Source organism: Parafrankia sp. EUN1f (genome assembly GCF_000177675.1).
In the GTDB taxonomy this organism is placed as follows: domain Bacteria; phylum Actinomycetota; class Actinomycetes; order Frankiales; family Frankiaceae; genus Parafrankia.
Genome location: NZ_ADGX01000007.1, coordinates 55,952 through 102,235, shown reverse-complemented (window position 1 = coordinate 102,235; position 46,284 = coordinate 55,952). Strand labels below are relative to the sequence as shown.

The window sequence follows — 46,284 nt, the reverse complement described above, 5'->3', positions numbered from 1 at the left end:
CCCGCGCCCCGCGCCCCGCGCCCCGCGCCCCGCGCCCCGCGCCCCGCGCCCCGCGCGGGGTCTCGCCTCCCGCTGGACGCGCGATGCCGATTCTGCATCGGACCTGAATCGTCCCGAGTTCTATCACGCCTTGTTGACGTAAAACAGATCTATCCTTGCAAGGATTGCGTCTTGTATCCTGACGTGCGTCGCTCAGAGCGCCGCCATCCGCGGGATGGAACCGCCCGCCCACCAGCCTGATGGCCGGTGGTGGCGGCACGCCGGACATCCGCGCACGCCGAGAACCCCTTGGCGGCAATCTCGGGCGCGCCGCGGCGCGGCGCGGACAACCGGGGCATGAAAATCCAGACTGGAGTACTCATGGGCTCCCTTGCGGGAAAGGTCGCCGTCGTCACCGGCGCCAGCAGAGGAATCGGGAAGGGAATAGCGCTCGCGCTCGGCGACGAAGGCGCCACGGTCTACGTCACGGGACGGTCGGTGCAGCCGGGATCGCATCCATTGCCGGGAACGGTAGGTGAAACCGCGGCCGAGGTGGACCGCCGCGGTGGCCGGGGAATAGCCGTGCAGGTCGACCACGCCGACGACGAACAGGTCGCCGCGCTGTTCGAACAGGTCGAACGTGAACAGGGCCGCCTGGACCTGCTGGTGAACAACGCGTTCTCGCTGCCCGAGGACCTGACGGAGCCGCGCCCGTTCTGGGAGAAGCCGCTTTCGAACTGGGAGATGGTGGATGTCGGGGTCAGGTCGAACTTCGTCGCGGCGTGGCACGCGGCCCGGCTGATGACCCCTCGACGGCAGGGGCTCATCGTCGCGATTTCAGGATTTGTCGGCGTGACCTACACCTACGGCGTCGTCTTCGGAACCTGCAAGTCCGCGGTCGACCGGATGGCACGGGACATGGCGATCGAACTGCGGCCGCATGGTGTGACCTCGCTGTCGCTGTGGCAGGGGCTCACCTTCACCGAGCGGGCCCGGCGGAACCTGGCCCGGGACCCGTCGATGACGTCCCAGCAGGTCACGGACCCTGCGATCGGCTGCTCACCGGAGTTCCCCGGCCGGGTCATCGCCGCCCTGTCGGCGGACCCGGACCTGTTGGAACGGTCGGGTGGCACCTTCATCACGGCCGAGCTCGCGGCTGACTACGCAATCACGGACATCGACGGCCGAGTGATCCCCTCGGTGCGTGCGCAGCGTGGCTCCCCGATCTGGTCGCCGGTGCGGTGAAAACTATCCCAAGGAGGAAAGATGACGACGGAGATAGGCCCGGAGAAGCTCGCGAGGCTTCTTGAGGTGCTTGACCGGCAGGACATCCTCGACTGCCTCACTCGGTTCAGCCGAGGTATGGACCGCTTCGATCGGGAGCTTTTCGTGTCCGCTTTCCACGACGACGCCGTCATCGCGGCGGGACCGTTTGTCGGTGGGCCCGGGGAACTGTACGACTGGGCTTCGGTGCTGCACGACCAGGGGCAGGTGGCGACCCATCACAACCTGTTGAACGTCACCTATGACATCGACGGGGATACGGCGCACACCGAGACCTACTATCTGTTCGTCGGCCGTAACCGCGACGAGACCAACTGGATCGCCGGCGGTCGCTATCTGGACCGGCTGGACAAGCGTGCCGGAGAGTGGCGCATCTCGCTGCGGACGAACGCGGTGGAGTGGTCGGGGCTGGTTCCCACGCTCGACATCCCGTTCACCGACATCCCGGATATCCACCTCAACGGAACGCCTGGCCGCGGAAAGGGCGACCCCTCCTACCGGCGGCCGCTCACGAACCTGCGCGCCCCGCAGATCCCCTGAGCCGAGGAAGAACGAGGACTTTCAGGACATGAGCATCAATGCTGACACCGACAGCGCGATCGACACCGACGACCTGAGGTACGTCGTCGACCGTGCGCGGATCCGGGACTGCGTGGTCCGTCTCGCCCGCGGCGAGGACCGGCGCGACGCCGATCTGATCAGCAGTGCCTACTGGCCGGAGGCGACCGACGACCACGGTGTCTTCGTCGGGGCGCTGAACGAGTACCTGGACTGGGTGGTGCCGGGTGCCGAGGCGATCTCGGTGACCTTACACACGCTCGGTCAGAGCCTGATCGACATCCAGGGCGCGCAGGCATCCGTGGAAACGCATGTGACCGCCTACCACCGCATCGACCTGGGCGAGCAGGAACATGACATCGTGATCGGCGGGCGGTATCTGGACAGGTTCTCCCGACGTGGGCGGGAGTGGCGCATCGAGCATCGCACGATGCTCTACGACTGGCTCCGGGACTTCGGGGAGTCGGTCGACTGGTCGCAGGGGGTACTGGGCATGCCGTTCCTCGGGAACCACTACGTCGGCCGGTCCACCGGTGACCACAGCGGGACCTTCTTCGCCGGCTGATCGCCCGGGAGCGGGTGGCCCGCACCAGCTGAACCGGTGCGGGCCACCCGCGCGGCGCGGCGCGCGCGGTGCCTGCGGTGCGGCGCGTGCCGCGCGAGCGGTGAGCTGCTACCTGCTCGCGGGGAGGTTCATGAGCCGGGCGAGGTTCTCGCCCATCATCTTGCGGACCAGTGGTTCCGGCAGGTGCGCGAGCTCGTCCACATAGCTGAGCGGACTGGCCAGGCCCTCCGGGTGCGGATAGTCCGAGCCGAACAGCACGTGGTCCTCGCCGAGGAGCTCGGCCAGGGTGCCGAGGTCCTCCTCCCAGAACGGGCTGATGTAGATGTTGCGCCGCACGACGTCGACCGGGTTCTCCAGGAAGTCCTGCGGCATCTTCTTGTACAGGTTCTTCATGGCCGTGAGCAGCGGCGCGACCCAGCTCATGCCGTTCTCGACGATGGCGACCTTCAGCCGCGGGAACCGGGAGAGCGCGCCGTGGCAGACGAGCGCCGAGACGGCGTCCTCCACCGGCCGCCAGGCCTGCAGCATCTGGAAGGTGTTGGGCTGGAACGGCAGCATCTCGCGGTTGCGGCCCATCCAGTCGCTGCTGTAGCGGGCGTAGCCGCTGTCGGAGGAGTGCAGGGCGACGAGGATGTCGGCCTCCTGCACCCGTGCCCAGAACGGGTCGAACTCGGGCAGCCCGAACGACCGTGGCCCGCGCAGCCCGGGAACGGGCGCAGGCCGGATGAGAACGACCTTGGCGCCGCGTTCGAGGACCCACTCGAGTTCCTCGATGGCCCTGTCCACGATCGGCAGCGTGATGACCGGCGTCGTGAAGATCCGGTCGGCGTAGTTGAACTGCCAGGTCTCGTACAGCCATTCGTTGAGAGAGTGCACGACGGCATGGACAAGGTCCACGTCATCGCGCATCCGCTCCTCGAGCAGGCTCGCCAGCGTCGGGAACATGAGCGTGCGCGCCAGCCCCTGCTCGTCCATCAGCTTGAGGCGGGCGGCGGGTTCCCGCCAGGCGTCGATGGACCGCACCGGCTTGCCGAAGATCTCCCGCGCGGACTTCCCCTCGGGGTTCCCGTGACGGTAGTAGTCCTCCTGCGCGCCGGGCCGGGCGACGACGTCGAAGGTCGGGTTCGGAATGTAGTCGCTGATCTGGCCACGCACGACGATCTTCGTCCGGCCGTGCACGTCGACGTAGTCGATGGCGCCCTTGTAACGTTCGGGCAGGAATTTCGTGAACGCGTCCCGAGTCTCGTATAAATGGTTGTCGGCGTCGAAGACCGAGATGTCGTGGATGGGCATCGCACCTCCTGGGCGAATCCGTGAAGGGAGCTGTTGGGGGACTAACGGCCTGATCCGCCGCGCGGGACGTCGCGGAAGGCCCGGTCACGGTCCATCGCCACCTCCCGCGGCATTCCAAGCACCCGCTCGCTGATGACGTTGCGGGCGATCTCGGTGGTTCCGCCGCCGATGCAGGTCGTCTGGCGCAGCAGGAAGTCGTTGCCGCACTCGGCGACGGAGCCGTCGTCCGACGCCCATGCGGCACCGGCCGATCCGGCGATCTCGAACGCCATCGAGGTCACCCGGGTCGAGGAGAGCCCGGCGAACAGCCGCCCGATCGCCGCGGACTGGTCGGGCATCCGCCGACTGGCGATACCGCGGCCGATCCGGCCCTGCAACGCCTCGCGGACGAGGTCGATCACCCGGCCCTCGCCGATCAGCTCACGGGTGCGCGGGTCGTCGAGGCGCCCGGCATCGCGGGCCACATCCACCAGGAAGGTCGCGTCGACGCCGCCGTAGGACCAGCCGGCGGGCACGGTGACGAACGGCGAGTTGTGCAGCATCCGCTCGTGGAACATCCAACGGGTGCCGACCGTCCAGCCGTCGTCGACCTCGCCGACCCGGTCGCTGTCGGGGACGCGCACGTCGGTGAGGAACTCCTGGCAGAACTCCTTGTTGCCGTTGAGCATCTCGATGCGCTGCACGTCCACGCCATCCTGACGGATCGGCAGGATGAAGACGGTCAGGCCACGGTGTTTCGGGGCGTCCCAGTTGGTCCGGGCCAGACACAGCGCCCAGTCCGACCACCAGGCCCCGGTCGTCCAGATCTTGGAGCCGTTCAGGATCCAGTCATCGCCGTCCCTCACCGCGCTGGTCAGGACCCCGGCGACATCCGAGCCACTACTCGGCTCGGACAGGAACTGCATCCAGATCTCGTCCCCCCGCAGAATCGCGGGAAGATGGCGCAGCTTCTGTTCGTCGGTGCCGAACTCCAGCAGCACCGCGGCGCACGGCGAGAACGTCGGGGCCTGAATGCGGGCCGGGTACTCGTAGCCCGTGATCTCCTCGTTGAACGCACGCTGATGGGCCGGGGTGAGGCCCTGCCCGCCGTACACACGGGGAAAACAGATCCCGGCGAGCCCGGCGTCGAACAGCATCCGCTGGATCTCCCGCTCGCGGGCCACCTCGGCGAGCTCCTCGGCGTCGGTCAGTCGTGCCCGCATCACCCCGGTCTTCTCGTTCGTGACGAGCGGCGCCAGGTTCGCGCGAATCCAGGCCCGCGCCCGCGCCCGGAAGTCCTCGACGCTTTCCTGATCGGGGGAGGGGGTCATTGAGCCTTTTCCATCTCACGTTTGTCGAGCGCTGTAGGCGTAGGTCGGATCCGACGATGGAAAAGTCTCATTCCTGCTCCTTGCGATGCTCGATGAGGCCGGCGACTCGCTGGCGGTGTTCGGCCGGAGTTCCGTACATGGCCCGGTTGACCGTGCCACGGCGCAGGAAGAGATGCAGGTCGTGCTCGTACGTGACGCCGATCCCGCCATGGAGCTGGACGCATTCCTGCAGCAGCTCGGTGCCGTTGTCGCCGATGTACGACTTCGCCGCGCTGACCAGCTCGGCGGCCTCGGGCGAGCGGGCGTCCACCGCGGCGGCGGCCGCGTCGCTGATGGCGTGGGCGGCTTCCAGCCAGGTCTTCAGATCGGCGAAACGGTGCTTCAGTGCCTGGTAGGAGGCGAGCGGGCGCCCGTAGGAGTAGCGCTCGAAGGCCCACCGGACCGTCAGCTCGAAGGCGGCCTGCATGGCGCCGACAGCCTCGGCGCCGCTGATGACGATGGCGCGCTGGAGCTGGCGTTCGACCTGGTCGGCGGCCTCACCCACCGCGCCGACCACCTGGTCGAGGCCGACGTGCACGTCGTCGAAACGCACGGTGGCGAAGCGCCGGTTCAGCTCGACCGTGCGTAGCGGCTCGATGGCGAGCCCGGCGAGCCCCGCGTGGCCCGGGTCGCCGGTGCCACCTGTGGCTCCTGTGCCACCCGTGGCGCCGGGGGAGACCAGCACCTGGGTCAGGCCCAGCTCCCCGTGGGCGGTCACCAGCAGGTGGTCGGCCTGGCCGGCGGCCTCGACCGGGCGGGCGACACCGCGCAGGACGAGGCCGTCGCCCTCCACCCGGTAGCTGACCCCGGTGCTGCCGAGCCGGTCCAGCGGCGGCGGGCCGCCCAGACACCAGGAGGCCACGGCGGTTCCGGCCAGCAGCTCGCCCAGCGCCGAGGCCTGCGCCGGATGGGCCCCTCCGGCCTCCGCCAGCGTCGCGGCCACGACGTTGGTCGAGGTCAGCGGCCCGGGTGCGGAGCGCAGCCCGAACTCGTGCGCGACCAGGGTCAGGTCGACGAGCCCGGTGCCGCTGACGGAGCCGCCGCCGTGCTCCTCGCCGACGAGCAGGGACGTCCACCCCAGCTCGGCACCGTCACGCCAGTAGCCGGGTTCGAACCCCGCCGCGTTGGTGCGCAGGCCGCGCACGACGTCGGCCGGGACCCGATCGGCAAGGAAGCGCGCTGTCGCCTCCCTGAGCACCTCCTGGTCAGGACTCAACTCCAGCAGCATGACTCGTCACTCCGCGTCACAGCACTCCCTGGCTCTGCCTCTGGCGCTGGCTCTGCGCCTGCGCCTGTGCCTGCGCCTGCCGGTCGTCAGGTCAGCCCGTCACGATACGGACCGGCGGTCCACATCGGCAAGGGAAGGCGGTGGAACGCAGGGGAAGGCAAGCCGGTGCAGCCCGGCGCGGACCTGGTCGAGGGCCATGCCGCGCACGGACACCAGGTAGTCCACGACGTCGGCCCGCAACGCCGTGGACAGGATGTGGGTCAGGTACTCGGTGTCGTCGTGTGGGTGCGTGACGGTGAGCCGCCGCGCGAGCTCGTCGAGCCAGTACCGGCTCGACGAATGCGCGTAGTACGAATGCGGCACCCGGTGCTCGAGGGCGCGGATCAGGGTGCGGTTGGCCCACACGAAGTCGAACAGCGTGTCGAGCAGGGCGTGCAGCGCCTCCAGTGGCTCACCGCCGGGCCCCACGGGCGGCGGGCCGTGGTGGACGAGCCGGCGCATCGCTGCGGCGCGGGGCAGCAGCACCGCCTCGATCAGGGCCGTGCGGTCGCCGAACCGCCGGAAGATCGTTCCCTTTCCGACCCCGGCGTGGCGGGCGATGTCGTTCATCGACACCTCCTCGACGCCGTCGCGGTCGAACAGCTCCGCGGCCGCCGCCAGGATCGCGGCCCGGTTACGGGCAGCATCGGCTCGCTCCGGTCCGGTCACACTGCACCCCCTTCTCCATGGTTGACGAGGACGATCTTCTCGTCGACCTCTTGCCGATGTGGACCGCCGGTCCGTATCGTGACGGCCTAGTTCGTACGGCTGGCCGATCACGATGCGACATCCCCTACGCCCCAGGGCGGACCGTGGTGAGGCGTGGTGGTCGCCGGGCGATGATCCGGGGTGTCGGGCACCTGTCACCGGGCGCCCGCCCCGAGTCTGACCAGCACACCGGCATCGGCGCGCAGACAACAGCAGACCAGAAAACGACCGTCGGGGTCGCCCACTTCTCCGACCAGCAGGACCCACCTTCACGACCAGCAGGACACGACCAGCAGGACACGACCAGCAGGACACACCGCCAGGCGGTGTCGAAGGGATGCGGTGCAGACGGTGAAAGACATCGAAGCCATCGACTTCTTCCGGGGCGACGAGCTCGTCGAGGACCCGTACCCGTACTTTCACGCGCTGCGTGCCGAGTGCCCGGTCCGCAAGGAGCCACATCACGGCGTAGTCATGGTCACCGGCTACGAGGAGGCGGTCTCGGTCTTCCACGACTCCGAGAACTTCTCGTCCTGCGTCTCGGTGACCGGCCCCTTCCCGGGCTTCCCCGTCCCGCTGGTGGGCGACGACGTGTCCGAGCTGATCGAGCGGCACCGCGCCGAGCTCCCGATGAGCGACCAGCTGCCGACGTTCGACCCGCCGGTGCACACCGACCACCGCGCGCTCCTCATGCGGCTGATCACGCCGAAGCGGCTGAAGGAGAACGAGGAGTTCATCTGGCGGCTCGCGGACCGCCTGCTCGACACCTACCTCCCGCCCGGTGAGGGCGAGTTCATCAGCGGGTTCGCCGGCCCGTTCGCGCTGCTGGTCATCGCGGACCTGCTCGGCGTGCCCGAGGAGGACCAGGAGGAGTTCATGGACCGGCTGCAGCGCCGGCCGCAGACCGGAGGCGTCGGCACCACCGGCGACGACCACCTGACGCACTCGCCGCTGCAGTTCCTCTACGACCGTTTCAGCACCTACATCGAGGACCGCCGCCGCGACCCGCGCGACGACGTCCTGACGGGGCTGGCGACCGCGACGTTCCCGGACGGCACGGTCCCCGAGGTGATCGACGTCGTGCGGGTCGCCGCCAACCTGTTCTCCGCCGGGCAGGAGACAACCGTCCGGCTGGTCAGCACCGCGCTCAAGGTGATGGCCGAGCGGCCTGAACTGCAGGCGCTGCTGCGCCGCGAGCGTGACCGCATCCCGAACTTCATCGAGGAGACGCTGCGGCTGGAGAGCCCGGTCAAGGGCGACTTCCGGCTGTCCCGCGTCCCGGTCACCGTCGGCGGCGTCGACCTCCCGGCGGGCACCACCGTCATGGTGGTCAACGGCGCCGCGAACCGCGACCCGAAGCGGTTCGCCGACCCGGACACCTTCGACGTCTCCCGGTCGAACGCGCGTCAGCACATCGCCTTCGGGCGTGGCATCCACTCCTGCCCCGGCGCGCCGCTGGCCCGGGCCGAGGCACGGGCCGGCATCGAGCGGCTGCTCGACCGCACCAGCGACATCAGGATCTCCGAGCGGGTGCACGGCCCGGCCGACGCGCGCAACTACCGCTACCTGCCGACGTTCATCCTGCGCGGCCTGACCCATCTGCAGCTGGAGTTCACCCCGGCCTGACCCGCCGGCGACGCGAAGAGATCAGCAACTGAAGCAAGTGCTCACCCAGACAACGAGGTTTCCGGGAGTACGTCACCAATGTCGTTATCAGGCGCGCGCTACACCAGTGCCACATCCATCAGCCTCGCCGACGGGTGGAGCTTCGAACGGCTCACTCCGCCGAGCCGTCTGTTCGGCGCCAACGGACTGCGCACCGGCCCCGACGGCCGGGTCTACGTGGCGCAGGTGACCGGTAGCCAGATCAGCGCCCTCGACGTCGAGACCGGCGCGCTGGAGACCATCAGCGCCAAGGGCGGCGACATCATCAGCCCCGACGACCTCGCCTTCGACCCGGCCGGCAACCTCTACGCCACCGAGGTCATGGAGGGGCGGGTCAGCGCGCGCGGTGTCGACGGGAAGACCCGGGTGCTGCGCGACGACCTGCCCAGCGCGAACGGCATCACGGTCCACCAGGGCCGGCTGTTCATCAACGAGTGCCGCATCGGCGGACGTCTCATGGAGCTCGACCTGGCCGGCGGCGCGCCCCGGATCCTGGCCGAGGACCTGGCGATGCCCAACGCGATGGAGGTCGGCCCGGACGGCCTCCTGTACTACCCGGTGATGGGCACCAACGACATCTGGCGGATCCACCCCGACGGCGGCGAGCCGGAGCGGGTCGCCGGTGACCTCGGCGTCCCCGACTCGGTCAAGTTCGACCCCGAGGGCTTCATCGTCTCCACCCAGGTCCACAGCGGCCAGGTGCTGCGGATCAACCCGCGCAACGGCGACCGCACCGTGCTGGCTCAGCTGGAGCCGGGCCTGGACAACTGCACCTTCGTCGGGGACCGGCTGTTCGTCTCGAGATTCACCGGTGAGATCACGGAGATCCTCGGCGGTGGCGAGACCCGCACGACGCTGCCCGGCGGGCTGACCTGGCCGCTGGACCTGACCGTCGACGCCGAGGGCAACCTCTTCGTCGCCGACGGCACCTTTTTCTACCTGCTGCCCCGCGGCGGCGGGCTGCAGACGCTCGGCATGTTGTTCACCCCCAACTACCCGGGCTTCGCGCGCAGCGTCCAGGCGGTCGGCGGGGGCGAGTTCATCGTCGGCACCGCCAGCGGCACGGTGGTGCGCTGGCGCCCCGCCAGCCAGGAGTCCGAGATCCTCGCCGAGGGCCTCGACCAGGTCTACGGTGTCGCGGTCGCCGCGACCGGGGTCATCGCCACCGCCGACTTCGGCACCGGCGAGGTGCTGCTCGTCCGCTCCGGCGGCCAGAAGGAGGTCGCCGCCTCCGGCCTGTCCAAGCCGCTCGGCGTCGCCTTCGCCCCCGACGGCACGCTGCTCGTCTCGGAGTCGGGCGCCGGCCGGGTCGTCGCGATCAGCGGTTCCAAGGTCGAACCGGTGGTCGACAACCTGTCCGACCCGCAGGGCATCCTGGTGCGCGGCGGCCGGCTCTACATCGTCGACTCGGGTTCCAAGGAGCTCATCAGCACCGACCTGAGCGGCAACGACCGACAGACCATCGCCGGTAACCTGCCGCTGGGCGCCCCGGCCGGCGTGATCCCCAAGCCGCTGCGCGGCATGGCGCCGTTCTCCGGCCCGCAGGGCCCGTTCGCGGGCATCGACGCCGGGCCCGACGGCACCCTGTACGTCTCCGCCGACGCCGAGGGCAGCGTGCTGGCCCTCACCCACGCGGGCTGACCGGCGCCATGACGGACAAGGACTTCTTCGGCCTGGACGGCCGCGTCGTCATCGTCTCCGGCGCGGGCGGCGGCGGCATCGGCACCTCGGTGGCCCGGCTCATCGCCACCGCCGGGGCGACCGTCGTCGCGGTCAGCCGCTCCCAGGACAACCTCGACACCCATGTCGCCCCGCTCGCGGACGAGGGCCTCGCGGTCATCCCCGTCGCGGCGGACGCCGCCACCGACGAGGGCATCGCCACCGCCCTCGCGGCGGCCGAGCAGGCCAGCGGTGACCTGTACGGCCTGGTCAACATCGCCGGCGGCGCGGGGCCCGCGACCTGGATGCCCGCGACCCGGGTGACCCGCGCGGACTGGCGGGAGCTGTTCGCCTGGAACCTGGAGACGATGTTCTTCATGAGCCAGGCGGTCGCCGCCCGGCTGCGCTCGGCGGGCCGCCCCGGCTCGATCGTGTCGCTCTCCTCGATCAGCGGCATGAACAGCGCTCCGCTGCACATCGCCTACGGCACCGCGAAGGCGGCGCTGGTCGCCGCGACCCGCACCCTGGCCGTGGAGCTGGCCGGCGAGAACATCCGGGTAAACGCGATCGCCCCGGGCGTGACCGCGACCCCGGCCTCGGGCACCTACGTCGACGCCGACCCCGAGCGGGACCGCCGCGCCATCGCGATGGGCCGGCGCGGGCGGCCCGAGGAACAGGCCTCGGCGATCCTCTTCCTTCTCTCCGAGCTCTCCAGCTACATCACGGGCCAGACGATCCTGGTGGACGGCGGCCTCAACCTGAAATGGACCCATCTGGGCGCCGACAACACGTCCCTTTTCCTCAAGGACGAGAACTTCCGCGCCGCCATCACCCGCCCCTAGCACCTCCATGACCCAGCCACAGCGCGTTCCACGTTCTACCTCCCGACTATCTCCCACCCGGGTTGGAGAAATGTCATGACAGAGACTGTCGAAAACCACCAGGACACGGCGCCGCCGGCGGCCGAGAAGTTCTCGGAGCCGCTCACCATCGGCGTCGAGGCGTATCTCTCGCCCGAGTACGCCCGGGCCGAGCGTGACAAGCTGTGGCGCAAGGTGTGGCAACAGGCCGGCCGGGTCGAGGAGATCCCCAAGGTCGGCGACTTCCTCACCTACGAGATCCTCGACGACTCGATCATCATCGTGCGTACGGCGCCGGACCGGATCCGCGCCTACCACAATGTCTGCTCGCACCGGGGCCGGCCGCTGGTGGACGTCCCTCCGGGCGCGCACGACGCCCGCGGCCGCAAGCGGCAGTGGGTCTGCGGGTTCCACGGGTGGCGCTACAACCTGGACGGCGAGAACACGTTCGTCGCCGAGCGCGACGACTGGAAGTGCGCTCTGACCGAGGCGAACACCCGGCTGCCCGAGGTGAAGGTCGACACCTGGGGCGGCTGGCTGTGGATCAACCTGGACCCGCAGGCCGGCCCGCTGCGCGAGTACCTGGAGCCGGCCGCCTCCCTGCTCGACCCGTTCCAGCTGCAGAACATGCGGTTCCGTTGGCGTAAGTGGCTGGTCTTCGACTGCAACTGGAAGGTCGCCCTCGAGGCCTTCATGGAGACCTACCACGTGCCGTACACGCATCCGGAGTTCATGAGCTTCGGTGCGTTCCTCGGCTGGTCGCGGGCCCAGGGCATCCACAGCAACATCGGCTACGACGCGCCCAAGGACATGGACGAGAACCAGGCGAAGCTGCGGGTCGGCAGTGGCGCCGACGCGCGGGTCTCCACCGCCGAGCTGCAGAACTTCACGTGGGAGAACGCCAACACCAACACCACGAGGACGCTCGTCGACGTCGCGAACCGGCTGGTGGATGACCTGCCGGAGGGAACCCCGCCCGCCGAGGTGCTCCAGCACTGGCTGGCGACCGCCCGGGCCGAGGACGCGGCCCGCGGCGTGGTCTGGCCGACCGTCGAACCGGCGGCGGTGGGCGCCAGCGGGACGGCCTGGCAGATCTTCCCGAACTTCCAGATCGGCCACGCGCTGAACAACATGCTCTGCTACAGCGCCCGGCCCTACGGCTACGACCCGGACAAGTGCATCTTCGAGGCGGCCGTCTACGAGCTGTTTCCCGAGGGTGAGGAACCGGCGACCGAATGGGAGTTCACCCCGCCGGACGACCCGGGCTGGCGCACCGTCCTGCCGCAGGACTTCTCCAACATGGCGGCCATCCAGCGGGGCATGAAGACCGCCGGATTCACCGGGCCTAAGCCGAACCCGTACCGCGAGCGCACCGTGGTGAACCTGCACCACAACCTGGCCCGCTACATGGGCACCGGCGAGCCGCGCCCACTCGCCTGAAATGGCCCTGAAAAGGCGCTCGCCGCACAAGACACCACCAGCCGCAGCACCGATATCACGAACCGAGGATCCCGCATGTCCCAGTGCGCTCCCACGCAGACACCCGAGATCGACCATGACGCCCTCAGAGACAAGTACCTTCAGGAGCGGGACAAGCGCCTGCGGGCCGACGGCCAGAAGCAGTACCTGGTGGCCGAGGGCGACTTAGAGGAATTTCACGCCGCGGATCCGTACATGCCGGTCGTGCCGCGACTCCCGATAGTCGAGGACATCGAGGTCGCCGTCCTCGGCGGCGGATTCGCGGGCCTCATCGCGGCGGCGAGGATCAAGCAGGCCGGTATCGATGACGTGCGGATCATCGAGCACGGCGGTGACTTCGGCGGGGCCTGGTACTGGAACCGCTACCCGGGCATTCAGGTCGACTCCGACAGCTACTGCTATCTGCCGTTGCTGGAAGAGGTCGGCTACATGCCGAAGCGGAAGTACGCGTACGGCGACGAGGTCTTCGAGCACTGTCAGCGCATCGGCAAGCACTTCGGGCTCTACGACAAGGCGATCTTCCACACCCTGGTCCGTTCGCAGGAGTGGGACCCCTCGATCCAGCGCTGGCGCATCGGCACCAACCGGAACGACGAGATCCGGGCGCGTTTCGTGGTCATGTGCCAGGGGCCGTTCAACCGGCCGAAGCTGCCGGGCATCCCGGGCCTGCAGGACTTCACCGGGCACACCATCCACACCGCGCGCTGGGACTACGAGTACACCGGGGGCGACTCGAGCGGCGGGCTCGACAAGCTCGCCGGCAAGAAGGTCGCGGTGGTCGGCACCGGCGCCAGCGGGGTGCAGGTCATTCCGCACATCGCGCAGACGGCCGAGCACCTCTACGTCCTGCAGCGCACGCCGTCGTCCATCGACCACCGCGGCGATGCGCCGACCGATCCGGAATGGGCCAGGACGCTCCAGCCCGGGTGGCAGCTGGAGCGCCAGCGCAACTTCCACACCGCCGCGTTCGAGGCCTTCGGGCCCGGCCAGCCGGACCTGGTCTGTGACGGCTGGACCGAGATCAGTCGCAACCTCGCCGCGCACCTGGACGCCACCAACGGCTGGGCGGCGCTGGCGGACCCGGCGAAGTTCATGGAGCTGCGGGAGACCGTCGACTACCAGGTGATGGAGCGGCTCCGCCAGCGGATCGACGCGATCGTCACCGACCCCGCGACCGCGGAGGCGCTGAAGCCGTACTACCGCTTCCTGTGCAAGCGGCCCTGCTTCAACGACCTGTACCTGCCGACCTTCAACCGGCCGAACGTCACCCTCATCGACGTCTCCAAGACGCAGGGTGTCGAACGGATCACCGAGAAGGGGTTCGTCGCGGACGGCGTCGAGTACGAGGTCGACTGCATCGTGTTCGCCAGCGGGTTCGAGATCACCACCGATCTGGACCGCCGGCTCGGCATCCTTCCGTTCGCCGGCCGCGACGGCCTCTCGCTCTACGACCACTGGAGCAACGGCTACCGCACGCAGCACGGCATCATGACCCACGGGTTCCCGAACCAGTTCTTCACCGGGTTCATCCAGGGTGGCGTGACCGCCAGCACGACCTCGATGTTCGAGCAGCAGGCCGACCACATCTCGTATGTCATCGCCGAGACGCTGGCCCGCGGCGCCACGACCGTCGAGCCCACCGCCGAGGCGGTCGAGGCCTGGTGCACGACGATCCGCGAGTCGGCGATCGACAACAGCAACTTCGAGCGGGAGTGCACCCCCGGCTACTACAACAGCGAGGGCGAGAAGCGGCGGCGCTCCCACCTCGGCGACCCTTACTGGCCGGGCTTCTACGTCCTGGAGGACCTGTTCCGGGCCTGGCGCGGCACCGGTGAGCTCGAGGGCCTCGTCCTCGAAAAGTGACCGGTCCAGCACCCTCCACGAGCTTTCGAGCCATGTGCGCCGAAGCCATGTGCGTCGAAGAGGAGCACTGATGTCGGAACTGCGCTTTGACGGCCGGGTGGCCGTGATCACCGGCGCCGGCCGGGGACTGGGAAGGGCCTACGCGTTACTGCTCGGCTCGCTGGGAGCGAAGATCGTCGTCAACGACCTGGGCGGCAGCATGCGCGGCGACGGGGTCGACAGCGGGCCCGCCGACGAGGTCGTCAAGGAGATCATCGCCGCCGGCGGCGAGGCCGTGGCCTCGGTGGACTCGGTCGCGACCGCCGAGGGCGGGCAGGCGATCATCCAGACGGCGCTCGACCACTACGGCCGGATCGACGTCCTGATCCACAACGCCGGAACGGTCCGGTACGCGACGCTGACGGAGATGACCTACGAGGACTTCGACTCCGTTCTTGACGTTCACCTGCGTGGTGCCTTCCACGTCGTACGGGCGGCGTTCCCGCTGATGAAGGACGCCGGGTACGGGCGGATCGTGCTCACGTCGTCGATCGGCGGGCTGTACGGCAACCAGGCGGTGGCGAACTACGCCTCGGCGAAGGCCGGCATCGTCGGCCTCACCAACGTGGTCGCGCTCGAGGGCGCGGACCACGGGGTGACCTGCAACGCCATCGTGCCGGGCGCGCTGACCCGGATGGCCGAGGGCATCGACACGTCCGCCTACCCGCCGATGGGGCCGGAGCTGGTCGCACCGGTGGTGGGCTGGCTCGCGCACGAGTCCTGCTCGATCACCGGCGAGCTGCTGCTGGCGATCGCGGGCCGGATCGCCCGCATGTTCGTCGGCGAGACCCCGGGCGTGTACCAGCCGTCCTGGACCGTCGACCAGGTCGGCGAGCGGATCGACGCGATCCGTGACACCAGTGATCCGTGGATCCTGCCCATCGTCCCGTCGGCGCACGTCGACCACATCACGCGCAGCTTCGCGATGGCGACGGGCGGGACCGGCGTCACGGGCAAGACCAGGTCCTCGGCCTGACACCGACGCCTGACGGCGGCCGCCCCGACCGGCGCGGCCGCCCGGGCCAGCCGGGCGCGTAGCGCCCGCGCACCACACCCGACCATGACCAGGCCCCGTCAGCGGGCGAGCCGCACGTACGGACCGAAAGGGGGAGGGGAACCGGGGCCGAATCAGGGCCCGAACCCCTGACTACCAATGGGCGTGAAAGTCTACGAGCGCATTCTGCAGCTTTTCGAGGCCGAGGGAATCAACACCATCTTCGGCATTCCCGACCCGAACTTCGTGCACATGTTCCACCTCGCGGAGGAGCGCGGCTGGAACGTGGTCGCGCCGCATCACGAGGAGTCCGCCGGTTTCATGGCGGAGGCGGTCTCGCGGATGACCGGCAAGGCCTCGGTGTGTATCGGGACCCTCGGCCCGGGTGTGGCGAACCTCGCCGGTGCGATGATGTGCGCCAAGGTCGAGAACTCGCCGGTCATCTTCCTCGGCGGGCAGCGGGCCCGGATCACCGAGCAGCGGGTCCGCCGCGGGCGAATCCAGTTCGTGAAGCAGGCCGAGCTGTTCGAGCCGTCGGTGAAGTACAACGCCAGCATCGAGTACGCCGACCAGACCGACGAGGTGATCCGGGAGGGCCTGCGCAAGGCGCTGTCGGGCACCCCGGGCCCGGTTTACATCGAATACCCCTCCCACGTCATCCAGGAGGAGCTCGATGTCCCCGCGCCGCTGCCGCCGTCCGCCTACCGTCTGGTCAACCAGACCGCAGGCCAGGACCGGATTGACGCGGCCGCCGCGGCAATCCGCAACGCGAAGCAGCCGATCCTGCTGGTCGGCCACGGCGTGCACACGGCACGCGCTGGGGAGTCGGTGAAGGCGCTGGCGGATCTGATGGCCGCCCCCGCCATCCAGACCTCCGGCGGCACCTCGTACATCAGGGGACTGGAGGACCGCACCTTCCCCTACGGCTTCTCGCCGTCGGCGGTCGACGCGGTGGTGAAGTCCGACCTGGTGGTGGCGATCGGCACCGAGCTCGGCGAGCCCGTCCACTACGGGCGCGGGCGGCACTGGCTCGCGAACGAGGCGAACCGCACCTGGATCCTCGTCGAGCAGGACCCCGAGGCCATCGGCGTCAACCGCTCGATCGACGTCCCGCTGGTCGGTGACCTGCGGGCGATCGTGCCGCAGCTGGTCGAGGCGCTGAAGGACACCCCGCGGACCGCCACGCCGGAACTCGCGCAGTGGATCAGCCAGGACGCCGACCGGCTCGCGGAGCTGGCCCAGACGGCGCCGTCGGGCCTGTCCCCGGTGCACCCGGCCCGCCTGATCGTCGAGGCGACCAAGGCGTTCCCCTCCGACGGCATCATGGTCCGCGACGGCGGTGCCACCACGATCTTCGGCTGGACCTACTCGCAGGCCAAGCCGAACGATGTCATGTGGAACCAGAACTTCGGCCACCTGGGCACCGGCCTGCCCTACGCCGTCGGGGCCGGCGTCGCGGCCGGTGGCAAGCGGCCCATGATGCTGATCACCGGTGACTCCTCCTTCCAGTTCCACATCGCCGAGCTGGAGACAGCCGCACGGCTGAACCTGCCGCTGGTCTGCGTCGTCGCCGTCGACTACGCCTGGGGCCTGGAGGTCGGCGTCTACAAGCGCACCTTCGGCCAGGGGTCGCTGGAGACCGGCACCCACTGGAGCACGAACACCCGCCTCGACAAGGTCGCCGAGGGCTTCGGCTGCTACGGCGAGTACGTCGAGCGCGACGAGGACATCGCGCCCGCCATCAAGCGCGCGTACGCCAGTGGAAAGACCGCCGTCATCCACGTCGCCGTCGATCCGAAGGCGAACTCGGAGGAAATGCCGAGCTACGACGAGTTCCGCACCTGGTATGCGGAAGGCACTCAGTGACGGGCATCACTCATCGTCCCTATGATGGCCGTTCGCGTACTTCAGGAGAGGGGTTCGTCCAGTTATGCGTGAAGCACTGAGGTTCTACATCGGTGGGGAATGGGTCGACCCGGCCCAGCCCGGAACCTTCGACGTGGTGAATCCCGCCACCGAGGAGGCCGCCGGAAAGGTTGCCGCGGGTTCGGCCGCGGACGTCGACCGGGCGGTCGCCGCCGCGAAGGCCGCGTTCCCGGGCTGGTCGGTGACCAGCCGCGAAGAGCGGATCGCCCTGCTGGAAAGCATTCTCGACATCTACCAGAAGCGCATTCCGGAGCTCGCCGAGGCGCTGACGGAGGAGATCGGAGCACCGGCCGCGCTCGCCGGAGGCTTCCAGATGGGTCTCGGCGCGGGCCACCTCACCACCGCGATCGAGGCCCTGAAGACGTTCGAGTTCGAGGAGGTTCGCGGCACCTCACTGATCGCGCGGGAGCCGATCGGGGTCTGCGGCCTGATCACGCCGTGGAACTGGCCGGTGAACCAGATCCTGGTGAAGCTCATCCCGGCGCTTGCCACGGGCTGCACCACCGTGCTGAAGCCGTCGGAGAACTCGCCGTTCACCGCGCAGATCCTCGCCGAGATTCTCGACGCCGCGGGCGTCCCGGCCGGGGTGTTCAACCTCGTGCAGGGCGACGGCATCAGCGTGGGAGTTCCGCTGTCGGTCCATCCGGACGTCGCCATGATCTCCTTCACCGGCTCCACCCGCGCCGGGATCGAGATCGCGCGCAACGCGGCCGCCACCGTCAAGCGGGTCACCCAGGAGCTCGGCGGCAAGGGCCCCAACATCCTGCTGGACGATGCCGACTTCGCCGAGAACGTCGGCAAGGGCGTGGCGGGCGTGATGCTCAACTCGGGTCAGACCTGCAGCGCGGCGACGCGGATGCTGGTGCCGGCCGCCCGGATGGACGAGGCCATCGAGGTCGCGCGCGCGGCGGCTGAGGCGACCACTGTCGGTGATCCCACCACCGATGTCGCCATCGGCCCGGTGGTCTCGGGTGCCCAGTTCGACAAGATCCAGGCCCTGATCCAGAAGGGCATCGACGAGGGCGCGACGCTCGTCGCCGGCGGCACCGGGCGCCCGGACGGCCTGGAGAAGGGCTTCTACGTGCGGCCCACCGTCTTCGCCAACGTCGACAACGACATGACCATCGCCCGCGAGGAGATCTTCGGGCCGGTGCTGACGATCCTCGGCTACACGGACCTCGACAACGCGGTCGAGATCGCCAACGACTCCGAGTACGGCCTCGGCGGCGCCGTCGCCGGCGCGGACCTCGACCAGGCCCGCGCCGTGGCCCGCCGGCTTCAGGTGGGCTGGGTCGTGATCAACGACGGATTCGACTTCGCGGCCCCCTTCGGGGGCGTCAAGAAGAGCGGAAACGGCCGTGAGTGGGGTCCGCTCGCCTTCGACGAGTACCTCGAGACCAAGGGCATCGTCGGCTATCAGTAGGAATCCTGCCGCTCCTTTCGCTGTGTCTCTTGTGGGCGTGAGGGACGGGCAGGGCCGGACAACGCGCGCCGTGCCGCGGGACATCCCGCGGCACGGCGCCGGTGGTGTGGTGCGGCACTGAAACGCGCCCCGTTGCGGGGCCACTCGAACGCTTGTGAGAAAGGGCTATTCTCCGATGTTCTCTGCGATCCTCATCGAAAAAGGTGAGTCCGGCCAGACCGCCGGCGTCACGAGCCTGGACGAGGCGGCGCTTCCGGAAGGCGACGTCACCGTCGAGGTCGAGTACTCGACGCTGAACTACAAGGACGGCCTGGCCATCACCGGCAAGCTGCCCGTGGTGCGGAAGTTCCCGATGGTGCCCGGCATCGACCTGGTCGGCGTCGTCACCGACAGCTCACATCCGGCCTGGAAGCCCGGCGACCGGGTCGTGCACAACGGCTGGGGCGTCGGCGAGACGCACTGGGGCGGCCTCGCCCAGCGCGCCCGCCTCAAGGGCGACTGGCTGGTGCCGCTGCCGTCCGCGTTCACCCCGCGCCAGTCGATGGCGATCGGTACCGCCGGCTACACCGCGAGCCTCTGCGTGGACGCCCTGCTGAAGTTCGGCGTCCGTCCCGAGCAGGGCGAGGTGCTGGTGACCGGCGCGACCGGCGGCGTCGGCAGCGTCGCGGTGGCCCTGCTCACCAAGGCGGGGTTCAAGGTCGCGGCGGCGACGGGGAAGGCCTCGGAGGCCGACTACCTCGCTGAACTCGGGGCCGTGACGGTGCTGGACCGCGCCGAGCTGTCCGAGAAGGGCAAGCCGATGCAGAAGGAGCGCTGGGCCGGCGTCGTCGACACCGTCGGCAGCCAGACCCTTGCCAACGCCACCGCGCAGACGCGGTACGGCGGTGCCATCGCCGCCTGCGGCAACGCCCAGGGCATGGACTTTCCCGCCTCGGTCGCGCCGTTCATCCTGCGCGGTGTGTCGCTGCTCGGGATCGACAGCGTGATGGCCCCGTCCACCCCGCGCCTGGCCGCCTGGTCGCGCCTCGCCGCGGACCTGGACCCGGAGGCGCTGGAGCTGATCGCCGAGGAGATCGCGCTGGGCGACGTCATCGCCGCCGCCGACCAGTTGCTCGACGGCAAGGTCCGCGGCCGCATCGTCGTCGACGTCAACCGGTAGCAGGGGAGCGCGCAGATGAGTGAGGCACTGGAGAACCCCGAGGCCCTCGAGCTGGACCTCACCGACGTCGACCACCGGGTGGGCAAGCCCATCGGTGGCGGGCAGCTGTGGGAGCCCTGCCAGGCGAGCGACATCCGCCGCTGGGTGATGGCGATGGACTACCCCAACCCGCTGCACTGGGACGAGCAGTTCGCGAAGAAGACCAAGTTCGGTGGCCTCATCGCGCCGCAGTCCATCGCCGTCGGGCTGGACTACGGGCACGGCGCGGCCCCGGCCTGCGTCGGCTACATCCCCGGCAGCCACCTGATCTTCGGTGGTGAGGAGTGGTGGTTCTACGGCACCCGGGTGCGGGTCGGTGACAAGCTGTACCAGAAGCGCCGGTTCCACGACTACAAGGTCGCGGAGACCAAGTTCGCCGGGCCGACGATGTTCTCCCGCGGCGACACCGTGCACCACAACCAGGTCGGTGACCTGGTCGCCCGGGAGCGCTCGACCGCCATCCGCTACCTCGCCGCCGAGGCGGAGAAGCGCGGCATGTACGAGAACCAGCTCGGCGAGATCAAGCGCTGGACGCAGACCGAGCTAGCGGAGATCGACAAGCTGCGCCACGCCTGGCTGCTGTCGAACCGGGCCGGCGTCTCGCCCGCGTTCGAGGAGGTCAAGGTCGGCGACGTGCTGCCGCGCCGGGTCATCGGCCCGCACAGCATCGCCAGCTTCACCACCGAGTACCGGGCGTTCCTGTTCAACATCTGGGGCACCTTCGGCTGGGTCGCGCCGCCGGGCATCGAGGACCCCTGGGTCTACCAGGACCCGGGCTGGACCGAGGGCTTCGGCTTCGACGAGGAAGGCGCCAAGATCGACCCGCGACTGCGGGACGGCCTGTACGTCGGCCCCTCCCGTGGCCACATCGACGCCGAACGCGCGAGCGATGTCGGTATGGCCCGCGCCTACGGCTACGGCGCCACGATGGGCGCCTGGTGCACCGACTACCTCGCCTACTGGGCCGGCCACGAGGGCATGGTCCGCCACACCAAGGCGAGCTTCCGAGGCCCGGCCTTCGAAGGGGACGTCACCTACTTCGACGCCGAGGTTGTCGGCAAGGAGGAGGGGTCCGTCTGGGGTGTCCCGCTGGTCCAGGTGCGGCTGCGCCTGACCAACCAGGAGGGCGTCCTGCTCGTGGACTGCACCGCGGAGGTCGAGCTCCCGTACGCCGCCGAGCGCGAAGTCACCGGGGACTGACCGATGACCACGGTGAACACGAACGACTCCACCTGGTTACCGTCCGTCGTTTCGGGTCCGCCGCTGGCCGAGGAGCCGGGGCTGGGGTCGCTGACCCTGCCCGGCTTCCTCCGGGAGGTCACCGCGACCTACGGTGACCGCGAGGCCCTGGTGTGGCGCACGGCCGACGGCGTCGAGCGCTGGACCTACACCCAGCTGTGGGACCGCGCGGTCGAGGTCGCCAGCGCCCTGCGCGCGGTCGGCGCCGGCAAGGACTCCCGGGTCGGCGTCCTCATGACGAACCGCCCGGAATGGATCTCGGCGGTCTTCGGGGTCACCCTCGCCGGCGGGGTCGCCGTCGTGCTCAGCACCTTCTCGACGGCAGCCGAGCTCGAGCACCTGCTCCAGGTCTCCGGGACGTCGGTGCTGCTGTTCGAGCAGATGGTGGTGAAGAAGGACTTCGCGGCCGTGCTGACGGAGCTCGAGCCGGAGATCGGCAAGGCCAGCCCCGGCGAGCTGCAGTCCGCCCGCTTCCCGTTCCTGCGCCGCCTCGCCGTGATCGGCGCGTCCGGCGCGTCCGGCGCGTCCGGAAGGACGGGTGCGGCGGGCGGTGCGGGTGGGGCGATCGAGTCCTGGGCGGACTTCCTCGCCCACGGGCGCGACGAGCCGCGGGCGCTGGTGGAGGCGACCGCGGCGTCGGTGGCACCCAGCGATCTGGCGGCGCTGTTCTTCTCCTCCGGCACCACCAGCAAGCCGAAGGGCATCCTGAACTCGCACCGGGGCATCGCCATCCAGCTGTGGCGGTTCCGGCGCATGTACCGGTTCGAGCCGTCGGACAACCTCCGCAGCTGGGCCGCCAACGGCTTCTTCTGGTCGGGCAACTTCGGCATGGTCCTGGGCTCCACCTTCTCCACCGGTGGCTCGGTCGTCCTGCAGGCGACGATGGTCCCCGAGGAGTCGCTGGAGCTCATGCAGGCTGAGCGGGTCAACTTCCCGTTCGCCTGGCCGCACCAGTGGGCGCAGCTGGAATCGGCGCCCAACTGGAAGGATGTCGACCTCAGCGCCATGCGGTTCGTCGATGTCGCCACCCCGCTCGCCCGTCACCCCACCGTGTCGGCGAACTGGCACGAGCCGGGCCACGCCTACGGCAACACCGAGACATTCACGCTCACCACCTGCTTCCCGGCGAACACCCCGCCCGAGACGCACCGGGACAGCAGCGGCCCGGCCCTGCCCGGGGTGACCGTCAAGATCGTCGACCCGCTGACGGGTCAGGTGCTGCCGCGCGGTGAGCAGGGCGAGATCTGCGTCAAGGGCCCGACGCTCATGCTCGGCTACCTCGGCATCCCGCTGGACGAGACCCTCGACGCCGAGGGCTTCTTCCGGACCGGCGACGGCGGCTATCTCGACGATGACGGCCTGCTTTTCTGGAAGGGCCGGCTGAACGACATCATCAAGACCGGTGGTGCCAACGTCTCGCCCCGCGAGGTCGACGAGGCACTGAAATCCTGCCCCGGGGTGAAGGTCGGCCTCACCGTCGGCGTGCCGCACGAGACCCTCGGCGAGATGGTGGTCGCCTGCGTCGTTCTCCACGACGGCGCGGACGTCGGCGCGGAGGAGATCCGCGGGTTCCTGCGGGAGCGACTGGCGAGTTACAAGGTCCCGCGCCAGGTCCTCTTCTTCGACGAGGCCGACATCACCCTCACGGGCACCGCGAAGGTCAAGACCGCCGATCTGCGCAAGCTCGCCACGGACCGCCTGGAGAGCGTGGGCGTTATCTAGAAACGCGGGCGTTCTCCAGAAACGGGAGTGTTCTGAGAAGGGAGCTTTGACGATGGCCGCTCTGGTCACACAGAAGCTGGGGGAGTACGTCGGCGCGGAGGTTCTCGACGCCGACGCGGATCGGCTCCTGCACGACGAGGACCTGCCCGGAGCCTGCCTGGACGCGCTGGAGGAGCATGGCGTCCTGCTCTTCCGCGAGCTGAACCTCGACTACGCCACTCAGGTCGCGTTCTGCCGGCGGCTCGGTGAGCTGCTGACCTTCCCGAAGACGCCGCCGCTGGACTTCCCGGAAATCATGGAGATCAACTGGGATCCGGCGAACCCGCGGTCGGACTACTTCCGCGGGAACACCGCCTGGCACCTCGACGGGGCGCTCGACCCGGGCAATCCGCCGAAGGCGTCGGTGATGAGCGGTGGTGTGGTCACCGACAGCGGTGGCGAGACGGAGTTCGCCAGCACCTACGCCGCCTACGACGCCCTTTCGGCGCAGGAGAAGGAGGAGTTCGGCAAGCTGCGGGTCATTCACACGCTGGAGGCGATCCTGCGGCCGGCCTACCCGAATCCGACTCCGGAACAGCGCGCGGACTGGGCGAAGCGCCCGGCGAAGGAGCACCCGCTGGTGTGGCAACACGAGTCCGGGCGCCGTTCGCTGGTGTTCGGGTCGACGACGTCGCACATCGCCGGTATGGACGAGGCCGAGGGCCGGGCGCTGCTCGACGAGCTGGAGCGGCGTGCCACCACCCCGGACCGGGTGCTCCAGCACACCTGGACGCAGGGCGACATGGTGATCTGGGACAACCGGGGACTGGTGCACCGCGTTCGCCCGTTCGACCCGGCCGTGCCCCGCCGGATGTACCGGACGACCCTCGCCGGCGAGGAGCCGATCAAGTGAGCGCCGGCCCGCCCCACGTCAACGGCCTGCCGCTGGCCAACCGGACGGCCATCGTCACCGGTGGCGCGTCGGGCATCGGGCTGGCGATCGCACGACGGCTGGCCAGCGACGGCGCCGCGGTCGCGATCTTCGATATCGACGGCGACGCCGCCACCGCGGCGGCATCCGCCATCGACGCCGCCGCTGCCCGTACTGGTGCTGGTACTGGCCCTGGTACCGGCCCTGGTGCCGGTGGCCGTGCCCGTGGCTACCGCGTCGACGTGACGGACCGCGACGCCATCGACGGCGGGGTCGAGCGGACCCGCGACGAGCTGGGCCGCCCGACGATCCTGGTGAACAACGCCGGGCTGACGCTGCCCGGCCCGTTCCTCGACCTGAGCTTCGAGGTGTGGCGCCGGTCGATGTCGCTCAACCTGGACAGCGTCTTCCACTGCTGCCAGGCGGTGCTTCCCGCCATGCTGGAGGAGGGCTGGGGACGCATCGTCAACATCTCCTCCTCCAGCGTCCACAGTGGCTCCCCGCGGCTGGGCGCCTATGTCACGGCGAAGTCGGGGGTGGTGGGCCTGACGAAGGTCCTCGCGCTCGAGTTCGGCCCGCGGGGCATCACGGTCAACACCATTCCGCCGGGCTTCATCGACACCCCGATGCTGCGCGACGCGCAGAAGAACGGCGTGATGAACGTCGAGCAGCAGACCGCGAAGACCCCGGTCGGCCGGATCGGCCAGCCGCAGGACGTCGCGGCCGCGTGTGCCTTCCTCGTCCGTGAGGAGGCCGGCTACATCACCGGCCAGATCTTCGGCGTGAACGGCGGCCGCAACACCTGACGCCGCGGACCTGACAGCTGGGAACCCCGGGCCCCAGCCCCTAGGCCGTCGCGGCGGCGGGGCTGGGGTCGTCGGCGTCGGTGGGCGGCCCCGCGGGCCCGATGGGCCCTGTGGAGGCGGTGGTGGTGGCGGGGCTGGGGGTGGATCGACGGCCGCCGCCGGCGGGGAGCGTGAGAGCGATGAGCCCGGCGACGGCGGAGACGACGGCTCCCAGGATCAGACACACCCGGATGCCGGTGAGCGACGGCGCGGTCGCGGCGCCGAGGGGGACCGTCAGATGGGAGAGGATGACCGCGACGACGGCGCTCGCCGTCGACATCCCGATCGAGCGGGACAGGCTGTTGAGCGTGTTGGCCGACGCACTGTGCGCGGGCGGGACGGCACTCATGATGAGCGCGGGCATCGCCGCATAGGCGAAGGCGACACCACAGTTGTTCACCAGGGTGAACGCCATCACCCCGGCGGGGGAGCCGAGCAGCCCCAGCCCGCCGAGGTAGGCGGTGGCCAGCACCGCCGTGCCGACGAGCAGGGTCACCTTCGGCCCGCGCGCGGCAGTCAGCCGAGCCGTCAGCGGGGCGATGGCCATCATCGCGAGCCCGCCAGGTGCCATCCACAGGCCCGCGGCCAGCATCGACTGGCCGAGGCCGTAGCCGGTCACTCCCGGCAGCTGCAGTACCTGGGGTGCCACCAGGGAGATCGCGTACATCGCGAACCCGACGACGAGGGCGCACAGGTTGGTCAGCAGGACCGGCCGCCGGGCGCTCGCCCGCAGATCGACCAGCGGCGCGGTGACCCGGGTCTCGAACAGGCCCCACAGCACGAGCACGACGACGGCCGTGCCGACCAGGGACAGCGTCGTCGCGCTGCCCCAGCCCCAGCTGCTGCCCTTGGTGATCGCCAACAGCAGGGCGAGCAGCCCCGTGGTGAGCCCGAGTGCGCCGACGATGTCGAACCGCCCGCTCGCTCGTACCGGCGACTCGGGGACCACGACCCGCACCAGCACGGCGAACGCCGTGCCGGCGCCGGCGCACAGCCAGAACAGCGCATGCCAGTCGGCGGCCTGCGCGACCAGTGCGGAGATCGGCAGGCCGAGCGCGCCGCCGACCCCGAACGACGAGCTCATAAGCGCGATCGCGCCCGGGAGCCGGGCCGGTGGCAGGACGTCACGCATGATGCTGATGCCGAGCGGGACCGCCGCCAGGCCCACACCCTGCAACGCCCGCCCGGCGGTGACCGGCGCCAGCGTGCTGCTGAGCGCGCACAGCAGCGAGCCCGCGACCATCACCCAGGTGCAGGCGATGAGCACCCGCCGTTTTCCGTGCAGATCACCGAGCCGCCCCGCCACCGGCATGGACACCGCCCCGGCCAGCAGCGTCGCGGTGATCGCCCAGGACGCGTCCGCCGCCGACGAGGCGTGTAACAGCGCCGGCAGCGTCGGGATGAGCGGCACGATGACCGTGCCCATGATCGTGACGACGACGCCGGCACCGGCGAGCGCCAGCACAATCGCCCGGACGGAGGCGTCGGAGACAGGCTGGACCGGGGCGGCCTGGCTGGAACCCACGAGGATCGCTCACCTTCATGGCCGACGCTGGTGGACCACCGACCAGCTGGACCGCCGACCTTCGCGCAGGCAAGCCTAGAGGTAAACCGATATGTCAGGCATCCGGTTAGGTGTCCTCCCTGCTGTTCTCTTTGCCGTTCTGCCTGCTGTCCTGCCTGCTCAGGCGTCCTCGTCCGACATCCAGTGCACGAAGCGCTGGAGGGGGAACATCGCGTCGTGCGGGCCACCCTCCACGTGCTTCGCGGCGCCGCCGATGCGCACCACCCGCTGGGCTCCCGCGCTGGCGAGCCGGTCGCGCATCGCCCGTTTGAGCTCCGGCGGATACATGCCGATGGTCTGGGTCGCGACGTTCACGAACCGGACGGCCTGGTCGATCGAGTCCAGGTGCACGACGTTGACCGTCTTGTTGCTCGGGTGGAACTCCACCGGGTCGGAGGTCAGCACCACCAGGCCGCGGCCGTCGGGGCGCCCCCACACCTTGACCTCGTCGTCGAGCACCTGAAGCATCTGGATCTCGTCGCGCAGGTCGCCAGGCAGCGGATGCGCCGTCTCCGACGCGGTCTCACGGTCCACCCCGAGGCGCGCCTGCAGTCGTGCGCAGAACGTCTCGATGCCGGAACGCTCACCCGCGACGAAGATGAAGCGGCTGGCCAGGCAGGCCTCCTGGTTGAACACCGACACATCGACCGCGGCCGCCTCGGCGACCGCGTCGATGACGGCGTCGGAGGCGAAGGTCTCCGGCCCGAGGATCGAGATCGACGTCTTCGGGTCGAACGAGACCAGCTGCAGCCCCGGGCCCAGATACTTGATCACGTTGTTGATCGCGTCGCCGCCGCCCCAGGCGACGATCCGGTCGAAGAACTGCGGCCGGTAGAGCGTCCGCTCGATCCGCTCGTCGCCGCCACGCCAGTACACCGCGGACATCGACCGCACGACCGGGTGGTCGGGGTCGACCTCGGCCATCGTCCGCAGCATCGCTACGCAGGTGAACGGGTCACTCGAGGGCATCTTGAAGACGTTGACCGCCTTGACGAGCGCGCCCTGCGCGATCGAGGAGATGCAGCCGGTCGGCGAGTTACCGGCCAGCATGTGGATCATCCGGGGTGGGAAGGCACGTAGCGCGCCGTGCTGGCCGTGGTGGTCCGTCCGCTCGACCCAGCCGTCGAGCGCCGCCGGGTCGGCGAAGTTGGTCTCGATGCTGGACCACAGCGCCCGCTTCGTCAGCCGCAGGCGTGCGGAGCGGAACAGGTTCTCGATCACCCGGCGCGGCAGCGGGTTGGTGGCGGCGATGAGATCCGCGGCCCGCTGCAGGTGGACGTTCTCCTCCAGCACCAGCCGCTCACCGCAGGCGACGAGGAAGTCGATGATCTCCTCGATCGGCACGTCGAGCAGTGGTGGCAGCTCCCGGCGCGGCGTCACCAGGTCGTCGAGCACGATCTCGGGCGTCGCGAACTCGACGCCGAGGTCACGGGACCGGTAGTGCACCGCGCCACCGGGGACCACCCGCCCCCGCACGAAGTGATCGACCCGGATCACCTCCGTGGCCTTTGCTGCGGTGTTCTCCGTGGTGGTCGGGTCGGACTCGGTCGTCGTCATGCCAGCCCCCCGAACAGTAGCCGTCATGCCAGCCCCCGAACGTAGGCGTCGACGGTGCCGGCGCAGCCGATCTTGTCGTCACCTTCGAGGTCGGCGTAGCGCGTGATGTCGTCCCGCACGCTGGGGCTCGCGTTGCCGCAGGCACACGGGTCGAGGTCCAGCGAGATCCGGTCACCGGTCACCACGCCGCCCCACCGGCCGTCGAGCGACAGGTCGAAGAACGCCGCGCGGCCCTGTACCTCGCCCGATTCGTGCGGCAGCAGCACGTCGCCGTCGGTGTCCAGCACGAACGGCACGACCCACGGCGGCACGTGGTAGCGCCCACCGGCGGCGCAGCGCGGCATGCCCGAGTTCAGCTCCTGCATGCCGTACATCTGGAACCTGCGGCCGGCGGGGATGTTGAAGGTCTCGTAGACGTACTCCTGGTAGTCCGGCGGGAGCTTGGCCCGCTTGAGACCGCCGCCGACGTAGATGCAGTTGTCCGGGTTGAAGTCCGAGCCGCTGTAGCCCATCTCGCGCACCATTCCGGCGACGAGGTACAGCGCGTTCCACATGCCGGCGAGATAGAGCTTGTCCGCGCGGGAGGCGACGACGTGCTCGGCGGCCTTGATGTAGGCGGTCTGGAGCGTCTGCTCGCGCTCCCGCGAGGTGGCCTCGAAGTCGGCGATCTCGTCCGGTCGGGCGGTGCCGTCCGCGATCGCCTTGCGAAGGACGACCATCTTCGTCATCTGACCGATCGTGATCGGTGGCATGGGCAGCGTGAACGGCTCGAGGCGCGGGTCGCCGAACGCGGCCTGCTGGGCGTCGCGCGCGTTGAGGTTCTTGGCGACGGCGGCGGTGGGCGCGATGCCGATCATCCTGCGGTCACGCTCGGGTCGCACTCCGGACCCCCACGCGAAGACGCCGACCGTGTCCAGGCGCGACCACGCCATGTCCCGCTCGGAGGCGATCATCATCGCGGACTTGCCGGTCGTTCCGCTCGAACATGAGATGTAGTGCCCCACCGCGTCGTAACGGGCGATCCAGTCGTCCATGTCGACGACATCCGAGGTGCCGATCGGCGTGAGCGGGTGTGCTGACACGGTGCCGAGCCACTTGCCCAGCCGGTCCCACCTCCGCTCGCTCAGGAAGCTCTCCGGGTAGCTCTTGTACGCGGTGTGCGGGAACAACAGCCCCACCGCGTCCGCCCGGGAGCGGATCTCGCGGATTCCCGCCTCCCTCGCGCGGAACGCGAGTAGCCGGATCCGCTCCCGGCGCTCCTGGAACAGCTCGTTCATCGCCTCGACCTGCGTCTCGCGAAGATCCGCGTACGGAATCGCGAAGCGCTCCGCCGACTGGACCAGCCCTGTCAGCCGCTCGACTGCCGCACTCACTCGAGGTCCTCTCCCTTCCGGAACGTTTTTTACTAGACTTGCGGGTCTAGTTTTGTATGTCAAGCTCCGGGCGGTCGCGCAGCCTGCGGAGGGCTGTCAGCCGGCCGCGAGGTGTTCCTCGCCGGTGAGGTAGTCGTGCGGGTGGACGGTGAACGTGGTGCCGAGCGGGCTGGTCCAGGTGAACGTGCCAGGGCGGGGCTGGCGGATGATCCAGGGGCGGTCGGGGTGGTGGCGCAGGCGGTGGTGCTTGAGACAGAGCGGCCCGAGGTTGTCGACGATCGTGGGCCCGCCGGCGGCGTAGGGCGTGGTGTGGTCGGTGTCAGTACGGGTGGCACGGCGGGTGCAGCCGGGGTGGACGCAGGTGCGGTTGCGGGCACGCACATGCCGGACCTGGGCGGGGCTGGGATGGCGCCGGTCGGCGACCTCGATCAGCGCTCCCTGCGGATCAACGAGCATGCGCCGCCAGGTGGAGGTCGGCCGCATCGCCAGGTCTCGGGCGATGTCCGCCGGGATAGGCCCGAAGCCCGGGATCTCACCGGGCTCCTCGCCCAGCCCGAGCAGGGCTGTGATCGGGACGATGACCTGGACGTCGCAGGGCAGCGGGCGCAGCGGTGTGCGGCCGGTGATGCGGTCGACGAGGGTGTCGGCGCGGATCTGGTCGCGGGTGCGCTGATCGTCCGCATCGCGGGTGCGGATGATCTCATCGGCGATCTGGTTGAGCTGCTCGTCGCAGGCCACGGCGTCCTCCGCGGGCAGCAGCGCGGACAGGGTGCTGGTGGCGTCGTCGCCGGGGTAGAGCCGTACGTGACGGCCCTTGCGACGCTCCGCGGCACGCTCGGCGGCGCCGCCGGGGTCGACGTTGAGGACGGCGCGCCGGCAGGCGGCACCGAACGCGCCCCGGTTGCGCCGCGGCCCTCCCGCCAGGACCTGATCCTCGACCTGACTGGCCTGCTCGTCGGTGAGAGGGGTGACGGCGGTCTCCAACGACCGCAGCCGTTGCAGGTCGAGGACGCCGGCCTCCAGCGCCTGCGTCGCCCGGGGGAGCCGCCGTACCGCGGAGGAGGCGAAACCCATCTGCCCACCAGCGGTGGCAGCGGATACCCGCAGCACGCCGGCGAGCTCCTCCGGGGCGAACATGTCGAACGAGAACAGCGGGTCGGCCTCGGCCGACGGTCGCAGCCCGGCGTACTCGGCGAGCAGCCGCAGCAGCCCGGCGTGTGTCGCGGCCAGCGCCGCGGCCTGGACACCGATCCGGGACAGAAGGTCGCGAACCTGGTCGTCGAAGGCCGCGGCAGCGTCTCGCACCCGCGATGCACCAGATGCTTCGGTCGAACGTGTGGGTGCTGGCATGGAGTGCTCACCTCGCCCCGAACCGAACCCGTGTGCCCGGCGGATCGCGAACACATGTTCGATTATCGATGGTTGAAGCCTGCCGGAACGGGCTCTGCGCGGTGAGACCACAGGGAGTACCGCAGAGGACGCCAGGGCTGCCGGGTGTGGGCCGCACCGCGAGCCCTGGATAGGAGGGTCGCGTCGAAACCCCCGCCGCCGGCGATGAGGTGGCGCCGGTGCCACTCCGGCCTGCGTGGGGTTTAGGAATGCCGCCGCCAGTCGCTCCGCAACGGGCCGCGTCTGCCAGGTGTGCGTCAGAACCAGTCTTCGGACTGACGATCGGGCAGTGTCGACGTCCACTGCGGGTGGTAACGTTGCGGCGCAGCGACGAAGAATGCGCAAACGGAGATCGAAGGAGGTGGGTTGATGACCGTCGTGGAGTCCACCGCTGTGCGCGGTGCCCGGATCATCCTCGCTTCCCGGGCCCTGCCCTGACCTTCGCCTGCCTTTCGCCCTGCAGGGAGTAGCCCCGGCACGCGTGCCGTCCGGCGGGGCCCCCTTTCAAGGGTCTCCACATTGCTTCATCAACCTCCTGCACACCGACCTGGTGCGCTCCGTTCTCCTGTACGGGTCCTGACCCAAGCCGGCTACGACCGGAACGTGGAACGTGAGAGTTCCTTCACCCGGTCGCAGGCCGGCGGACTGGTTTCCGGCCACCTCGTGCGGGCCGATCGCGGCCTGTGTGCCGTCGTGGCCCAGATCGGGCCCGTCGTCCCGGCTGTCGTCCCTCCGGCGGTCACCGGAAACCGGCTGGCGGTCTGGCGGTCTGGCGGTCTGGCGGTCTGGCTTCCTGTCCGGCTGGCCCCCGCGGCCGTCCTCTCCGCCACCGTCGTCGAGGCACTGGACGACTAACTCACGCTGCCAGGACTGCGCCGCGTCCATGCGAGGCACCACCAATCGCTTCTCACACCCCAAGGCATGACGGAAAGGAATTCGGTCATGGACCTTCCCCGTATCTTCACCATCCGCGAGAGCAGCCACCGGATCCACAATCCGCTGACCGCGGCCAAGCTCGCAGCCCTGGGTGAATCGCTCCACCTCGCCCCCGGGACGCGGGCGCTCGACCTGGCCAGTGGTTCGGGCGAGATGCTGTGCACCTGGGCGCGTGACCACGGGATCACGGGCACCGGGGTGGACATCAGCACGGTTTTCACCGAGCAGGCCCGGGCCCGCGCCGCCGAGCTCGGCCTCGCTGACCGGGTCGAGTTCGTCCACGGTGACGCCCGCGGCCATGTCGCGGACGAGCCGGTCGATCTGGCCGCCTGTGTAGGCGCCACGTGGATCGGGAACGGCGTCGCCGGGACGGCGGAGCTGCTCGGTCGCAGCCTCCGCCCCGGAGGCCTGATGCTGATCGGCGAGCCGTACTGGCGGCGGATGCCTCCCGACGAGGAGACCGCCAAGGCCTGCCACGCCACCGGCATCGCCGACTTCCTGCGACTGCCGGACCTGATCGAGCGTTTCCAGGAACTCGGGTACGACCTCGTGGAGATGATGCTGGCTGATCAGGACAGCTGGGACCGGTACGCCGCGGCCCAGTGGCTCAACCTGCGCCGCTGGCTCGACCGAAACCCGGGCGACGAACTGGCCCCCGAGGTCAGGGAGGAGCTCACCACGGAGCCCGCCCGCTACGCGCGATGCACACGTGAGTATCTCGGCTGGGGAGTCCTCGCTCTCATGAAGCGCTGACTCTCACGTCCCGTGCGGGCCCGTAAACCACGCTGTCCGGGCCCGCACGGGAATTTCCTTGTCGGCACCGACCCAGCCGGCGCGTCCACTCGCACAGGAGGTCTCATCGATGGCATTCTGTTGTTCCTTGGAAAGACCGACCTCGCCGCTGTCGGCCGCTACGGTGTCGATTTCCCCGGCGGTCGGCGATGACTATGCCAGCTTGGTCACGGCCGCCTGCTGCCTGCTCGGCGAGACTGACTGTCGTTTTCGCATCCACGGTTTCGGCTGTTCCGAGTGGCCGGTGGATGTCGCCTACGACCTTTCGGTCTTCATGGAGCAGCTGCCTGAGCTTCTGGAAGGTGTCAGGCTTCGGAGGCGCACGGAGATCGACCTGTACTCCCAGGGCATCGAACGAACCCTGGAGTTCGTCCCCAGGGGCGAGCTGGTGGAGATCCACTGCCTGTCGAGAACGGATTGGATGCCGAATCCGAGTGTTGAAGTACCGGGCGGTTCTGCTCTCGAGGCGATGCTCACCGGGCTGGCCGCCGATTTCGTGGCATCCCTCACAGTGATCGGATCTCACATGGCCGGGATGAAACCATTTTCCAGCTGGGCTTCACGTGCCTCCTGACTCTCGGCGCCTGCGCGTGCGTGTACGCCTGTGCTGCGCGACGCGGCTTGACGCCGTCGCGCGCGTTGTCGAGGTTCATCCGAAACATCTGCAGGCGAAAGGAGTCGCCAGACGCTTCAGGCATCAGGCTCGGTCGACGGCTCGGGCGGTGGGTGCCGGATGAGGTGGCGGCGGGACACACCGAGCTTGCGGTAGACCCGGCCGAGGTGTGTCTCGACGGTCCGGATGGTGACCGAGAGATGGATTGGCGATCTCCGCGTTGGTCATGCCCTGGGCCGCGAGGGTCGCGGTCCGGTGCTCGGCCGGGGTCAGCGTGTCCGGTTCGTTGATCCGGCGTCTGCCACCGGCGCAGCGTAGCTCGTGGTGGGCGCGTCCGGCGAGCCAGTGCGCGTCGGCCTTCACAGCGGTGGCTGCGGCGTCGGCGAGAATCGGCCGGGCGCGTGCGGGGTGACCGGTCCGGCGTAGCCATCCGCCGTAGAGGAGCTGCGTCTCCACCTTCTCCAGGGGGAGGTGGGTGGCCTCATGCAGCGTGAGGGCGGTGGTGAACTCCGCCTCCGCGGCGCTGGTCACCGGCGAGCAGGGCGCGGCCGCACGCGGCGGCGATGCGCGGCCAGGCGCAGGGCAGCGGGCCGCCGACGGCCTCCAGCCTGGAGACCAGGCGTGCGGCCGAGTCGCGTCGCCCCACCCGCACGTAGGCCATGATCGCGTCGCGGCCCCACGGGACCAGGCAGGGCTCCCGCATCCCGAGCCGTTCAGTCGTCTCGTCCAACCGGTCGAAAAGGGAGCAGGCCATGGCCGGGTCGCCTTTGTGCAGTGCCCGGCGGCCCCGGATGTACCAGACGTAGATCAGTGTGCCGATGTCGCCCAGCTCCGTCGCGCTGTCCTCGGCCTGGCGGCCCGGCGCTCGCACTCGTCGAGCTCTCCCGACAGCAGGAGGACCCAGGACTGCGCCATGGCGGCGTACCGGGTCGACATCGGGCTCAGGTCCTTGAGGTCTCACGCCAGGTCGAGACTGCTTCGGGCCTCGGGGAGCCAGCCGACACGGACGAACAGCTCGGACCGTGCGATGTGGAGGAAGCTGAGCGTACTGATTGCCCCCGCGCGCTCCGCGGCCTCGATCGCCAGCCTGAACGCCTGCTCGCATTCGGTGAAGCGTTCCGCCCACTTGGTGGCGTAGGCGTGGTTGCTCAGTGCCCCCCAGGTTCCCTGGACGTCGGTGAGGCGCGCCGCGGGATCGTTCTCGATCTCCCGCGCGGCGCGCGTGAGCTGGTCCAGCCCAGCGATGTCGGCGCCGAGGAACGCGATGTAGCCCCGCGCCGACTCGGCCCGACGGACCAGGGCGGGGTCCGCGCCGGCCGTGCCCGCCGCACACCACGGCGCGTTCGGCCAGCGGCAGCGCTCCGCGGCTTCCATCCGTGAGATGTCGGAAGGTGGCCTGGTCCAGGAGCGCCTCGGCGGCGATCGACGGTGCCTGGGCGCCGGCCAGGTCGGCGGCGCGTTCGAGCTCCTCCTCGGCCCGCCGATGATCGCCGGCGAGGTAGCTGCCGCGCCCAGCCAACCAGGCCGCCCGCGCGGCCGTCCGCACATCGGCGGCGTCGGCCCGGGAGATGGAGCCGAACGTCTCCACCGCCTCGGCGGCCCGGCCGGGAACGGCTCCAGCGGCACCTGCCCGGCAGGAGGCCGGCACCGCCACTGGCGGTCACCGAGCCCCCAGATCGGGTACGAGTACGTGCTGCGCCAGATGTGACCTCCGAACGCGGCCGCCGCGGCCAGGCCCTCTGGCAGCGTGGACGCGGCGGCCTGCTGGGCGTCGCGCGCGTCGAGGTTCTTGGCGACGGCGGCGGTGGGCGCGATGCCGATCATCCTGCGGTCACGCTCGGGTCGCACTCCGGACCCCCACGCGAAGACGCCGACCGTGTCCAGGCGCGACCACGCCATGTCCCGCTCGGAGGCGATCATCATCGCGGACTTGCCGGTCGTTCCGCTCGAACATGAGATGTAGTGCCCCACCGCGTCGTAACGGGCGATCCAGTCGTCCATGTCGACGACATCCGAGGTGCCGAGCGGGCTGGTCCAGGTGAACGGGCCGGGGCGGGCGAGATCTTCCGGAGCGAACATGTCGAACGAGCACAGCGGGTCGGCCTCGGCTGACGGCCGTAGCCTGGCGTACTGCTCGATCAGTCGGCCTGCATTTCGGGGTCGTCGGGGAACTCCTGCCGGAGTGCGACGCTGATCTGGTGGGGGCTCCTGCGCTGGTCCAGGCGCTGCCGGACGAACTGGCGCAGCCGCGGGTTGCGCCGACCGTCACTTGTCCGCCCTGCCGGTGGGCGCACCAATACATCCCACACAGACACGACTATCGATGACAGTCGCTTTATTGCTATCCTTGCGAGGATTCGTTCTATACTGTGACGGCATCAACCCGCACAGACACAGCTTGCGACCTGTCATCCGTTGGCCAGCGGCAGAGACGACTTGTAAAAATCGACGTTCACAAGCTTGGGGCTCGCCGTCCCAGGCCCTGCCGGAAACCGGGACCGAGAACGGCTCCGTCACGACGAGGGCAACGCGGGCTGCGCTTGAACTCGAAGGATCTCATGCCGCCGTCACCGGCCGCCCACCCGGACCACCGCACGTCCGGATATGGACAGCCCGCCCGTCCACTCGCGCGCCCACTATTAGGATCGAGGATCGGTCGTGCATTTATCGCCCCTTCAGGCCTGTGAGCCCACAAAAACGCCCGAGGTCGACCAGAACGCGCTGTACCAGAGATATCTCGCCGAGCGGGACAAGCGCCTGCGTGCCGACGGGCAGAAGCAGTACGTCGAGTCAAGCGCCGACTTCGCCGACATCTACGATGTCGATCCGCACACTCCGGTCGCACCGCGACCGCCACTGGACGATGACATCGAAGTAGTGATCCTGGGCGGCGGTTTCGCGGGTCTGATCGCCGCGCACCGGCTCCTGCGTGCGGGGATCTCCGATTTCCGGATCGTGGAGATGGCAGGTGACTTCGGCGGCGTCTGGTACTGGAACCGCTATCCAGGCATCCAGATCGACTCGGACGCATACTGCTACCTCCCGCTTCTCGAGGAGACCGGCTTCATCCCGAAGGAGAAGTTCTCCCGCGGCGACGAGTGCTACGAGCATGCCCAGCGCATCGCGCACCACCTCGGTCTCTACGACAAGGCGCTGTTCCACACCATGGTCCTCTCCCTGAACTGGGACGAGGAGATCCATCGCTGGCAGATCGTCACCAACCGTGGTGACGATCTGCCAGATCGTCACCAACCGTGGTGACCAGATCCGGGCCCGCTACATCATCATGTGTCAGGGGCCCTACAACCGGCCGAAACTTCCTGGCATCCCTGGCATCGCCGACTACCAGGGGCACGTCATTCACACCGCCCGCTGGGACTACGAATACACCGGCGGCAATCTTCACGGCGGGCTTGACAGGATCGGCGACAAACGAATCGCCGTGATCGGCACCGGCTCCAGCGGCGTCCAGGTGATCCCACACCTCGCCCGCGGCGCGAAGCATCTGACGGTGTTCCAGCGAACGCCCTCGTACATCTTCGAACGCTCCGACCTGCCGACCGACCCGGAATGGGTCGCCACGCTGCAGCCCGGCTGGCGGGAGGCGCGCCAGCGCAACTTCCACAACGCGACCTTCGGCTTCTACTCGCCTGGTGAGCAGGATTTCATTTGCGACGCCTGGACCGAGGTCTCCCGCAACCTTGCGGCGCACCTCAACGCCACCGACGGCTGGGCCGCACTGGCCGATCTCGAGAAGTTCGCCGAACTCCACGAGGCGGAGGACTACCGGGTCGGCGAACGTATCCGCCAGCGGGTCGACCGGATTGTCACTGACCCGCAGGTCGCGGATATCCTCAAGCCGTACTTCCGCATCCTGTGCAAGCGCCCGGTCTTCAGTGACGCCTACCTGCCCACCTTCAACCGGTCAAACGTCACACTCATCGACGTGTCGGAGACCAAGGGTGTCGAACGGATCACCGAACACGGGGTCGTCGCCCACGGCGTCGAGCACGAAGTCGACTGCATCGTTTTCGCCAGCGGATTCGAGATCACCAGCTCACTTGAACGACAGCTGGCTATCAGTCCGCTCACTGGTCGCGAAGGAAGATCGCTCTACGACCACTGGGGGAACGGCTTTCGCACGCTGCACGGAATCATGGCGAACGGCTTCCCCAACTATTTTGCCACCGGCTTCATACAAGGCGGTGTGACCGCGTCCACGACGCTGATGTTCGAACAGCAGGCCGACCACATCGCCTACATCCTGAGAGCGGCGAAGGAGCGCGGAGCGACGGTCATCGAGCCCACGGTCGAGGCCGAGGAGACCTGGGTCCGGACGATCCGGGAGACTAAGATCGACAACACCCGATTCGTCGCCGAATGTACTCCAGGATATTACAACGGCGAGGGCGAGAAGAATGCCCGATGGTTTCTCGGTGAGCCCTATGGAGCCGGCTTCTACGCCTTCGAGGAGATATTGGAGAACTGGCGGGATTCCGGTGATATGAAGGGTCTTTCCCTCACCAGCTGAGCGGACTGCCGGATCCGCCCGAATGTGCGCGGTGGACGCCTGCTGGGCGTCCACCGCGCACATTCGGCTGCCGGCAGGGGTGGTGGCCCAGGGCCGCGGCGAGCTCCGGAACTCCGCCTCGGGCGGATCCGTTTCTCCTTCGTGCCTGCCGGTACATCACGGCGCCTTCGGCTAGCTGAGGCGCCCCGCTGCCTCCATCGGTAAGTACCCGGAAGATGGCCTGGTCCGGGAGCGCCTCGACGGCGATCGACGGTGCGTGCGTGCTGCCAGGTCAGCGGCTGGGCTGGGCGAAGGGGAGCGCTGACGCGGTCAGCGGGCCGTCCAGCCGCCATCAACGACGATGGTCTGGCCGGTGACGTAGCTGCCGGCGTCGCCGGCGAGCCACAGGACGGCGCCGACGATGTCCTCGGCGGTTCCCTCCTTCGGCAGCGGGGTGTTGCGGCGCAGGTACTCGATCGACTTCTCGCTGGAGTACAGCGGGCCGGTGATCTCGCTGCGGAAGAAGCCGGGGGCGACCGTGTTCACCCGGATCGAGTGCCGCGCCCACTGCACCGCGAGCTCGGACGTAAGCCCGGAAAGGCCGGCCTTGCTGGCCGCGTAGGACGCCTGCGGGATGCCGGGGATGCCGACCTTCCCGCTGATCGACGAGATGTTGATGATGGTGCCGCGGCCGGCGGCGACCATGTGCGGGAAGACGTCCTGGGCGAGCAGGAACGGGGCGAGCAGGTTGAGGTCGATCGTGCGGCGGGACGCCTCGACGGGCTCGGACTCGGCCCGCTCGTAGGTGAACATGCTGCCGGCGCCGTTGACGAGGATCTCCGGTGCTCCGAGGCCCTCGACGACGGCCGGCACGACGGTGCGGACGGCGGTGAGGTCGGACAGGTCGCAGGCGACCGGCAGGCCGTCGATCTCCTTCGCGAGCTCGGTCAGCTTGTCGAGCCGGCGGGCGACGACCGCGACCCGGGCGCCGAACGCGGCCAGCGCCCGCGCGACGGCGACACCGAGACCGGAGGAGGCGCCGGTCACGATGGCGACCCGGCCGTCGAGGCCGAACATCCGGGCCGTGGCATCCGTGGCATCCGTGGCAGCTGCGGCAGGCCCCTCGTGCGCGGCGTTCGCGGTGTCGGAGGCCGGCGTCATGAGGACGTCCCTTCGTTGGCGGTGTCTGCCAGGTCGATGGTGCCGGTGGGCTGGCCGTCGAGGCCAGCGGGCGGGGCCAGCCGGATCCGGGAGTTGTCCCAGCGCAACAGGCGTCCCTGCGGGTCCAGGCGCAGCACGACCCGGTCGGCGTAGGCGGCGCGGGCCGCGGCGGGTAACCGCTCGGGCGGCACCCGGTACGCGGCGTACTTACTATCGAGCATGCCGCGGACCCGGGCGCGTGTCTCTTCGTCGTCCACCACCCGGATCCGTCCGCTGAGATGGACGGCACGCAGGTCGACCCAGGCCCGACCGGACTCGACCAGGAACGCCGCCCGCGGTTCCCTGCGGATCCGGGCCAGCTTGGCCGCCCGCGGCGGCGTCGAAAGGTACACGGCGCGGTCCACGACGACGAACCACATCGGCAGCGAGACCGGTGCGCCGTCGGAGCGCAGCGTGGTCAGGATCCCGGTGTGCGCGCCGGCCACGAACTCCCAGGCATCGTCCTGGCTCACCAGCATCGGGCCGCCCAGTGGCGGGTCACGTGCCTCGTCGAGATCATCGGCGCGGTCGTCGGCGCGGTCATCGGCCGGTGTCGACGAGGTCGGTGAGGCCGGTGCGCTGGACCTTGCCCATGGCGTTGACCGGCAGCGCGTCGACCTGCGTCCAGAACTCGGGCACCTTGTACGGCGAGAGCTCGCGGCGGCACAGCTCGGCGAGCGCGTCCATGTCGAGGGTGGGCCCGGCGCTTTCGACGACCGCGGCGACCCGCTGGCCGAGACGGTCGTCGGGGACGGGGCACACCGCGACCCGGGCGACGTCCGGGTGGCTGGCGATGACCCGCTCGATCTCCAGCGGGTAGATGTTCGCCCCGCCGCGGATGATGACCAGCTTCTTGCGGTCCAGCACGGACAGCCAGCCGCCGGCGTCGACCGTCCCGACGTCACCGGTCGCGACCGGGCCCGGCTCCGGTGGGCGGATCCGGCCGGACTCCCAGTAGCCGAGCAGCGGCCGCCACACGCCCGCCCACGGCCCGGACGCCGCGCCGGCGAGCTTCAGCTCCCCGAGCTCGCCGGGTGGCAGCCGGTTGCCGTCGTCGTCGTAGGCGGCGACGTCGTAGCTCGGCAGCACCCGTCCGCTGGTGCCGGGGCGCCACTCGCCGTCGGCCGGGTCGATCGACACGACCGTCGGCGCCTCGGTCAGCCCGTAGGTGACCCGAGGGACCAGTCCGTGCGCCTCGGCGAACGCGGTGCGCAGGGAGTCGGGGGTGTCGCTTCCGCCGCTCCAGACCTCGCGCAGGGAGCTCAGGTCGGCGTCCGGCCGGGCGGCGAGGTCGTAGAGCTGGGCCGGTGCGCCGTTCCAGACGGTGACGCGGCGGCTGGAGATCCATTCGATGACGCCGGCGACGTCGCGGCGGTTCATGATGACCGCGCAGCCGCCGGCCTGGGCGGTGAGCAGGGTCGACAGCACCATGAGGTTGAGGATCGTCAGCGGGAAGCTGTCACCCTTGCGCAGCTCGGGGCCCCAGCCGCGGGTGGCGACGAGGACGGCGCCGGGCAGCAGCAGGTTCCGCTGGCTGTGTACGACGGCCTTGGGACGTCCCGACGTCCCGCTGGTGAAGGCGATGCCGGCGGGGGCGTCGATGTCGAGGCCGAGACCGGGCGGCGGGGCTGTCTCGTCGCCGGCCTCGGCCAGCAGCGCGTGCCACCGGTCGAGGCCCACGAGGTCGCCACCGTCGCCACCACCACCGCCATCACCACCGCCGCCATCTCCGCTTCCGCTGCTTCCGCGGCCATCTGAGTGGTCGTCGCGGTCATCGGACGACGTCAGCAGGCACCGTGGGCCGGCGAGGACGACCTTCGGGTCACAGATGTCGCGCAGGTCCCGCTGTTCGGCGGCGGTGAGGGCTTCGCCGATGCCGGCCCAGACGGCGCCGATCCGCTGGGCGCCGTGGAACGCCGCGACGATGTCGAGGTCGTTGGGCAGGCAGGCCGCGACCCGGTCTCCAGGACGCACACCGAGAGACCACAGCGCCCCGGCCGCGCGGCGGGCCTGGTCGTCGAGCTCGGCGTAGGTCCAGGAACCGGAGGCCGCCTCGACCGCGACGGCGTCCGGGCGGTTCGCGAGGGCGTCGTCGAGGACGCGGGCGATCGGGCGGGGCTCGCCGCCAGTGGTGCTCACGAACTCTTGATAGCACTATCCTTGCAAGGATTCATCCTCTAGTCTCGACGGGCGCCGTCTTCGGGAAACAAGTGCCCCGGGTGCGGCGGACGCTGGGATCATGGCCGTGACCGACCGCCGCGACCACCCACCGTGACTACCCGCCGTGACCACCCGTTGTGACGATCCGCCGCGCACCCCGCCAGGCAACGGCGCCTCGTGCCGGCCGGGCCGTCGCACGCCCCGGGCCGCCTGTTCGGGCCGGCCGTTGGGCGTGCCGTGCGGGGCGGTTGGGGCGGTTGGGGCAGACGGATGGCGCGGCGGAACGATGGTGGCGCGGGCCGCAGGAACGATAGGGGTGGTCGATACGTGAAGGCTCGTAGCTGCTCGGAGGGCACCGACGGTGGCCCGCGGCATTTCGGGCCGTTGGCCGGGATCCGCGTCATCGACCTCACCGCCATGGTGATGGGTCCGTACTGCACGCAGATCATGGCCGACATGGGTGCCGATGTCATCAAGATCGAGCCGCCGGCGGGTGACAACACCCGGTTCATCTCCGTCGGCCCGGAACCCGGCATGGCCGGCGTCTTCGTCAACGTGAACCGCGGCAAGCGCAGCGTCGTGCTGGACCTGCGCAGCCCCGAAGGTGCTGACGCGCTGCGCGAGCTCGTCCGCGGCGCGGATGTCTTCATCCACTCGATGCGGGCGAAGGCGGTCGCGAAGCTCGGCTTCGGCTACGAGAACGTCGCCGCGATCAATCCGTCGATCGTGTACACCAACTGCTACGGTTACGGCCGCCGCGGGCCGGACGCGAACCTGACCGCCTATGACGACACGATCCAGGCGGAGTGCGGAATTCCGTTCGCGCAGGAGCAGCTGACCGGGGAGGCCAGCTACGTCGGCACCATCATGGCCGACAAGGTGGCCGGGCTGACCGCGCTGTGGGCCACGATGATGGCGCTGTTCCACCGGGCCCGCACCGGCGAGGGGCAGGAGGTCGAGGTCGCGATGTTCGAGACGATGGCCTCGTTCATGCTCGTCGAGCACGCGAACGGTGCGATGTTCAGCCCTGCGCTCGGCCCGGCGGTATACCCGAGGGCGGTGGCACCGAACCGCCGGCCGCACCGGACCAGCGACGGCTACATCTCCGTGCTTGTCTACAACGACAAGCAGTGGGCCGCCTTCGTCAACGCGGTGAAACCGCCCTGGGCCGGCGAGCATCTCGCCACGCTGGAACAGCGGGCCCGCCAGATCGACAACGTCTACGCGCTGCTGGGTGAGACCTTCCGGGAGCACACCACCCAGTACTGGCTCGACCTGCTGCGGTCACTGGACGTCCCGGCCGCGCCGGTGCGTTCCCTCGACGAGCTTTTCGACAATCCGCACCTCGACGCGGTCGGATTCTTCGAGACGGTCGACGGCGACCTCGGCCCGGTGCGTTTTCCCGGCTCGCCGGCCTGGTTCTCCCGGACTCCGGGCCGGGTCGCGGGCCCGGCGCCGCGCCTGGGCGCCCACACCCGCGAAGTCCTCGACGACCTCGAACTGGGCACCGCCCCGGCCACCGCTCCCGGCACCGCTTCACCGCATGCCGCCTCACCGAACGTCGATCTGCCCGCTCAGCCTGCTCAGCCAGCTCAGCCCGCCCAGTCCACTCAGCCAGACGGAGGTTGACCATGGTCAATGTCGCGAGCCTGTTGACGACGTCGGCCCAGCGGTTTCCGGACCGGTGCGCGTTGCGCTACGCCGACGGCCGGACGTCCTATCGCCAGCTGCGCGACGCCGCGGCGATGTTCGGCTCCGCGCTGCTGCGGCGCGGTCTGGTCCCCGGTGACCGGGTGGCACTGTTCATGCCCAACTGCCAGCAGTACCTGGTGGCACTGTTCGGTGCCTGGTATGCCGGGCTGGTCGCGGTGCCGATGAACGCCAAGCTGGCCGGGCCGGAGGTCGCCGTGATCCTCGGTGACAGCGGCGCCCGGGCGCTGGTGCACTCCACCTCCGCGGCGCGGTTGGTCGCAGGGCTGGATCTGACCGGTGTGCACACCGTCGCGGTGGATCCGGCAGCGCCGGTGGACCCGGCAGCGCCGGTGGACCCGGCAGCGCCGATGGACCCGGCCGGTGGGGCGAAGGAAGCCTTCGCCCAGCTCCTCGCCGAGGGAACTCCGGATCTCGAGCCCGCCGAGGTCGCCGCGGACGACCTGGCCTGGCTCTTCTACACCTCCGGGACGACCGGCCGGCCCAAGGGTGCCCAGCTCAGCCACCGCAACCTGCTCACCATGACATGGACCCTGCTCGCCGACGTGTGCGCCTACACCCAGGACGACGTCGTGCTGCACGTGGCCCCGCTCTCCCACGGCAGCGGCCTGTACGCGCTGGGCTCGATCGCCCGTGGCGCCGACAACATCATCCATGCCGGCGGCGGCTTCGATCCGTCCGAGGTGCTCGACCTGGTCGCTCGTGAGCGCGTCTCAGTGCTCGCGTTCCTCGTGCCGACGATGATCGTCCGCATGCTCGGCGTCGCGCCGACGGACACCAGCTCGCTGCGCTGCGCCGTCTACGGCGGGGCTCCGATCCACGTCGAGCACTCCCGGGCGATGATCGACCGTTTCGGCCCGGTGTTCGTCCAGATCTACGGGCAGGGCGAGTCGCCGATGACGGTGACCTACCTGAACCACGCGACATCGCCGGGGACGCCGCTCGACTCGGCGGGGGTGGCTCATCCGGGGGTCGAGGTACGCGTCCTCGACGGCGACGACCGGCCGGTGCCCGCCGGTGCCGAGGGCGAGGTCTGCGTGCGCGGCGACGTCGTGATGCGGGGCTACTGGAACAACCCGGCCGCGACCGAGCGCGCGCTGCGGGGCGGCTGGCTGCACACCGGGGACATCGGCCGCTTCGACGAGCACGGCAACCTCTTCCTGCTGGACCGCAGCAGCGACGTCATCATCTCCGGCGGCGCGAACATCTACCCGCGGGAGGTCGAGGAGGCGCTCGTCCAGCATCCGGGCGTGGCCGAGGTCGTGGTCTTCGGGGTGCCGGACGAGACGTGGGGCGAGAACGTCGTGGCCGCGGTGGTGCCCGTGACGACCCCGCCCCCGCCGGAAAGCGAGCTCATCACCTACAGCACGACCCACATCGCCGGCTTCAAGAAGCCAAAGAAGATCATCTATCTGGAGGCGCTGCCCAAGAGCGCCTACGGCAAGGTCCTGCGCCGCGAGGCGCGCAAGCTCGTGCTGAGCGAGCCCTGATTCCCTGCCATTCGGGGGCCGGACGCGCCGGACGACCCAGGCGACCCGGACGACCCAGGCGACCCGGATGACCCGGATGACCCGGGCGAGTTTCGTGACCCAGGCGACCCGGATGACTCGGACGAGTCGACCGGGGCGGGCGAGCCGGATCAGCCGGCCGGGGCGGCCGGGCCGGCGGTGGGCCGGGTGTCGGCCGCCCCGGGTCCTGCTCCGGCTGGGTGTGGCCGGGTCCGTCGGCGGATCAGGCGCTGACGATCTCCTTGCGCAGCGGGGCGAGCGCCGCGCCGATCTTGCCGGTGGTCTCGGCCGGGACGCCGAGCCCGGTCAGCGCCGCGACCAGGTGGTCGACCACCGCGTCGAAGTGTGCGTCGCTGATCTTGAGCGGGGTGTGGACGGCGGGAATGGCCCGGCCCTTGTACACCTCCGGGCCGCCGATCGCGGCGGCGATGAACGCACGCTGGTGGGCCTTGAGGCTGGGAATGTCACGGCCGGCGAAGTAGGGCGAGAGAACGGGGTCTGCCGTCACGCGAACGTAGAACTGGTCGACTGCGGCCTCGACAGCCGTCGCGCCACCGATCGCGTCGTAGATGCTCACCAGAGACTCGCTTTCGCAGAATTGACCCGGCCGCGGGCGCTGGCGCTGTTTCTGGCTATGGCCACGCCAGCCGGCAAGGTCGTGCAGGTGTGTGTCCCGACAGTTTCACTGAACCGCGCGAACAATGTCCCTAGAAAGGGTCCAATGTCGGCGTCGAGGAGACGGACGACGGGGCCGGTCGGGCCTTCCGACTTCCTCTTCTCCTCGGTGCGCTGGCAGCCCGGCGTGAGACCACGAACTGTGGCGCCTTGCTCCCCAGCAGACCAGTCTGGGTGGACGAACTGGTGTGACCGGTGCGATCGGCGTGACCGGTGTGGCCGTGGGGACCGGTGAGACCACGGGGACCGGTGTGGCCGGGCGCCCAGGAGACAGGAGTGTGGCGGGATGGCTGTGACGGAACGGATCACGACTCCGTTCACCGCGGAATCGACGGCAGCGCAGGTGCTGGCAGGTGTCGATCTCGGTGGTCGCAGGTCTGTGGTGACCGGTGCGTCGTCCGGGCTCGGCATCGAGACGGCCCGTGCGCTCGCGGGTGCGGGCAGCGAGGTCACCCTGGCGGTGCGCGATCTCGCGGCGGGCCGGCGTGCCGCCGACGACATCGCCGCCAGCACGGGCAACAAGGCGGTGCACGTTGCCGCACTGGACCTTGCCGATCTCGGTTCCGTCGCCGCCTTCGCCGCGGCCTGGGCGGGTCCGTTGCACATCCTGGTCAACAACGCCGGGATCATGGCGACCCCGCGGCTCCACACCCCGCAGGGCTGGGAGCTTCAGTTCGCCACCAACCATGTCGGCCACTTCGCGCTCGTCAGTGGCCTGCGCCCCGCACTCGCGGCGGCCGGGGGAGCGCGGGTGGCGGTGGTCAGCTCGGCGGCGCACCTGCGGGCGGCGGTGGACTTCGACGACATCCACTTCGAACGCCGCCCGTACCAGCCATGGGTGGCGTACGGCCAGTCGAAGACGGCGAACGTGCTGTTCGCGGTGGAGGCGACCCGGCGCTGGGCCGAGGACGGGATCGCCGTGAACGCGCTGATGCCCGGCGCGATCTCGACCAACCTGCAACGTCATGTCGACACCGCCGAGATGGAGCGGCTGCGTGCCCGCAGCGGGGCGCCGGAGCAGCAGTGGAAGTCCGTGGAGCAGGGTGCCGCGACGTCGGTGCTGGTCGCAGCCTCGCCGCTGCTCGGCGGTGTCGGTGGCCGATACTTCGAGGACTGCAACGAGGCGCTCGCGCACACTCCGGGCAGCCCGGGGGGAGTCGCCGCCTATGCGCTGGACCCGGTGGCAGCGAAGCAGCTCTGGGACATCACCGCCCGCATGCTGGCGTAACACCGCCAGCCAGTTGACGATCTGGACGCTGTACGTAGCTAACCAGTTATTCCGAGCCAGGCTCGGGCAGATGGAGAGCGGTTGCTGTCCGGCCGCCGGTCGGGGCCGTGCGGGCTGGTGAAGGCGGTGAGCATGATGAACGACGCGGCAGCGCCAATGACTGCGGCAACGCCGGCAGCGGAGCCGACACCAGCATCCGGGGCGCCACCAGCATCCGGGGCGCCACCAGCGTCCGAGCCAACAT

40 protein-coding genes are annotated in these 46,284 nt (G+C 69.7%); 24 read left to right on the top strand and 16 right to left on the bottom strand.

Features of this window, described 5'->3' with window-relative positions; translation table 11 throughout:
- Positions 1-360: 360 nt before the first annotated feature.
- Genes FREUN1FDRAFT_RS03400 through FREUN1FDRAFT_RS03390 form a run of 3 tightly spaced genes read left to right on the top strand, consistent with a single transcriptional unit; the run spans position 361 to position 2,386 of the window.
- On the top strand, positions 361-1,224 hold the full coding sequence (locus tag FREUN1FDRAFT_RS03400) for an SDR family NAD(P)-dependent oxidoreductase (RefSeq protein WP_006538541.1): 864 nt from the start codon (positions 361-363) through the stop codon (positions 1,222-1,224).
- A 21-nt stretch (positions 1,225-1,245) separates the two neighbouring features.
- On the top strand, positions 1,246-1,803 hold the full coding sequence (locus FREUN1FDRAFT_RS03395) for a nuclear transport factor 2 family protein (RefSeq protein ID WP_006538540.1): 558 nt from the start codon (positions 1,246-1,248) through the stop codon (positions 1,801-1,803).
- A gap of 28 nt (positions 1,804-1,831) precedes the next feature.
- A complete protein-coding gene (locus tag FREUN1FDRAFT_RS03390; protein ID WP_006538539.1) occupies positions 1,832-2,386 on the top strand; it encodes a nuclear transport factor 2 family protein in 555 nt (184 codons plus the stop codon).
- Positions 2,387-2,494: 108 nt separating this feature from the next.
- Here FREUN1FDRAFT_RS03390 and FREUN1FDRAFT_RS03385 read toward each other — a convergent pair whose 3' ends face one another.
- The 4 genes from FREUN1FDRAFT_RS03385 to FREUN1FDRAFT_RS03370 all read right to left on the bottom strand — a co-directional run bounded on the left by FREUN1FDRAFT_RS03385 (position 2,495) and on the right by FREUN1FDRAFT_RS03370 (position 6,964).
- A complete protein-coding gene (locus FREUN1FDRAFT_RS03385; protein WP_006538538.1) occupies positions 2,495-3,679 on the bottom strand; it encodes an amidohydrolase family protein in 1,185 nt (394 codons plus the stop codon).
- 41 nt (positions 3,680-3,720) lie between these two features.
- Positions 3,721-4,989: an acyl-CoA dehydrogenase family protein gene (locus FREUN1FDRAFT_RS03380; RefSeq protein ID WP_006538537.1), complete on the bottom strand. Its 1,269-nt coding sequence runs from the start codon at positions 4,987-4,989 to the stop codon at positions 3,721-3,723.
- Between the two features lie 67 nt (positions 4,990-5,056).
- Positions 5,057-6,256, bottom strand: coding sequence for an acyl-CoA dehydrogenase family protein (locus tag FREUN1FDRAFT_RS03375; RefSeq protein WP_006538536.1), 1,200 nt, complete (start codon positions 6,254-6,256; stop codon positions 5,057-5,059).
- A 99-nt stretch (positions 6,257-6,355) separates the two neighbouring features.
- Positions 6,356-6,964, bottom strand: coding sequence for a TetR/AcrR family transcriptional regulator (locus tag FREUN1FDRAFT_RS03370; RefSeq protein WP_006538535.1), 609 nt, complete (start codon positions 6,962-6,964; stop codon positions 6,356-6,358).
- A 390-nt stretch (positions 6,965-7,354) separates the two neighbouring features.
- On the opposite strand from FREUN1FDRAFT_RS03370, the gene FREUN1FDRAFT_RS03365 reads away from it, so the two are divergent.
- The 13 genes from FREUN1FDRAFT_RS03365 to FREUN1FDRAFT_RS03305 all read left to right on the top strand — a co-directional run bounded on the left by FREUN1FDRAFT_RS03365 (position 7,355) and on the right by FREUN1FDRAFT_RS03305 (position 24,786).
- Positions 7,355-8,629: a cytochrome P450 gene (locus FREUN1FDRAFT_RS03365; protein ID WP_035949357.1), complete on the top strand. Its 1,275-nt coding sequence runs from the start codon at positions 7,355-7,357 to the stop codon at positions 8,627-8,629.
- Positions 8,630-8,707: 78 nt separating this feature from the next.
- Positions 8,708-10,309: an SMP-30/gluconolactonase/LRE family protein gene (locus tag FREUN1FDRAFT_RS03360; RefSeq protein ID WP_006538533.1), complete on the top strand. Its 1,602-nt coding sequence runs from the start codon at positions 8,708-8,710 to the stop codon at positions 10,307-10,309.
- Between the two features lie 8 nt (positions 10,310-10,317).
- Complete coding sequence (locus tag FREUN1FDRAFT_RS03355) at positions 10,318-11,169, top strand: SDR family NAD(P)-dependent oxidoreductase (RefSeq protein ID WP_006538532.1); 852 nt, start codon at positions 10,318-10,320, stop codon at positions 11,167-11,169.
- A gap of 75 nt (positions 11,170-11,244) precedes the next feature.
- Entirely contained in the window at positions 11,245-12,627 is a 1,383-nt protein-coding gene (locus FREUN1FDRAFT_RS03350) for an SRPBCC family protein (protein ID WP_006538531.1), read from the top strand.
- Positions 12,628-12,702: 75 nt separating this feature from the next.
- Positions 12,703-14,529, top strand: a complete 1,827-nt coding sequence (locus tag FREUN1FDRAFT_RS03345; protein ID WP_006538530.1) for an NAD(P)/FAD-dependent oxidoreductase — start codon at positions 12,703-12,705, stop codon at positions 14,527-14,529.
- A 70-nt stretch (positions 14,530-14,599) separates the two neighbouring features.
- Complete coding sequence (locus FREUN1FDRAFT_RS03340; RefSeq protein WP_006538529.1) at positions 14,600-15,544, top strand: SDR family NAD(P)-dependent oxidoreductase; 945 nt, start codon at positions 14,600-14,602, stop codon at positions 15,542-15,544.
- Between the two features lie 177 nt (positions 15,545-15,721).
- The gene (locus FREUN1FDRAFT_RS03335) at positions 15,722-17,428 is read left to right on the top strand and encodes a thiamine pyrophosphate-binding protein (RefSeq protein ID WP_006538528.1); all 1,707 of its coding nucleotides are present in this window, start codon (positions 15,722-15,724) and stop codon (positions 17,426-17,428) included.
- A gap of 64 nt (positions 17,429-17,492) precedes the next feature.
- Complete coding sequence (locus FREUN1FDRAFT_RS03330; protein ID WP_006538527.1) at positions 17,493-18,911, top strand: aldehyde dehydrogenase family protein; 1,419 nt, start codon at positions 17,493-17,495, stop codon at positions 18,909-18,911.
- 175 nt (positions 18,912-19,086) lie between these two features.
- The gene (locus FREUN1FDRAFT_RS03325; RefSeq protein WP_006538526.1) at positions 19,087-20,070 is read left to right on the top strand and encodes an MDR family oxidoreductase; all 984 of its coding nucleotides are present in this window, start codon (positions 19,087-19,089) and stop codon (positions 20,068-20,070) included.
- Between the two features lie 15 nt (positions 20,071-20,085).
- Positions 20,086-21,309 (top strand): MaoC family dehydratase N-terminal domain-containing protein, encoded by a 1,224-nt coding sequence (locus tag FREUN1FDRAFT_RS03320; RefSeq protein ID WP_006538525.1) that lies wholly within the window; start codon positions 20,086-20,088, stop codon positions 21,307-21,309.
- A gap of 3 nt (positions 21,310-21,312) precedes the next feature.
- Complete coding sequence (locus tag FREUN1FDRAFT_RS03315) at positions 21,313-23,070, top strand: class I adenylate-forming enzyme family protein (RefSeq protein ID WP_006538524.1); 1,758 nt, start codon at positions 21,313-21,315, stop codon at positions 23,068-23,070.
- Between the two features lie 52 nt (positions 23,071-23,122).
- On the top strand, positions 23,123-23,962 hold the full coding sequence (locus FREUN1FDRAFT_RS03310; RefSeq protein ID WP_006538523.1) for a TauD/TfdA family dioxygenase: 840 nt from the start codon (positions 23,123-23,125) through the stop codon (positions 23,960-23,962).
- A gap of 32 nt (positions 23,963-23,994) precedes the next feature.
- Positions 23,995-24,786 carry an SDR family NAD(P)-dependent oxidoreductase gene (locus FREUN1FDRAFT_RS03305; RefSeq protein ID WP_035949344.1) on the top strand — a complete coding sequence of 264 codons (792 nt, stop codon included), beginning with the start codon at positions 23,995-23,997 and terminating at the stop codon, positions 24,784-24,786.
- 40 nt (positions 24,787-24,826) lie between these two features.
- Here the strand turns inward: FREUN1FDRAFT_RS03305 and FREUN1FDRAFT_RS03300 are convergent, their stop codons facing one another.
- The 4 genes from FREUN1FDRAFT_RS03300 to FREUN1FDRAFT_RS03285 form a co-directional block, all read right to left on the bottom strand.
- Positions 24,827-26,350, bottom strand: a complete 1,524-nt coding sequence (locus FREUN1FDRAFT_RS03300) for an MFS transporter (protein WP_006538521.1) — start codon at positions 26,348-26,350, stop codon at positions 24,827-24,829.
- A 159-nt stretch (positions 26,351-26,509) separates the two neighbouring features.
- Positions 26,510-27,946: an acyl-CoA reductase gene (locus FREUN1FDRAFT_RS03295; RefSeq protein ID WP_006538520.1), complete on the bottom strand. Its 1,437-nt coding sequence runs from the start codon at positions 27,944-27,946 to the stop codon at positions 26,510-26,512.
- Between the two features lie 23 nt (positions 27,947-27,969).
- Entirely contained in the window at positions 27,970-29,319 is a 1,350-nt protein-coding gene (locus FREUN1FDRAFT_RS03290; RefSeq protein WP_006538519.1) for a hypothetical protein, read from the bottom strand.
- A gap of 96 nt (positions 29,320-29,415) precedes the next feature.
- Positions 29,416-30,624: an HNH endonuclease signature motif containing protein gene (locus FREUN1FDRAFT_RS03285; RefSeq protein WP_157474251.1), complete on the bottom strand. Its 1,209-nt coding sequence runs from the start codon at positions 30,622-30,624 to the stop codon at positions 29,416-29,418.
- Positions 30,625-31,311: 687 nt separating this feature from the next.
- On the opposite strand from FREUN1FDRAFT_RS03285, the gene FREUN1FDRAFT_RS03280 reads away from it, so the two are divergent.
- The 3 genes from FREUN1FDRAFT_RS03280 (at position 31,312) to FREUN1FDRAFT_RS39435 (ending at position 33,010) form a co-directional block, all read left to right on the top strand.
- Positions 31,312-31,563 carry a hypothetical protein gene (locus FREUN1FDRAFT_RS03280; RefSeq protein WP_006538517.1) on the top strand — a complete coding sequence of 84 codons (252 nt, stop codon included), beginning with the start codon at positions 31,312-31,314 and terminating at the stop codon, positions 31,561-31,563.
- An 87-nt stretch (positions 31,564-31,650) separates the two neighbouring features.
- Positions 31,651-32,397, top strand: coding sequence for a cyclopropane-fatty-acyl-phospholipid synthase family protein (locus tag FREUN1FDRAFT_RS03275; RefSeq protein WP_006538516.1), 747 nt, complete (start codon positions 31,651-31,653; stop codon positions 32,395-32,397).
- Between the two features lie 127 nt (positions 32,398-32,524).
- Entirely contained in the window at positions 32,525-33,010 is a 486-nt protein-coding gene (locus tag FREUN1FDRAFT_RS39435) for a hypothetical protein (RefSeq protein ID WP_198144229.1), read from the top strand.
- 123 nt (positions 33,011-33,133) lie between these two features.
- Here FREUN1FDRAFT_RS39435 and FREUN1FDRAFT_RS44920 read toward each other — a convergent pair whose 3' ends face one another.
- The 4 genes from FREUN1FDRAFT_RS44920 to FREUN1FDRAFT_RS43415 all read right to left on the bottom strand — a co-directional run bounded on the left by FREUN1FDRAFT_RS44920 (position 33,134) and on the right by FREUN1FDRAFT_RS43415 (position 35,343).
- Complete coding sequence (locus FREUN1FDRAFT_RS44920) at positions 33,134-33,580, bottom strand: hypothetical protein (RefSeq protein WP_006538514.1); 447 nt, start codon at positions 33,578-33,580, stop codon at positions 33,134-33,136.
- Positions 33,531-33,920: a hypothetical protein gene (locus FREUN1FDRAFT_RS03260; protein WP_006538513.1), complete on the bottom strand. Its 390-nt coding sequence runs from the start codon at positions 33,918-33,920 to the stop codon at positions 33,531-33,533. The genes FREUN1FDRAFT_RS44920 and FREUN1FDRAFT_RS03260 overlap by 50 nt, the downstream gene beginning before the upstream one ends.
- 86 nt (positions 33,921-34,006) lie before the next feature.
- Positions 34,007-35,128, bottom strand: coding sequence for a hypothetical protein (locus tag FREUN1FDRAFT_RS45810; protein WP_006538512.1), 1,122 nt, complete (start codon positions 35,126-35,128; stop codon positions 34,007-34,009).
- 59 nt (positions 35,129-35,187) lie between these two features.
- Positions 35,188-35,343 carry a hypothetical protein gene (locus FREUN1FDRAFT_RS43415; RefSeq protein ID WP_157474249.1) on the bottom strand — a complete coding sequence of 52 codons (156 nt, stop codon included), beginning with the start codon at positions 35,341-35,343 and terminating at the stop codon, positions 35,188-35,190.
- A 364-nt stretch (positions 35,344-35,707) separates the two neighbouring features.
- Between FREUN1FDRAFT_RS43415 and FREUN1FDRAFT_RS47885 the strand changes: the two genes are divergently transcribed.
- Together FREUN1FDRAFT_RS47885 and FREUN1FDRAFT_RS03240 are read left to right on the top strand one after the other, a co-directional pair.
- On the top strand, positions 35,708-36,310 hold the full coding sequence (locus FREUN1FDRAFT_RS47885; protein WP_006538511.1) for an NAD(P)-binding protein: 603 nt from the start codon (positions 35,708-35,710) through the stop codon (positions 36,308-36,310).
- Positions 36,273-37,580 (top strand): NAD(P)/FAD-dependent oxidoreductase, encoded by a 1,308-nt coding sequence (locus FREUN1FDRAFT_RS03240; RefSeq protein ID WP_006538510.1) that lies wholly within the window; start codon positions 36,273-36,275, stop codon positions 37,578-37,580. The genes FREUN1FDRAFT_RS47885 and FREUN1FDRAFT_RS03240 overlap by 38 nt, the downstream gene beginning before the upstream one ends.
- A gap of 309 nt (positions 37,581-37,889) precedes the next feature.
- Here FREUN1FDRAFT_RS03240 and FREUN1FDRAFT_RS03235 read toward each other — a convergent pair whose 3' ends face one another.
- From FREUN1FDRAFT_RS03235 to FREUN1FDRAFT_RS03225, 3 genes are all read right to left on the bottom strand, one after another.
- Positions 37,890-38,636, bottom strand: coding sequence for an SDR family NAD(P)-dependent oxidoreductase (locus FREUN1FDRAFT_RS03235; RefSeq protein ID WP_035949314.1), 747 nt, complete (start codon positions 38,634-38,636; stop codon positions 37,890-37,892).
- A gap of 80 nt (positions 38,637-38,716) precedes the next feature.
- The gene (locus tag FREUN1FDRAFT_RS03230; RefSeq protein WP_006538508.1) at positions 38,717-39,238 is read right to left on the bottom strand and encodes a pyridoxamine 5'-phosphate oxidase family protein; all 522 of its coding nucleotides are present in this window, start codon (positions 39,236-39,238) and stop codon (positions 38,717-38,719) included.
- A gap of 61 nt (positions 39,239-39,299) precedes the next feature.
- On the bottom strand, positions 39,300-40,898 hold the full coding sequence (locus tag FREUN1FDRAFT_RS03225; RefSeq protein ID WP_006538507.1) for a class I adenylate-forming enzyme family protein: 1,599 nt from the start codon (positions 40,896-40,898) through the stop codon (positions 39,300-39,302).
- Between the two features lie 405 nt (positions 40,899-41,303).
- Between FREUN1FDRAFT_RS03225 and FREUN1FDRAFT_RS03220 the strand changes: the two genes are divergently transcribed.
- Both FREUN1FDRAFT_RS03220 and FREUN1FDRAFT_RS03215 read left to right on the top strand, forming a co-directional pair.
- Positions 41,304-42,548, top strand: coding sequence for a CoA transferase (locus tag FREUN1FDRAFT_RS03220; RefSeq protein ID WP_035949310.1), 1,245 nt, complete (start codon positions 41,304-41,306; stop codon positions 42,546-42,548).
- Between the two features lie 2 nt (positions 42,549-42,550).
- Positions 42,551-44,119 (top strand): AMP-binding protein, encoded by a 1,569-nt coding sequence (locus FREUN1FDRAFT_RS03215; protein WP_006538505.1) that lies wholly within the window; start codon positions 42,551-42,553, stop codon positions 44,117-44,119.
- Positions 44,120-44,360: 241 nt separating this feature from the next.
- Here the strand turns inward: FREUN1FDRAFT_RS03215 and FREUN1FDRAFT_RS03210 are convergent, their stop codons facing one another.
- Complete coding sequence (locus tag FREUN1FDRAFT_RS03210) at positions 44,361-44,714, bottom strand: group 1 truncated hemoglobin (RefSeq protein ID WP_006538504.1); 354 nt, start codon at positions 44,712-44,714, stop codon at positions 44,361-44,363.
- Positions 44,715-45,098: 384 nt separating this feature from the next.
- On the opposite strand from FREUN1FDRAFT_RS03210, the gene FREUN1FDRAFT_RS03205 reads away from it, so the two are divergent.
- The gene (locus tag FREUN1FDRAFT_RS03205; RefSeq protein ID WP_006538503.1) at positions 45,099-46,040 is read left to right on the top strand and encodes an SDR family NAD(P)-dependent oxidoreductase; all 942 of its coding nucleotides are present in this window, start codon (positions 45,099-45,101) and stop codon (positions 46,038-46,040) included.
- Positions 46,041-46,284 lie beyond the last annotated feature (244 nt).

Coding starts and splice junctions, on each gene's coding strand:
- FREUN1FDRAFT_RS03400 (WP_006538541.1), top strand. CDS start 361: ATGGGCTCCCTTGCGGGAAAGGTCGCCGTCGTCACCGGCGCCAGCAGA.
- FREUN1FDRAFT_RS03395 (WP_006538540.1), top strand. CDS start 1,246: ATGACGACGGAGATAGGCCCGGAGAAGCTCGCGAGGCTTCTTGAGGTG.
- FREUN1FDRAFT_RS03390 (WP_006538539.1), top strand. CDS start 1,832: ATGAGCATCAATGCTGACACCGACAGCGCGATCGACACCGACGACCTG.
- FREUN1FDRAFT_RS03385 (WP_006538538.1), bottom strand. CDS start 3,679: ATGCCCATCCACGACATCTCGGTCTTCGACGCCGACAACCATTTATAC.
- FREUN1FDRAFT_RS03380 (WP_006538537.1), bottom strand. CDS start 4,989: ATGACCCCCTCCCCCGATCAGGAAAGCGTCGAGGACTTCCGGGCGCGG.
- FREUN1FDRAFT_RS03375 (WP_006538536.1), bottom strand. CDS start 6,256: ATGCTGCTGGAGTTGAGTCCTGACCAGGAGGTGCTCAGGGAGGCGACA.
- FREUN1FDRAFT_RS03360 (WP_006538533.1), top strand. CDS start 8,708: ATGTCGTTATCAGGCGCGCGCTACACCAGTGCCACATCCATCAGCCTC.
- FREUN1FDRAFT_RS03355 (WP_006538532.1), top strand. CDS start 10,318: ATGACGGACAAGGACTTCTTCGGCCTGGACGGCCGCGTCGTCATCGTC.
- FREUN1FDRAFT_RS03350 (WP_006538531.1), top strand. CDS start 11,245: ATGACAGAGACTGTCGAAAACCACCAGGACACGGCGCCGCCGGCGGCC.
- FREUN1FDRAFT_RS03345 (WP_006538530.1), top strand. CDS start 12,703: ATGTCCCAGTGCGCTCCCACGCAGACACCCGAGATCGACCATGACGCC.
- FREUN1FDRAFT_RS03340 (WP_006538529.1), top strand. CDS start 14,600: ATGTCGGAACTGCGCTTTGACGGCCGGGTGGCCGTGATCACCGGCGCC.
- FREUN1FDRAFT_RS03335 (WP_006538528.1), top strand. CDS start 15,722: ATGGGCGTGAAAGTCTACGAGCGCATTCTGCAGCTTTTCGAGGCCGAG.
- FREUN1FDRAFT_RS03330 (WP_006538527.1), top strand. CDS start 17,493: ATGCGTGAAGCACTGAGGTTCTACATCGGTGGGGAATGGGTCGACCCG.
- FREUN1FDRAFT_RS03325 (WP_006538526.1), top strand. CDS start 19,087: ATGTTCTCTGCGATCCTCATCGAAAAAGGTGAGTCCGGCCAGACCGCC.
- FREUN1FDRAFT_RS03320 (WP_006538525.1), top strand. CDS start 20,086: ATGAGTGAGGCACTGGAGAACCCCGAGGCCCTCGAGCTGGACCTCACC.
- FREUN1FDRAFT_RS03315 (WP_006538524.1), top strand. CDS start 21,313: ATGACCACGGTGAACACGAACGACTCCACCTGGTTACCGTCCGTCGTT.
- FREUN1FDRAFT_RS03310 (WP_006538523.1), top strand. CDS start 23,123: ATGGCCGCTCTGGTCACACAGAAGCTGGGGGAGTACGTCGGCGCGGAG.
- FREUN1FDRAFT_RS03295 (WP_006538520.1), bottom strand. CDS start 27,946: ATGACGACGACCGAGTCCGACCCGACCACCACGGAGAACACCGCAGCA.
- FREUN1FDRAFT_RS03275 (WP_006538516.1), top strand. CDS start 31,651: ATGGACCTTCCCCGTATCTTCACCATCCGCGAGAGCAGCCACCGGATC.
- FREUN1FDRAFT_RS45810 (WP_006538512.1), bottom strand. CDS start 35,128: ATGTTCGCTCCGGAAGATCTCGCCCGCCCCGGCCCGTTCACCTGGACC.
- FREUN1FDRAFT_RS03235 (WP_035949314.1), bottom strand. CDS start 38,636: ATGTTCGGCCTCGACGGCCGGGTCGCCATCGTGACCGGCGCCTCCTCC.
- FREUN1FDRAFT_RS03230 (WP_006538508.1), bottom strand. CDS start 39,238: ATGCTGGTGAGCCAGGACGATGCCTGGGAGTTCGTGGCCGGCGCGCAC.
- FREUN1FDRAFT_RS03215 (WP_006538505.1), top strand. CDS start 42,551: ATGGTCAATGTCGCGAGCCTGTTGACGACGTCGGCCCAGCGGTTTCCG.
- FREUN1FDRAFT_RS03205 (WP_006538503.1), top strand. CDS start 45,099: ATGGCTGTGACGGAACGGATCACGACTCCGTTCACCGCGGAATCGACG.